The sequence below is a fragment of the Rhodoferax sp. XS2R6 genome (assembly GCF_056521365.1).
In genome coordinates, this window is sequence record NZ_JBWMAY010000001.1 from 1,230,595 (window position 1) to 1,288,265 (window position 57,671).

The 57,671-nt window shown below is 59.5% G+C and carries 43 protein-coding genes (1 of these 43 running past the window's edge); 14 read left to right on the forward strand and 29 right to left on the reverse strand.

The window, feature by feature from the left end; translation table 11 throughout:
* Window positions 1-175: 175 nt before the first annotated feature.
* From AC097A_RS05915 to AC097A_RS05945, 7 genes are read right to left on the reverse strand one after another with little or no spacing between them, the layout of a single operon-like run.
* Complete coding sequence (locus tag AC097A_RS05915; protein ID WP_105261395.1) at window positions 176-1,261, reverse strand: protein-glutamate methylesterase/protein-glutamine glutaminase; 1,086 nt, start codon at window positions 1,259-1,261, stop codon at window positions 176-178.
* A 7-nt stretch (window positions 1,262-1,268) separates the two neighbouring features.
* Entirely contained in the window at window positions 1,269-1,973 is a 705-nt protein-coding gene (gene cheD, locus AC097A_RS05920) for a chemoreceptor glutamine deamidase CheD (RefSeq protein ID WP_479620116.1), read from the reverse strand.
* 59 nt (window positions 1,974-2,032) lie between these two features.
* Window positions 2,033-2,878 (reverse strand): CheR family methyltransferase, encoded by an 846-nt coding sequence (locus tag AC097A_RS05925; RefSeq protein ID WP_236635343.1) that lies wholly within the window; start codon window positions 2,876-2,878, stop codon window positions 2,033-2,035.
* Window positions 2,879-2,927: 49 nt separating this feature from the next.
* Window positions 2,928-3,416 (reverse strand): chemotaxis protein CheW, encoded by a 489-nt coding sequence (locus tag AC097A_RS05930; protein WP_105261397.1) that lies wholly within the window; start codon window positions 3,414-3,416, stop codon window positions 2,928-2,930.
* A gap of 21 nt (window positions 3,417-3,437) precedes the next feature.
* Window positions 3,438-5,537 carry a chemotaxis protein CheW gene (locus tag AC097A_RS05935; RefSeq protein WP_479620117.1) on the reverse strand — a complete coding sequence of 700 codons (2,100 nt, stop codon included), beginning with the start codon at window positions 5,535-5,537 and terminating at the stop codon, window positions 3,438-3,440.
* A 42-nt stretch (window positions 5,538-5,579) separates the two neighbouring features.
* Window positions 5,580-5,942, reverse strand: coding sequence for a response regulator (locus tag AC097A_RS05940; protein WP_105261399.1), 363 nt, complete (start codon window positions 5,940-5,942; stop codon window positions 5,580-5,582).
* 40 nt (window positions 5,943-5,982) lie between these two features.
* Entirely contained in the window at window positions 5,983-6,426 is a 444-nt protein-coding gene (locus AC097A_RS05945; RefSeq protein WP_105261400.1) for a hypothetical protein, read from the reverse strand.
* A gap of 177 nt (window positions 6,427-6,603) precedes the next feature.
* Between AC097A_RS05945 and AC097A_RS05950 the strand changes: the two genes are divergently transcribed.
* Window positions 6,604-7,728, forward strand: a complete 1,125-nt coding sequence (locus AC097A_RS05950; protein ID WP_479620118.1) for a sensor histidine kinase — start codon at window positions 6,604-6,606, stop codon at window positions 7,726-7,728.
* Window positions 7,725-8,354 carry a response regulator gene (locus AC097A_RS05955; RefSeq protein ID WP_105261402.1) on the forward strand — a complete coding sequence of 210 codons (630 nt, stop codon included), beginning with the start codon at window positions 7,725-7,727 and terminating at the stop codon, window positions 8,352-8,354. Before AC097A_RS05950 ends, AC097A_RS05955 begins: the two co-directional genes overlap by 4 nt.
* 8 nt (window positions 8,355-8,362) lie before the next feature.
* Here AC097A_RS05955 and fliR read toward each other — a convergent pair whose 3' ends face one another.
* From fliR to fliF, 13 genes are all read right to left on the reverse strand, one after another.
* Entirely contained in the window at window positions 8,363-9,136 is a 774-nt protein-coding gene (gene fliR / locus AC097A_RS05960) for a flagellar biosynthetic protein FliR (RefSeq protein ID WP_479620119.1), read from the reverse strand.
* Window positions 9,137-9,141: 5 nt separating this feature from the next.
* Window positions 9,142-9,411, reverse strand: coding sequence for a flagellar biosynthesis protein FliQ (gene fliQ / locus AC097A_RS05965; protein ID WP_105261404.1), 270 nt, complete (start codon window positions 9,409-9,411; stop codon window positions 9,142-9,144).
* A gap of 9 nt (window positions 9,412-9,420) precedes the next feature.
* Window positions 9,421-10,155 (reverse strand): flagellar type III secretion system pore protein FliP, encoded by a 735-nt coding sequence (fliP, locus tag AC097A_RS05970; RefSeq protein WP_479620205.1) that lies wholly within the window; start codon window positions 10,153-10,155, stop codon window positions 9,421-9,423.
* A 54-nt stretch (window positions 10,156-10,209) separates the two neighbouring features.
* Window positions 10,210-10,521, reverse strand: coding sequence for a flagellar biosynthetic protein FliO (locus AC097A_RS05975; RefSeq protein ID WP_105261406.1), 312 nt, complete (start codon window positions 10,519-10,521; stop codon window positions 10,210-10,212).
* A 16-nt stretch (window positions 10,522-10,537) separates the two neighbouring features.
* Window positions 10,538-10,972 carry a flagellar motor switch protein FliN gene (gene fliN, locus AC097A_RS05980; RefSeq protein WP_479620120.1) on the reverse strand — a complete coding sequence of 145 codons (435 nt, stop codon included), beginning with the start codon at window positions 10,970-10,972 and terminating at the stop codon, window positions 10,538-10,540.
* Window positions 10,962-11,966: a flagellar motor switch protein FliM gene (fliM, locus tag AC097A_RS05985; RefSeq protein ID WP_105261408.1), complete on the reverse strand. Its 1,005-nt coding sequence runs from the start codon at window positions 11,964-11,966 to the stop codon at window positions 10,962-10,964. Before fliM ends, fliN begins: the two co-directional genes overlap by 11 nt.
* A 19-nt stretch (window positions 11,967-11,985) precedes the next feature.
* The gene (locus AC097A_RS05990; RefSeq protein ID WP_479620121.1) at window positions 11,986-12,561 is read right to left on the reverse strand and encodes a flagellar basal body-associated FliL family protein; all 576 of its coding nucleotides are present in this window, start codon (window positions 12,559-12,561) and stop codon (window positions 11,986-11,988) included.
* 116 nt (window positions 12,562-12,677) lie between these two features.
* Window positions 12,678-13,700 carry a flagellar hook-length control protein FliK gene (locus AC097A_RS05995; protein WP_479620122.1) on the reverse strand — a complete coding sequence of 341 codons (1,023 nt, stop codon included), beginning with the start codon at window positions 13,698-13,700 and terminating at the stop codon, window positions 12,678-12,680.
* Between the two features lie 113 nt (window positions 13,701-13,813).
* Window positions 13,814-14,281 (reverse strand): flagellar export protein FliJ, encoded by a 468-nt coding sequence (gene fliJ / locus AC097A_RS06000; protein ID WP_479620123.1) that lies wholly within the window; start codon window positions 14,279-14,281, stop codon window positions 13,814-13,816.
* A 23-nt stretch (window positions 14,282-14,304) separates the two neighbouring features.
* Window positions 14,305-15,726 (reverse strand): flagellar protein export ATPase FliI, encoded by a 1,422-nt coding sequence (gene fliI, locus AC097A_RS06005; protein ID WP_479620206.1) that lies wholly within the window; start codon window positions 15,724-15,726, stop codon window positions 14,305-14,307.
* Window positions 15,719-16,417, reverse strand: a complete 699-nt coding sequence (locus AC097A_RS06010; RefSeq protein ID WP_479620124.1) for a FliH/SctL family protein — start codon at window positions 16,415-16,417, stop codon at window positions 15,719-15,721. Before AC097A_RS06010 ends, fliI begins: the two co-directional genes overlap by 8 nt.
* Window positions 16,417-17,418, reverse strand: coding sequence for a flagellar motor switch protein FliG (gene fliG / locus AC097A_RS06015; protein ID WP_105261412.1), 1,002 nt, complete (start codon window positions 17,416-17,418; stop codon window positions 16,417-16,419). The genes AC097A_RS06010 and fliG overlap by 1 nt, the downstream gene beginning before the upstream one ends.
* 21 nt (window positions 17,419-17,439) lie before the next feature.
* Entirely contained in the window at window positions 17,440-19,137 is a 1,698-nt protein-coding gene (gene fliF, locus AC097A_RS06020; RefSeq protein ID WP_105261534.1) for a flagellar basal-body MS-ring/collar protein FliF, read from the reverse strand.
* Window positions 19,138-19,313: 176 nt separating this feature from the next.
* Here fliF and fliE point away from each other — a divergent pair, with 176 nt between their 5' ends.
* The 4 genes from fliE to AC097A_RS06040 all read left to right on the forward strand — a co-directional run bounded on the left by fliE (window position 19,314) and on the right by AC097A_RS06040 (window position 39,437).
* Window positions 19,314-19,631, forward strand: coding sequence for a flagellar hook-basal body complex protein FliE (gene fliE / locus AC097A_RS06025; RefSeq protein ID WP_479620125.1), 318 nt, complete (start codon window positions 19,314-19,316; stop codon window positions 19,629-19,631).
* 315 nt (window positions 19,632-19,946) lie between these two features.
* On the forward strand, window positions 19,947-34,292 hold the full coding sequence (locus tag AC097A_RS06030) for a M10 family metallopeptidase C-terminal domain-containing protein (protein ID WP_479620126.1): 14,346 nt from the start codon (window positions 19,947-19,949) through the stop codon (window positions 34,290-34,292).
* 9 nt (window positions 34,293-34,301) lie between these two features.
* Window positions 34,302-38,654 carry a tetratricopeptide repeat protein gene (locus tag AC097A_RS06035; protein ID WP_479620127.1) on the forward strand — a complete coding sequence of 1,451 codons (4,353 nt, stop codon included), beginning with the start codon at window positions 34,302-34,304 and terminating at the stop codon, window positions 38,652-38,654.
* A gap of 12 nt (window positions 38,655-38,666) precedes the next feature.
* Window positions 38,667-39,437: an FkbM family methyltransferase gene (locus AC097A_RS06040; protein ID WP_479620128.1), complete on the forward strand. Its 771-nt coding sequence runs from the start codon at window positions 38,667-38,669 to the stop codon at window positions 39,435-39,437.
* Window positions 39,438-39,554: 117 nt separating this feature from the next.
* On the opposite strand, the gene AC097A_RS06045 is transcribed toward AC097A_RS06040, so the two are convergent.
* The 9 genes from AC097A_RS06045 to AC097A_RS06085 all read right to left on the reverse strand — a co-directional run bounded on the left by AC097A_RS06045 (window position 39,555) and on the right by AC097A_RS06085 (window position 50,536).
* The gene (locus AC097A_RS06045) at window positions 39,555-40,154 is read right to left on the reverse strand and encodes a methyltransferase domain-containing protein (RefSeq protein ID WP_315480839.1); all 600 of its coding nucleotides are present in this window, start codon (window positions 40,152-40,154) and stop codon (window positions 39,555-39,557) included.
* A gap of 2 nt (window positions 40,155-40,156) precedes the next feature.
* Window positions 40,157-41,929 (reverse strand): tetratricopeptide repeat protein, encoded by a 1,773-nt coding sequence (locus AC097A_RS06050; RefSeq protein ID WP_479620129.1) that lies wholly within the window; start codon window positions 41,927-41,929, stop codon window positions 40,157-40,159.
* Window positions 41,930-41,932: 3 nt separating this feature from the next.
* A complete protein-coding gene (locus tag AC097A_RS06055) occupies window positions 41,933-43,303 on the reverse strand; it encodes a TolC family outer membrane protein (RefSeq protein ID WP_315480841.1) in 1,371 nt (456 codons plus the stop codon).
* Window positions 43,300-44,631 carry an HlyD family type I secretion periplasmic adaptor subunit gene (locus AC097A_RS06060; protein ID WP_105261420.1) on the reverse strand — a complete coding sequence of 444 codons (1,332 nt, stop codon included), beginning with the start codon at window positions 44,629-44,631 and terminating at the stop codon, window positions 43,300-43,302. The genes AC097A_RS06055 and AC097A_RS06060 overlap by 4 nt, the downstream gene beginning before the upstream one ends.
* Before the next feature lies 1 nt (window position 44,632).
* Entirely contained in the window at window positions 44,633-46,447 is a 1,815-nt protein-coding gene (locus AC097A_RS06065) for a type I secretion system permease/ATPase (protein ID WP_315480842.1), read from the reverse strand.
* 128 nt (window positions 46,448-46,575) lie between these two features.
* Window positions 46,576-46,875: a flagellar protein FliT gene (locus tag AC097A_RS06070; protein ID WP_315480843.1), complete on the reverse strand. Its 300-nt coding sequence runs from the start codon at window positions 46,873-46,875 to the stop codon at window positions 46,576-46,578.
* A gap of 16 nt (window positions 46,876-46,891) precedes the next feature.
* A complete protein-coding gene (gene fliS, locus AC097A_RS06075; RefSeq protein ID WP_105261422.1) occupies window positions 46,892-47,311 on the reverse strand; it encodes a flagellar export chaperone FliS in 420 nt (139 codons plus the stop codon).
* A gap of 94 nt (window positions 47,312-47,405) precedes the next feature.
* Window positions 47,406-48,884, reverse strand: a complete 1,479-nt coding sequence (gene fliD / locus AC097A_RS06080) for a flagellar filament capping protein FliD (protein WP_479620130.1) — start codon at window positions 48,882-48,884, stop codon at window positions 47,406-47,408.
* Window positions 48,885-49,045: 161 nt separating this feature from the next.
* Window positions 49,046-50,536 (reverse strand): flagellin N-terminal helical domain-containing protein, encoded by a 1,491-nt coding sequence (locus tag AC097A_RS06085; RefSeq protein ID WP_479620131.1) that lies wholly within the window; start codon window positions 50,534-50,536, stop codon window positions 49,046-49,048.
* Window positions 50,537-50,974: 438 nt separating this feature from the next.
* Between AC097A_RS06085 and AC097A_RS06090 the strand changes: the two genes are divergently transcribed.
* The 8 genes from AC097A_RS06090 to AC097A_RS06125 form a co-directional block, all read left to right on the forward strand.
* Window positions 50,975-52,507 (forward strand): flagellin N-terminal helical domain-containing protein, encoded by a 1,533-nt coding sequence (locus AC097A_RS06090; protein WP_105261425.1) that lies wholly within the window; start codon window positions 50,975-50,977, stop codon window positions 52,505-52,507.
* A gap of 332 nt (window positions 52,508-52,839) precedes the next feature.
* Window positions 52,840-53,166, forward strand: a complete 327-nt coding sequence (gene flhD, locus AC097A_RS06095) for a flagellar transcriptional regulator FlhD (protein WP_105261426.1) — start codon at window positions 52,840-52,842, stop codon at window positions 53,164-53,166.
* Window positions 53,167-53,191: 25 nt separating this feature from the next.
* Complete coding sequence (flhC, locus tag AC097A_RS06100; RefSeq protein WP_105261427.1) at window positions 53,192-53,731, forward strand: flagellar transcriptional regulator FlhC; 540 nt, start codon at window positions 53,192-53,194, stop codon at window positions 53,729-53,731.
* Window positions 53,732-53,895: 164 nt separating this feature from the next.
* Window positions 53,896-54,753: a flagellar motor stator protein MotA gene (motA, locus tag AC097A_RS06105; protein ID WP_105261428.1), complete on the forward strand. Its 858-nt coding sequence runs from the start codon at window positions 53,896-53,898 to the stop codon at window positions 54,751-54,753.
* 18 nt (window positions 54,754-54,771) lie between these two features.
* Window positions 54,772-55,716, forward strand: coding sequence for a flagellar motor protein MotB (gene motB / locus AC097A_RS06110; RefSeq protein ID WP_315496684.1), 945 nt, complete (start codon window positions 54,772-54,774; stop codon window positions 55,714-55,716).
* A gap of 60 nt (window positions 55,717-55,776) precedes the next feature.
* Window positions 55,777-56,166 carry a chemotaxis response regulator CheY gene (gene cheY / locus AC097A_RS06115; RefSeq protein WP_105261429.1) on the forward strand — a complete coding sequence of 130 codons (390 nt, stop codon included), beginning with the start codon at window positions 55,777-55,779 and terminating at the stop codon, window positions 56,164-56,166.
* Between the two features lie 2 nt (window positions 56,167-56,168).
* Entirely contained in the window at window positions 56,169-56,804 is a 636-nt protein-coding gene (locus AC097A_RS06120) for a protein phosphatase CheZ (protein ID WP_105261430.1), read from the forward strand.
* Window positions 56,805-56,899: 95 nt separating this feature from the next.
* On the forward strand, window positions 56,900-57,671 hold the 5' portion of the coding sequence (locus tag AC097A_RS06125) for an EscU/YscU/HrcU family type III secretion system export apparatus switch protein (RefSeq protein ID WP_479620132.1). It continues 383 nt past the right edge of the window; only the first 772 of its 1,155 coding nucleotides appear in the window; the start codon lies at window positions 56,900-56,902; its stop codon lies off the right edge, out of view.

Genomic DNA, 57,671 nt, shown 5'->3' on the forward strand with positions numbered 1-57,671 from the left:
AAATTTTTAATGATCTGAAGCACTTTTTACTTTACTTCGTTTGCTTTGCTGTGATCAGCGAAGCCTTGAATTATGACACACTTTTTGAAGCATTGTCAAATCAAGCAAAAGATTTTTTGTTTGATTGTCCCGTTCATTTCTGAGCGGGTGCGCAGTGTAGCACGACTAAGGCCACCTACACACGATATCTGTCAGAAGCACCTTTTAGTCGCAGGAGCAGTGCGGGCGCGATTTCCATCAAGGGCAAAATTTCGTCCGCAGCTCCACTCAAAATCGCCTCTCGCGGCATCCCAAATACGATGCAACTCGCCTCGTCTTGCACATAGTTGTAACTACCAGCGTCTTTCATTTCCTTCATCGCTTTAGCGCCATCGTTGCCCATACCCGTCAACATGACGCCAAATGCGTTACGACCAGCAACCTTTGCCGCCGATCGGAAGAGAACCTCCACGGACGGCCGATGCCGATTCACGAGCTCGCCATCTTCAACAACACACACATAGTTCGCGCCACTCTTCTCGACCCAAAACTGCTTACCCCCGGGGGCAATATAAGCATGTCCGGGTAGCACGCGCGCGCCATTGACCGCCTCTTGCACCGTAATTTGACAAAGTCCATTCAAACGCGCGGCAAAACTGGTGGTGAAGCCAGGCGGCATATGCTGAGTGATCACCACTCCCGGGGAGTCCGCAGGAAGTCGGACAAGAATCTCCTTAATCGCCTCCGTTCCTCCGGTTGAAGCACCAATAAATACCAGCTTCTCTGTAGAAACTCGACCAAGCGAGATAGGTGAACTGCTGGGGAGCGAAGGCTGACCAGCGCCTACGGGCGATGAAGGCGCACGCACGCCCCTCTGAACTTTTGCAGCTGCAGCCACTCGGATTTTGTCGACGATATTGCTAGCCAGCTCCTTGATACCGTCCACCAAACCAATCCGAGGCTTCGCCACAAAGTCCACGGCCCCCAACTCCAACGCCTTCATCGTGACTTCTGCGCCTCGCTCTGTGAGCGTCGAAATCATCACAACGGGCATGGGACGCAATCGCATCAAACGGCCTAAAAAATCGAGACCATCCATCTTTGGCATCTCGATATCAAGCGTGATGACATCAGGATCAAGCTCTCGAATCATCTCTCGTGCAATTAACGGATCGTTGGCAGCGCCAACGCATTCCATATCAGCCTGTTTATTGATGATCTCAGCCAGCAGACTACGCACCAAGGCAGAGTCATCAACCACTACAACTCGAATTTTCTTCATTACCAACTCAAAAAAGGTCGACAGAACCGCCCGACGTAGACTTCGCGACAGACGCGGCGTTACCACGCCGCTCTTCAACAGCCAATGTTTCTGGATGCGAATGAGCCAACCGCTTCACTAATGCTTTCCCACTAACCGGAAAAAAACAGACTTTGCGCGGGTGAATATCCAAAACATCTTGCGAGACGACAGGGATGCGCTCTGTGGCAAGGTAATCCAGAACGAATTTGGTGTTGCGCTCCCCCACATTCATCGTGGTAAAACCAGCCATTACTTGGGCGCCGCCAAAAATTTTGGCTTGCATTGTTTCGCGCCGAGCACCCAACTTCAACATTTCATTGATTAAGAGCTCCATCGCATAGGAACCATATCTGCCAGAACCATCCGCGCCATCACCATCAGGCAGCATGAAGTGATTCATCCCCCCCGTACGCGCTTTGCCGTCCCAGATACACGCTGCGATACAGGAACCCAACACCGTCATGATGACCAGATCTTCATTCGAAACGTAATACTCCCCCGGGAGCACTTTTACGGCATCGTATTGGAAATGATGGTCGGCATAAAAGAAAGACGCCTCTCCGGGCTTGCGCGGCTGGGCTTTCAAATGCTCAATTCGGGATACACGTCCACTTGCCAACGTCTTTGGCGGCGGAACCACGGCATTCGTTCGAACAACACCGGACACCAAACTACTTGAAGTTGAAATCATTTGAAATTGCTATCCAAACAGTTGAATCGGTTTATCGACTACCAGGGGGGGTGTAACGCTCACCTACAACGCTCGTAGACAGTTTTTCCTTTAAGAGCAAAGAGATCCCGCGAGTCACTGAAGTTCTCTGCATGTCCGACAAAAAGCAAAGCCCCAGGCTTCATAACCCGGTGGATTTTTTCCAGAACTCTTCTTTGGGTGGATGCATCAAAGTAAATCATGACATTTCGACAAAACACGGCATCGAAAGGATCGCGGAAGGGCCAATCGTCTTTTATGAGGTTCACGTTCAAGAACTCAATCGCGTGACGCAGCTCAGGCTTCACCCTGACCAAACCGGCATTCCCTGCCTTTCCACGCAAAAAGTATTTGCGCGCAAGATCAGCAGAGACCCCCTTCAGACCCTCCATGCGATAAACGCCCTGCGCGGCAGTCGCCAGCACTTTCGAGTCAATGTCGCTTGCTTGTAAGGAGAATTTCGACTTGCCGAGCACCTCGGATGCAGTCATCGCAATCGAATACGGCTCCTCACCAGTAGAGGCAGCGCTACACCAAATTTTGCACTCGGAAGATCCGACCCGTGACTTCAAAAAATCTGAAAGGATTTCGAAGTGATGATGCTCACGAAAAAAAGACGTTAAGTTGGTGGTCAGTGCATTGACGAACTCTTGCCACTCAGGACCATCGGTTGACTCGAGCCAACTCAAATACTCTCTAAAGCTGTTGTGCCCGGTATCACGCAATCGCCGAGAGAGCCGGCTATACACCATGGCGTGCTTGCCATCATGCAAACTGATGCCAGCACGCTGGTAAATCAGTTTTTGAACATGGTCAAAATCCGAGTTCGTCCAAGCGAACTCCCTGCCTTGCATCTCTCCAACAGCTTGGGGGGGGGGCAAGGCCATATTGCAATTTATTTCTATGTAGTAATTTTGAAAGTCACTTGAGCAATCGCTATTCCGATGCGCTAACCAACCCCATCTCCGCAGCGGACATCAGGCGCTCAATATCCAAAAGAATCAACATTCGGTCACCGATAGATCCCAATCCGAGCACGGCCGCACTATCAATCACACTGTCTATATCCGGAGCTGATTTCAAATTCTCGGGGGGTAATTCCATAACATCACTGACTGAATCAACAACAATTCCCACAATACGATTGCGCAAGTTCAGCACGATTACCACTGTGAAAGAGTTGTACTCAGCCTTGGAGCAGTTGAACTTCAACCGCATGTCAACGATAGGAACAATGGTTCCCCGCAAATTCACGACACCCTTAATGAAGTTAGGAGCATTGGCAACCCGAGTAGGCGACTCGTATCCGCGGATTTCTTGAACCTTAAGAATATCAATTCCATACTCCTCTTGATCCAAGCGAAAAGTCAAGTACTCCCTCGCACCAGAAGATGTCAGTTCATTCAGTTTTTCCATCATTCCCATGGTCTTCTCCTTAGGCTTTTATCAATGACGTGAGCGCCTTACCAGGGCTCCCGTATCAAGGATCAACGCAACCTTTCCATCACCCAAAATGGTTGCACCAGAAACATTCGGAACCTTTCGATAGTTCGACTCCAAGTTCTTGACAACCACCTGCTGCTGCCCAAGCAATTCATCCACCAGCAATGCGACTCGAATCCCCTCCGCTTCGACAACAACCATGATGTCACTGGAGCGCTCGAAGTCGAAACGTGGAATTTGGAACACCTTCTCCAGCTCAATGACTGGCATGTATTCATCGCGAACTTTGACCAGTTGAGAACCCTGCCCCACCGTACTAACCGCATCGGCTTTCACCTGGAAAGACTCCACGACCGAAGACAACGGCAAAATATAAACCTCATCACCGACGCCTACGGACATCCCGTCCATGATGGCCAGGGTCAACGGCAAGCGAACCGACACCTTCATTCCATAACCTTCGGCAGAGTCAATTTCGACCGTGCCGTTGAGGGCCGCAATATTGCGCTTCACGACGTCCATACCCACACCGCGACCAGAAACGTCTGTTACCACGGCGGCCGTGGAGAACCCAGGGGCAAAGATGAGCTGCCACACCTCTGCATCAGACATCTGGTCGGACACGTCGATACCACGCTCGCGCGCCTTCGCAAGTATCTTGGGGCGGGACAAACCTCGCCCATCGTCGCGCACCTCAATGACGATGGAGCCCCCTTGATGGGAAGCAGACAAAGTTATGGTCCCGGTTTCAGACTTGCCTGCAGCAATACGGTCTGCAGGCATTTCGACACCATGATCACAACTGTTTCGGACCAAGTGTGTCAGAGGATCCGTGATTTTTTCAACCAAGCCTTTATCCAACTCTGTCGCCTCACCCTGCGTTACAAAATCAACCTTTTTGCCCAACTTACCGGCTAAATCACGCAGCATGCGGGGGAAGCGACTAAAAACGATGGACATCGGAATCATCCGAATGGACATCACAGACTCTTGCAAATCACGTGTGTTGCGGTCCAAATCAGCCAACCCTGTCAATAGCTGCTGGTACACCGCCGGATCAAGAGCTCGGCTGTTTTGAGCAAGCATCGCCTGCGTAATCACCAACTCTCCAACCAAATTGATCAACTGATCGACCTTACTGATCGCAACCCGTATCGTGGCAGCTTCCGGTTGTGCGGCCGCAGCCGCTGTAGCAGCCTTACCTGGTGCGGCTTTGGCGGCCAAAGCAGGTTCAATAGCCTGGGCCACAGCAACTTCCTGCGCTAAAACGACTTGCGCAGGAGCACCAGGAGAGCCATCAAAGAAACCGAAGCCTACGTGGTCCGCAGCCGAGGACTCCATTGCGGGTGTTTCGACCGACTCATGCGAGCGTTCCACGATAGCGACTTTCTCCCGCGCCACGTGAAAGGCAAACAAATCCAACAGATCATCATCAGTCGATGCTGTTTCAACATCGAATACGCGCACACCCGACCGCTCACTGGCAGCAGCCTTGATGCTCCCCAGTCCCGGAATATCTCTAAACAACTCCTGTATCGCATCCGCCTGTTCGGGGCGATCCAACGGCCCAATGCTAATCTGCAGATCTCGCACACCGTCAGCCCGAGAGGCCAACTTCGGCGACGGAGCGGGCGCTACGACAACCTGCGCAGGAGTCGGTTTTGCAGGCGGGGCCACAGCACCTCCAGCAGCAAGCTCGCTGATACGACGTACCAAATCCGCCGTAGGAGGCGCATCGCCCTCTCCGCCAGCCTGATGGCGAGCCAGCAAGCCCCTAGACGCATCGGCAGACTCCAGAAGCACGTCGACCATTGCCGCGTTGGGCTGTAGTTCGTGACGGCGCAACCGATCTAATAGCGATTCCATTTGGTGGGTCAATTCCGCCACATCAGCAAAGCCAAACGTAGCAGCACCACCCTTCACAGAGTGCGCACATCTGAAGATGCCATTCAGCTCTTCGTCATCTGCCGTTTCCAAGTTCAGGTTCAGGAGCATTTGCTCCATTTGATCCAGATTTTCTCCCGCCTCTTCGAAGAAAATTTGGTAAAACTGACTTAGATCAAAATCACCGCCAGCGCCACTTTCGGTATGCGTCTCAGCCATCTGAATCTCCTATTTTCTGCGTGCCAGTTGAAGTCACCGACCTCAACGAATGACTTTTTTAATTACATCAAGCAATCGAGCAGGATCAAAGGGCTTCACCAGCCAACCGGTAGCTCCCGCAGCGCGGCCCGCTTGCTTCATCAAGTCACTCGACTCTGTGGTCAACATCAGAATAGGGACGGTCTTGAACTGCGGGTGCTCACGCAACTTTCGAGTCAAACCCAAGCCATCCAGACGCGGCATATTCTGATCGGTAAGAACCAAGTCAAAAGCCTGCGCTTGAGCTTTTTCATAGGCATCCTGCCCATCCACGGCCTCAACCACTTGGTAACCAGCGCCAGTCAACGTAAAGGAAACCATTTTCCGCATAGACGGTGAGTCATCAACAGCTAGGATTAAAGGCATGAAAGGCTCCGAAATATTCCGTTAAAAGGTGTGGCGAAAATTAAAATAGCTCGATGGATCCAGCATCCATCTCGTCCTGAGTCACTGGATTCGGTCGCTCAGGCACTTCCTCTACAAAAGGCACGGCTTCTCCATCTTCAGCGCCCATAGACTCAGAGGCCAGTCTATAGGCACATCCCTGCAAAATTTTGGAGGTATGAACAATCAGCTGAGAAGCCATGTCTTGAAATTGCAGCTCTGTGACGGCCGCCCGCAATGTGTTGCGAACCAGCTCTAGCTCCTGGGACTCCATGAGAGCCGGTGAAGCCAGATTTGCACTGGCAGTGGTAAACCGTTCCATGAGGTTTTCCATCGTATGCGCAAGCAGACCATCCAGACGGGTCAGGTCGTGCACAACCACCAACAAGGAGTCTTGGACCTCTGCAACGAGCATGACCGGCAATTGCACAGCAGGAGCGGCAGGCGAAATCGACGAAGGTTCCATTGTCTTTTTTCCTCTTTGCCTGTCTTTATACCAATCCACGGCGTCCTTGTGAATCACCAAACCGGGCCACGCTTCTAGAGTATCAGGATTCTTGTCTTGTCAGGGAAATTATGCGTCCCCATATGCATCCCAGAAACACACCCACCGCAGACGAGGTAGTGATTACCATAAGACCCCATGATATCGGCAATCCTCAATGCAAAAAATACCGAGAGCGCGGTGAACATCCTCCATTTAGAGGACTCGGCAATCGACCACCAACTTGTGCTTCGAACCCTTTCAAAAACGGGGATGCGATTCAGCTTGGTGCGTGTCGAAACATTGGCAGCATTCAAGCACTCGATGGACCAAGGGGTCTATCAGTTGGTAATCGCTGACTACCGCCTTGGGGACTTCACTGCCATTGATGCATGGAACACATCCAAAAACGACCACCAGAGGATCCCGTTCATCATTCTCTCCGGAACCATTGGCGAAGCTGCGGCCGTCGAGGCTATCCAATGCGGCATCAGTGACTACCTTCATAAGGACGAAATCTCCGCCTTACCGCGAGTTATCCAGCGGACCATGGACTTACAGGCCATAAAAAGGGAAAAAGAGAGGACTGCACAGGAATTGGCGCTTTCCGAGCGTCGAATTTCTGAACTTGCCGGGCACCTGCAAACTGCCATAGAACGCGAGCGTGCGTCGATTGCACGTGAAGTGCACGACGACATTGGTGGAGCGCTTGCCGCCGTTCGACTAGACTTGGGATGGCTGGCACGCCACACCAACGACAGGCAGTGTTTGCAGCACATCGCGTCAGCTAGCGACATGATTCAGCACGCCGCACACGCCAGCCAGCGCATCATGAAAAATCTGCGCCCAGCCATCCTGGATCAAGGATTAGTGCCATCCATTCAGTGGTTAGCGCGTGATTTTGAGAGGCGAACCACGTGCAAAGTTGAAATCACTACCACCACAGAAACCATGAGCTTACCGGCAGACGTCATGTTGACCGCCTACAGGACGGCGCAAGAAGCGCTCACCAACGCCTCCAAATACGCACTAGGCAGTGATATGCGTATCGAAATATCCAACCTGGGCAACACACTCACCATAGAAATTGCAGACAGCGGCCCAGGTTTAGAGGAATTCGCATTGCAAAAACAGAACTCTTATGGTCTGCGCGGCCTAGCAGAGCGCGCCAAGTCCGTCGGTGGCTGGATGGATATCAGCTCCACCCCCCATACCGGTACGACTATTACGCTATCGGTGCCCCTGAATCGCAGCGAACACTCTGCGCAAGAAGGCTCGCCATGATTCAAGTTGTCTTGTGCGATGACCACGCCATGATTCGCCGCGGAATCCGCGATATGCTGTGTGAGCATGTCGACATGAAAGTGGTCGGCGAATCCGGTAGCTACGCCGAACTCAAGGACGTCTTACGGGAACAGCCCTGCGATGTATTGGTGCTAGACCTCAATTTACCCGGTCGAAGCGGCCTTGACGTCCTCGCATCCATCCAAGACAGTCACCCAAACATCAAAGTACTGGTTGTCTCGATGTTCTCAGAAGACCAGTACGCCATCCGCAGTCTCAAGGCTGGTGCGCACGGCTATTTGAACAAGGCGGGGAATCCCGATGAACTCGTCGGCGCAGTTCGAACCGTAGCCCAAGGTCGACGGTATGTCACACCGTCCGTCTCCGAAATGCTGGTAGAACAATTGTCCAAGCCAGGTACAGAAACTCTGCACGCACGCCTCTCGGAGCGCGAGCTGCAAACCCTGCTGAAAATCGCGTCGGGCAAGCGGTTGGCCGATATCGCGGAAGAACTGATGTTGAGCCCCAAGACGGTCAGCGTTTACCGTGCGCGGCTACTCGAAAAACTGGGGCTAAGCAACAACGCAGAACTGGCGGTCTATGCCATTCGAAACGACTTGGTCTAGCGAAGCCGTCACGGACCAGAAAAAATACCGATAGCCCGCTCCATCAGCGCGATCATAGGTTGATCCAAGGTCGGAAGTGTCACGGCGATCCCCACAATCCCAACTACCAAAGTGACTGGGAAGCCTACGGCAAAAATATTAATCTGCGGCGCAACACGAGAAATGACGCCCAATGCCAAGTTAACGAACAACAACATCCCCACCATGGGTAGTGCTATCCACAAAGCGCTGGCAAACAGATCTGTCCCCAACCGGTACAACTGCATGGAAGCCAAAGCATCCAAAAACCTGGGGCTGACAGGGAACGCTTCGAAGCTCTTGGTCACCGCCATCAGGACCATGATGTGGCCGTTAAGCACAACAAACAGCAGTGTCGCCATTTGACCAAAGAAACGAGCGACCGCACTACTCTGAGAATTGAGCGAGGGGTCAAAGAAGGCTGCGAAATTCAACCCCATTTGAAACCCGACCACCTCTCCCGCTAACTCCATGGCCGCAAATACCAATCGCACGGCAAAACCAATGGAAAAGCCAATCAGTACTTGCTGAAGCACAACAGCCAAGGCGTCGGGAGACGCAATGCTGTAATTCAGCGAGGAAGGGATGGTTGCCTGGCAAGCCAGCGCCACGAACAAGGCCAGCGCCACTTTGACACGCATGGGCACCGCCCGTGAGGACAAAACGGGAGCCGAGGTAAAAACTGCAAGGACGCGTAGAAAAGGCCACAGCAATGGAGATAGCCAAGCCAGAATCTGAGCCTCGGTAAATGCAATCCCGGGCATACCGATCAGACCACCGAGCCGGGGATCGCCTCGATCATTCTGCGGATGTACTCCACCAGCATCGTCAACATCCAAGGTCCAGCGATAGCAAACACAGCAATTACAGCTACCAATTTAGGCACAAAAGCCAAAGTCGCCTCGTGAATCTGCGTCACAGCCTGGAACAGGCTCACCAGCAGCCCCACCAACAAAGCCGCGCCCAGCACCGGAGAGGACACCATCAGCAGCATCAACAACGCCTCTTGCCCCATGGTCAGAACGGTTTGGGCATTCATAGTCGTTCCTCAGGTTACAAAACTGGCCGCCAAGGACCCGATCAGCAGGTTCCAACCATCAGCCAAGACAAAAAGCATCAGTTTGAACGGCAACGCCACTAACACGGGCGACAGCATCATCATCCCCAAAGACATCAGCACACTGGCGACAACAATATCGATCACTAAAAATGGGATAAAAATCATGAACCCAATCTGGAATGCAGATTTGAGCTCGCTGATTACAAAGGCTGGCACCAACACCCGCAGCGGCGCGGTATCAGCCTTCACGCTGGCATCCAATTTAGCCAATTTGGCGAATAGAGAAAAGTCGGACTGGCGTGTTTGCTTCACCATGAATTCACGCAATGGCATCTCGGCTTTAACAAGTGCTTGCTCAAATGGAATCGCACTTCGGCTGTAGGGTTCATACGCATCTGCGTACACACGATCAAAGGTGGGCCCCATCACAAACAAAGTGAGGAACAGAGAAAGCCCAACAATCACCTGATTTGGCGGAGAGGACTGAGTACCCAGCGCCTGCCTCAGCAAGGAGAGCACGATCACGATGCGCGTAAAACTCGTCATCATCAGCAAGACGGCGGGGATGAAAGAGAGCGCGGTGAAGAACAACAAGGTCTGGATGGGGACGGAAAAACTCATCCCACTTTCTCCAGTCCCAACCAACAAAGGCAGTTGCCCGGGCGTTTGCGCAAAAACCGCGACACCCCAGCCCAGGCAAGCAAGCCCAAAACCGAGTCGAATCCAGTTACCAAAGCGTCCCAAGCGCACCGTCTCTTTCAAATTACTGGAAAGCACTTATGTCCGCAGGCTCGGCAGGGTTACAGCCCCCTCATCACGAGATGAGGCGGCGCCTACTGGCGCAGTATGCAAGAGTGCAATGGACTGCGCCCCAACCCCAAGCGTCAACCAAACCCTTGCGTTTTCCGGACCAACTTCGACTGTAACCACTCTTTGATTGGGCCCCACCGCCACCGCGGAAATAAAGCGACTCTGCCCACCGGCCTCCACCGCGCTTGCGCCGACCCGACTACGCACCCACCGCAAAAACCAAGGTAAAGCAGCCAAGGCAGCCAAGAAAGCCACCACCAATAGCAGTTGCTGCGTCATATCAAATCACACAAGGCTAATTTTTACTGACACGCCGCAAACGCTCCGAGGGCGTCACCACATCAGTAAGTCGGATGCCAAACTTGTCATTAACAACCACCACCTCGCCCTGGGCGATCAGGTACCCATTAACCAATACATCCATAGGCTCGCCGGCCAAGGCATCTAGCTCCACCACCGACCCTTGCCCGAGCTGCAGGATGTGCTTGATAGGTACTTTGGTACGCCCAAGCTCCACGGAAAGCTGTACGGGAATATCCAGCACCATATTGATGTCATTGACATGCCCGTCCGCACCCGACGCAAAGGGTTTAGGCGGCTCTCCAGACAAAGGGCCACCCGAATCGGGGCCGGACTCTGTCGCTTTTTGCTCCAGCAACGCCTCCGCCCAGTCCGCCATGCCATCGTCGGCCGCGCCTGCATTGTCTTCCGGTTTTTCTTCAGATGCCATTTCGTTCTCCCAACCAGTTTTGGTCGTTACCGCGCAGCGCTTTTTCTATGCGAATGGCGTATTTGGCGTTGTGAGTGCCGTACTGGCACTCAAAAAGTGGAACCCCGTCTACCGTGGCTTGGATACGCGGCTCTCGGTCCAGTTCAATGAAATCCCCTTTTTTCATAGCCAGCAATTGCTCTACCGTCGCATCCGCACGCGCCAACTCGGCGACCAGGGTAACTTCCGCTGCCTGGATTTCCCGCGTCAGCACATTCACCCAGCGGCGATCCACTTCAATAGAGTCACCTTGGGTGGACGAGTACAACACATCCCGGATAGGCTCTAGCGTCGAGTACGGGAAACTAAAGTGAATCGCGCCGGTGATGTCACCAATCTCAAGTTGGAACGAGGTCGAAATCACAATTTCGCTGGGTGTGGCAATGTTGGCAAACTGGGGCTGCATCTCGCTGCGCTGGTAGTCCAGTTCCAACGGGTATATGCCCTTCCAAGCTTTTTTGTACTCCGTGGTGATCACCTCTACCAGCCGGTTGATGACACGCTGCTCCGTCGCCGAAAAATCACGCCCCTCAATACGCGTCTGAAATTTCCCGATGCCGCCATACAAGGTGTCAATCACACCAAACACCAGTGCAGGCTCGCAGACGATCAGACCACTGCCACGCAATGGGCGGATAGCAACGATGTTGAAATTGGTTGGCACCGCCAGCTCACGCAAAAAAGCGCTGTAGCGCTGCACGGCCACGGGTCCAACAGAAATTTCAGGACTACGGCGAATGAAATTGAATAACCCCACACGCAGGTTGCGCGCAAAGCGCTCATTGACGATTTCCATCGTGGGCATACGCCCGCGAACGATTCTTTCCTGGCTGGAAATATTGTACGAACGGACCTCGCCGTGCTCTGCAGCCTCCTCCACCGTCTTCTGGCTCTCGCCAGTGACGCCTTCCAGGAGCGCATCAACTTCCTCTTGGGAAAGAAACGACTCACTCATAGTTCAGTCCTGTTGACCCCTATTGCACAATAAAACTGGAAAACAGCACGCCCACGACGGGGTACTGCACCGGTGGTGCTTTCTTTTTCTTCTTCTTGGTGGAAGCAACTTCCTCTTCATCCTCCTCTTCGCCGCCCCCAAAGGGGACAGAGGCTTCTCGCAAAATATCCTTGGCGAGCTTTTCCTTACCCTCGGCTTTGAGCAACTCTTCCGCGGTTCGCTGGGAAATCAGCATCAAAATACCGCTGCGAATGGTTGGTAAATAGGCCTTCACTGAATCGGAGGACTTAGCATCCATCACCTCCAGGGTGATACCAATCTGCGCCACACGCTCCCCACCGGGATCCGCAAGATTCACCACCATGGCATCTAGAGGCAGGTAAGCAGGGGGCGCTTTAGGATCGGCATGGGCAGCCGCTTTTGCGGGTGCTGCCTCTTCGCCATCCTCCGCCGCTGCACGCTGCTTGCTGATGACAAAAAAAGCCGCGGCCCCACCCATCACCAGCACCAATACGGCCGCCACCATGATGATCAGCATCTTTTTACTTTTAGCGGGGGCCTTGGCGGCGTCTGCGGCATCGGGTTTTGCTGACACAGTGGGATCCTCACATTGAAAACGGTATTCGGATTATTGATGGAGAAACCCGGCACCTAAACACCAATAAGACAGGGAATTCGACCATCGCCTCCATTATTGACAGAAAGACCGACTCACACGAAGAGATCCAGGGCTCGGCCTTGCGGGATTTTGGTCTGCACCGGGCTATCGACCGGCACTGGTGCCAAGGCCGTCACCACCACCTGCCTACCCTCTTGGCGCGGACGTCGGCCCTGCCCGGAAGAATCCCCGCTGTGCGAGGTCCCCACTGACATGCCTGTTAGCAACACCCCCTGGCGTTGCAAAGCGTCTTTCAACTGCTCCGAGGCACTCTCGATCGCATCGCGTGCATGCAACTCATCTGTTCTAAACGCCACCTGAGCCTCATTGCCCTGCATGCTGATACTCACCTCCACGGGGCTAAACCCCATGCCATCCAGCGTGAGCTCCGCATTTTGAACGTCCTGCGCAATCCAGTAAGTCACTTGTTCAGCAACATACGCCTCCAGTGGCATGCTCGATTGGGCGGCGACCACGCCGTCCATGCCCATGGGGGCAGAGGTGGCCTGACTTTGAAAATAACTCACATCCGCCGGTGCCGCCTTGGCGGCGGCAGGCTCCAGCAAACGACGCTCACCCATCGTGACCTGTGCAGCGCTGGGGGCGGACGACTCCCGCACATCCAAGCCCAGCGTAGAAACAATCTCCTGCACCCGCACCATCTCTTCATCGAAAAGCTTGCTGGCCGCCACGTCGTGCCCGAGGGGCACGGCTGGTGCTGGCCCATCCTGGGCTTTTTGCAAGTCGGCTGTAGCTGTCGTTTTGCCAGCTTTGCGCGGAGTGGCTGACAACACGCCATTGGCATGTGCCTCGGCATCCACAGACCACGCCGGCCGCCCGGCACCGGGAAAATGCCCACCAGACGCAGTGGCGGGCGCCCCCCCCGAAGAAACCGCCTCTTGCGCCACGGGCACCGGGACACCCAATACCCAGCCGGCCAGCGCATTTGCGTCTGCCTCCAGTAAATCATCCGCCCCCTGAGGCCCTGCTCCCGACAATGCCCCCTCTCCTGAGCCCTCCGCAAGGCCAGAGGCGCCCGCAGACAGCGCAAGCGCATCGTCTGCGGCGGACAGCATGGCAAAGAAACCCAAAGCGTCTCCTGCGACCGCGGATGTGGCTTTTCCTTTACCGCCAGCAGCCGGCTGGGCAGCCTTCGCCAAACTGTGGCTGACGGGTGTTGACTCAATACTCATCGTGCATCCTCCAATTGGGCACTGGCCATCCTGCGGGCATAGACCAGTGCGGCCATTTCATCCATACGCCCCTGCTCGCGGCGTTGCTCCACAGCCGCTATTTGCAGCTTGCGCTTCTCCAAGACCTGCTTCAGGCCGGAAACGCGCATCTCCGCCTGCATCAGCGCTGCACGGCACTGGTTTTCCTGACGCACCAAGTTGGCAATCACGCCATCCTGCATACCAATCGCGTGCTGTAAACGCTCCACAAACTGGTAATGGTGCCGAATCAGTTCCGAGGACAGCGCCATGTTGTGGCCCTGGGTCCAACGGGCGTCCGTGTCGTTGGCATAACTTTGCAACTGCTGCAACTGCTGTTGCCCCATAAGCACTTGTCGCTGCGCCTGCGCCAGCACTTGCGCCCGTTCATCGCGCTTGCGCTCGGCCAGCTCAATGGCGAGTTGCAGTCCGTGGAGTGGGTTCATGGCAGGCTCAGATTTTTCGGGGCTTACACGCTCGCCCTTGGCGAGGAGGTACAAACCGCCATGCCCTGCAAGGCTTCGTCCATGCTGGAGGCTTCGAACATGTCCTGCTGCAAAAACTGGTGCATGGGGGGATGCAGGGCAATAGCTTCATCAAGCATCGGGTCTGAGCCATGTGCATAGGCACCAATCTGCACCAAATCGCGCCCTTTTTCGTACTTGGAGTACAGGCTGCGAAAACGGCGGGCCAGCTCGAAATGTTCGCGCGACACCACGTTGTGCATCACGCGCGAGGCGGACTGCTCGACATCAATTGCCGGGTAATGCCCCGCCTCCGCCAGACGGCGGGACAGCACAATGTGCCCATCCAGAATGGCGCGCGCGGCATCGGCAATCGGGTCCTGCTGGTCATCGCCTTCAGACAACACGGTGTAAAACGCCGTGATGGAGCCCACGCCATGCAGGCCATTGCCGCTGCGCTCCACCAGCTGCGGCAGCTTGGCAAAACACGAGGGCGGATAACCTTTGGTGGCAGGCGGCTCGCCAATGGCCAGCGCAATCTCACGCTGCGCCATGGCGTATCGGGTCAGCGAGTCCATGAGCAGCAGCACGTGGCGGCCCTGGTCCCGAAAATGCTCGGCAATCGCGGTTGCATACGAGGCGCCCTGCATGCGCAGCAGTGGCGGCGCATCTGCAGGTGCAGCCACCACCACAGAACGGGCCCGCCCCTCCACACCCAGAATGTCTTCAATGAATTCCTTGACTTCGCGGCCCCGCTCGCCGATCAGGCCCACCACAATCACATCGGCCTGGGTGTAACGCGCCATCATGCCCAGCAGCACGCTCTTGCCCACTCCCGAGCCAGCGAACAGGCCCAGACGCTGGCCACGCCCTACACTCAGCAGCGCGTTGATGGAGCGAACCCCGGTATCCAGCACATCCCGCACTGGCGCGCGGTCCATGGCATTAATGGGTTTTCTGCCCATGGGCCTGGACACCACATCTTGCAAGGGGCCCATGCGATCCATGGGCGTGCCCTGCGAGTCCACCACCCGGCCCAGCAGGCCGTCGCCCAAAGGTAAACGCAGCAACCCCGCAGCACTCAGATCGTGGGCCAAGGGCGCCTCGCCCAGACGGGGCACCGGCACATAGGCCGCGGCCACAGCGACGCCAGCGCCACTGGACAGGCCATGGACATCGCCCGCCGGCATCAAATACGCACGGTCGCCCGAGAAGCCGACCACCTCTGCCAGCACAGGCTCACGCGCCTTCATGGTGACCACGCATTGGGACCCCACGGGCATACGAATGCCGCTGGCCTCCAGCACCAACCCCGCCAGGCGGGTCAGCGTGCCACGCACTTCGAGGGTGGACTCCTGGGTCACCTGTTGACGGGCGCCCTCCAGAAAAGCCTGCCACTTGGGCGCGGCGGTATGGGGCTCAGGCATTGTCATCGCGTGGCTCCCAAGGGCTGTCAAACCCCAAACTGGCCAGGGCACGCTGCCAGCGTTTCTCCACAGTGCCGTCCACCACAGTACCGGCCGACTCCACCAGGCAACCGCCGCGGGCCACGCTACTGTCTGGCAACAGGGTCAGGGCCAGACCCGAAAACTCTTGTCGCAACACCTCGGCCAAGACCTCCAGATCCAGCGGGTGCAAGCGCACCACGGCAGCCTTGCTATCTACCGCCAGCACACCTAAGGCCTCGCGCACTACGGGCTGCAGCGCATTGGGGTTGGTGGAGAGCTCATGGCGCAGCACCTGCCGTGCCAGCTCACAGGCCAACTCCAGCACGCCCTGGGCTATGACTTGCTCCGACTCCGCCAGCTGCGCGCTAGCGCTCTCGAACAAAGCCGCAAAGTTGGCGGCGGCGTCTTTGCCCTGGGTGGCGATGTACTCGTTAATCTGGCGCTGCCCTTCCAGCGTGGCTTGGGCATGACCTTGGGCGTACCCCGCGGCATAACCCTCGGAATACCCCGCCTGGCGCACACCGTCTTCTTTGGCCTGCTCCTCCGCTTCGGCTTGCGCCTTGAGCTTGGCGGCAAAACGTACCGACGATTGGTCGACCGCGCCGAAGTCCCACTCGGTGACCGTGGAAACGTCTTCGCCGGAAATAAAACGTGCTTGGTTGCGTGACATCAGACCATGGCGTCGTCGCCACCTCCACCACCAATGACAATCTGCCCCTCGTCGGCCAGGCGGCGCACCGTCTTGAGAATTTCTTTCTGCTGCGCTTCGACCTCGGACAAGCGCATGGGGCCACGAGACTCCAAATCTTCCTTGAGCGTAGCCGCCGCACGCGAAGACATATTGGCCAGAATCTTTTCCTTGAGCTCCGGCTGTGCCCCTTTCAGCGCCACGATCAGCACATCGGAGGACACCTCCTTCAGCACCATCTGGATCGCCTTGTCGTCGAGCTTGAGCACATCGTCGAACACAAACATCTTGTCCATGATCTTCTGCGCCAAGTCTGCGTCGTGGCTGCGGATGGACTCGATCACCGTGCCCTCGATGGCGGTGCCCATCAGGTTGATCATCTCGGCCGCCGTCTTGATACCCCCCAGCGAGGACTTGCGGATCTTGTCGCCGCCAGCCAGCACCTTGAACAGCACTTCGTTCAGGTCCTTCAGGGCGGTGGGCTGGATGCCCTCCATGGTGGCCACACGCAGCATGACTTCGTTGCGCTGGCGCTCGGTCAGGTGCTTGAGCACATCGGCTGCCTGGTCGTAGTCCAGGTGCACCAGGATGGCGGCTACGATCTGTGGGTGCTCGTTGCGCAGCAACTCGGCCACGCTCAGGGGGTCCATCCACTTCAGGCTCTCAATGCCCGATACGTCGCCGCCCTGCAAGATGCGGTCAATCAGCAGTGCCGCCTTGTCATCCCCGAGGGCAAGTTTGAGCACCGAGCGCACATAGTCGCCCGAGTTGGACACCAGCAGGCTTTGCGAAGCCGCCACGCCGGTGAACTTTTCCACCACCTCGTCCACTTTTTCGCGCGAGAGCTGGGTGGTTTTGGCGATGGCCTCACCCAGGCGCTGCACTTCCTTGGGCGATAGGTGTTTGAATACCTCAGATGCCTCGGCCTCGCCCAGAGACATCATGAGGATTGCCGCGTCTTGGAGTCCGTCGTCGTTTGCCATGGTGCTATTTTGCGCTGGCCATCAGGCCGGTGCCTCGCCGTTCATCCACGCTTTGACAATGTTGGCCACCGCAGCCGGGTTATCGCGGGTCAGCTTGCGGGCGTCCTCCAGGCGCAACTCACCTGGAGACACCACCGCAGTGCCGGTTTCACCACCAGGGCCGCCCAACTGCGGACGGGCGGGCTGCTCGGACTCCAGCGCATCCAGCTGGCCACCGCGCTCATCACCCAGAGGCTCGGCAGCAACAGGAGGTTGGGCCAGCGACTTCATGGCCGGGCGAATCACGCCCAGCAGCACCAGGGCCGCTAAACCCAGGGTGCCCAGCGGCCAGGCCAGACTGCGTGCCAGATCCACCACTTCGGGCTGACGCCACACCGGTATCTCTGTGCTGTCCACCACGGGCGCGGCAAAAGGCGCATTGACCACATTCACCGAATCGCCGCGGTCTTGGCTGAAACCCACGGTTTCGCGAACCAAGGCGGTCATTTTTTCGAGCTGGGCTTCGGTCAAGGGGGTGCTGGTGACCTTGCCCTTGTCATCCGTGGCGGTCTGGTTGTTCAGCACCACCGCGGCGTTAATGCGCTTGATCACTCCGGTGGCGCCTTTGACCACGCGCACCGTCTTGTCCACCTCGTAATTGATGATGGACTCTTTCTTGGACGAGTTATTGGCTCCCGCAGCGCCGCCAGCCTGGCCAGCAGCAGCCAGCGTTTGCGGCTGGCCATTGATGGGCGCGGCGGGCTGGGCGGGTGGCTGGTTGGTGGTGGCACCGGGCACACCAGAGGGCGGGCCGGACTGGGCACCGTTGGTGCTTTCCACCAGCTGCTGGCTGCGCACGGCACTGCTGTCCGGCGTCTGGTTGGGTTTGTGCGATTCGGTGGTCGACTCGGTTTGGGAGAAATCCAGTTCGGCCGTTACCTGCGCCTTCACGTTTTGTTTGCCGACCAATGGCTCCAGAATATCAAGAATGCGACGGCTATAGAGCATCTCTATCTGCTGCGCATACTGCAATTGCTCGGCATCGGCCCCCATGCCCCCTGTGCCGTCGGGCAGGGCCGACAGCAGCTTGCCGGAGTCGTCCAGCACGCTCACTGCACTGGGGTTCATCTCGGGCACGCTGGAGGCGACCAAATGCACGATGCCCGCCAGTTGGTTGCGGTCCAACGTGCGGCCGGGGTGCAGGCTGAGCAAGACGGAGGCAGACGGTTTTTGTTGCTCGCGGAAAAACCCATTCTGGTTGGGCAAGGCCAGGTGCACACGGGCGTTTTGCACCGAGGACAGGGCCTGGATCGACCGGGTCAGCTCCCCTTCCAGGCCGCGCTGGAAGGTCAGGCGCTCCTGAAACTGGGTCATGCCGAAGCGGTTGGCCTCCATCATCTCAAAGCCATTGACCGAGCCTTTGGGCAGCCCCAGGGATGCCAGCTTCAGGCGCACATCGTGCACGCGGTCGGCCGGCACCAGGATGGCGCCACCGCCTTCGGTGTACTTATAAGGAATGTTCAGGGTGCTGAGCTGGGAGATGACCGCGCCGCCGTCTTTGTCAGCCAGGTTGGAATACAGCACCCGCCACTCGGCTTGGCGCCCCATGACCAGGCCCACGATGCCAATCGCCACAAACAGCAACACCCCCAGGGCCAGGCGCATGCGCTGCCCCTGGTCCATCGCGGCAAAGCGTTGCCCGATGGTGGGGTTGACGGGGACGGTGGCTACAGCTTGCATATCCATGGTTTCCAATGCGGTGGGGCGCGGTTCGCCTGACTGAATGGGGCTGATTATTCGACCCACCCCCAAAAACATTAGGGTAATAAGCACCCGCTTTACCCGGCAATTCAAAAAAATACCGCATGGCCTCGCGTCTTAGGATCGCCCCAACGTCAAGACCAGAGAGACCTGCCATGGACCTCAAACTCACCCCCGTCACCATGCCCAGCACGATTCGCCCCAGCGCCGGGGTGCGCCCAGCAGGGGCATCTTCCACAGAAGATGTGGGGGGCAGCTTCTCCGGCGCGCTCAAAGGCGCACTGCAATCGGTCAGCGCAACCCAGAACGAATCGACCCGGCTGCAGCGCGAAGTCCAGATGGAAAACCCCAAAGTCAGCCTGGAAGAGACCATGGTGGCGATCCAGAAAGCCCAGATCGGCTTCCAGGCCACGCTGCATGTGCGCAACCGCATGGTGCAAGCCTACACCGACATCATGAATATGCAAGTCTGATTGATTTACTATCAAAATAGGAGCTTCTTGCGCATATTCCACGGGCGCTAGAGGCCAATTTGATGCCTTTTTTCCTTGGCTACCCATCGGAAACTCTGGCCGCACTTGGCGGCTGCACTACGCCCTGTAGTGGCACGGTATCGGCCCGGACAGGCAAATCCTAAAGACTTCTTCAAAACTGCCGTAATAACCATGAGATGCCGAATTGTTAGTTTCGGGGGCCTGGGCCTCCGAACGCCCCGGTGGTTTCCGCTTGTAGCGAAAACCATCCAAGGCTAGGCTAGTTAGCAGACACCATCTTTCGAGAGGCCCCACATGACCACGATCACCATTTCCGACGGCAACAGCGACCTGACCCTGCCGGGAAACATTGACACGATCATCGGGGGCACGGGTGATGATGCGATCACGATCAGCAGCGCGCTGAACTCCACCATCGACTTGGGCACAGGAGCCGACTCGCTGACCTTGGGGAACTTCACCAATACCGCCACCGTCTCCAATATCGAGTCGATTACCGGCGGCACCGGGGCCGACACCCTGACACTGGGCGCAGCCACCTCCGGCTCCACCATCAATGCCGGCGCGGGTACAGACAAGGTCACCCTGGCCGACGGCACCAACAACATCACACTGAACAGCGTCGAAACCGTCGTAGGCGGCACAGGGGCAGACACGGTGGCACTAGGCGGATCCATAGGCGCCGCCAACATCAGCCTCGGCGCTGGTGACGATGCACTGGTGTTGTCCAGCGTCGTAACCTCCGGCAGTTTTGACTTGGGCGCTGGCGCCGACGCCATCACCCTGGCCAACGGCACCAACACCATAACGGTGGCGGGCGCTGAAACCGTCTCCGGCGGCACTTTGGCCGATGTGGTCACCCTCACCTCCGCCATTACTGCGACAGGGGTCATCGACTTGAAGGCTGGCGCTGACGTGCTGACCCTGGCGGGTGGTGGCAACACGGCCACCATCACCGGGGCCGAAAGCATCGCCACCTCCGCCTCGGGCGACGACACCATCACGCTGGGCGCAGCCCAAACCGGCACCATCAACCTGGGCGCTGGCGCCGACGTGCTTACCCTGTTTGGCACTGGCACCAACAGCCTGACCCTGTCCAACATCGAAAGCGTCCTGGGCGACTCCGCAGCCGACACCATCACGCTGGGCGTAGCCCAGTCCGGTGGGACTATCGACCTGAACGACGGCACCGACACCCTGATCCTGGCCAACGGCACCAACGTCCTCACCGTGTCGGGCACGGAAACCATCACCGGAAACTCCGGCGCCGACACCCTTACCCTGAACGAAGCGATCACCAACGGCGTGGTGAATCTGGGAAGTGGCACAGACACCCTGACGCTGCTGGCTTCGGACACGACAGGCCAGAGCGTCACCGCCACCGGGGTGGAGACACTGACCGCAGGCTCCGGCGCTGACACCATCACGATGGGGGCCGCCATCGCAGGCGCCACCTACAACCTCGGTGATGGCGCCGACGCCATCACCCTGACTGGCGCCACCAACACAATGACGCTGAGCAATGCCGAGTCGCTGACCGGTGGGACCGGCGCAGACACGGTCACGTTCGGTGCCGCAATTACTGGTGCCACCGTGAACCTGGGCAATGGTGCCGACAGCCTGACCCTGGCCGCAGGCGGCAACACCGTGACCGCGACCGGTGTCGAATCCATCACCGGCGGCGCGGGCGACGATGTGCTGGCCCTGTCTGCCGCCTCCTCTGGCGTAACGATTGACTTGGCAGGCGGCACTGGCGACGTAGTCACCATGGTGGCGGGTGGCAACTCCCTCAATATTTCAGGTGCAGAGTCCATCACGGGTGGTGCAGACGCCGACGCCGTAACCCTGGGCGCGGCACAAGCCAGCGGCAGCATTGACCTGGCAGCGGGCACTGACAACCTCACCCTGGCCAACGGTGTCAACACGTTGACCGTGCTGGGAACCGAAACCATCACCGGCAACTCTGGCGTCGATACCATTACCCTGGGCTCGGCCATTGCCGCGGGCAGCATCAACCTGGGTGCTGGCGCAGACGTGCTGAACCTGTTCGACACGGCCACCAACAGCCTGACTGCAACGGGCGTGGAAAGCATTCTGGGGGGCAGCGGTGCAGACACCGTCACGCTGGGCGCAGCCATCACAGGCGCAACCATTGACTTGGCCAGCGGCGCAGACGTACTGACCCTGGCCAGTGGCACCAACACCATGACGCTGTCCAACGTGGAAAGCGTCACCGGCGGCACCGGCAACGACACCATCACCCTCGGCGCGGCCGTCACTGGCGGCACCTTCAGCCTGGGCAATGGCCAAGACAGCCTGACACTGGCGCAAACCGGCACTGCCAACAACACCGCCACGGTCACCGCCATCGAAACCATCACGGGTGGCAGTGGCGACGATGACATCACCTTCACCGGCGGTGTGACCGGCGGCAGCATCACCTTGGGTGATGGCACCGGCGACAAACTGACACTGGGCGGTGCTTCCACATTGACGCTGGACGGCACCATCGAAACCGTGGTGGGCAGTAACGGCAACGACACCGTGACATTGAGCGCAGCAGTCACCGCTGGCAGCTACGACCTGGGCGCGGGCTCCGACAAACTGAACCTGGCCGCAGGCGGCAACACCCTGACCTTGAACGGCAGCATCGAAACTGTGGTGGGTGGCGCGGGTGCCGACAACATCACCTTCTCGGCAGCGCTGACCAATGTGGTCATTGACGCAGCAGGTGGCGCCGACACCCTAACCCTGGCCGACAGTTCCAACTCCTTCCAGGCTTCCAACGTGGAGTCCATCGTGGGTGGCTCTGGGGCAGACCAGATCACACTAAGCACCACCGTCACCAACGGCACCTTTGACCTGGCCGAAGGCGCCACCGACCGCCTGACCCTGGCCAACGGCACCAACAGCCTGACCACCACCGATGTGGAAACCGTGATCGGCGGCACCGGTGACGACACACTGACGCTCACCACCGTTACCACCAACGGCACCTACAGCCTGGGCGCTGGCAACGACAAGATCACCCTGGCCAACGCCAACAACGTCTTGGCAGTGTCCAACATCGAGACCATTGTGGGTGTCGCGGGTGATGACACCGTGTCCTTCAACGCGGCCATCTCGGGCGGCATTGTGGACCTGGGGGGTGGCACCGACCAACTCAATTTGGCCGATGGCGCCAACGTGGTGACGGCCACAGGCATCGAGGCGATTGTCGGTAACTCGGGGGCCGATACGGTCACCATCACCAGCGCCATGGCCAGTGGCAGTACCGTGGACTTGGGCGACGGGGTCTCCGATGTACTGGTACTGCAAGGCAACGGCAACACACTGACCGTATCCGGAACCGAAAGCCTGACCGGCAGCACCGGCGATGATCTGGTAACACTGGGCGCCGGCATTTCTGGCGCCACCTTCAACCTGGGCACCGGCACCGATACGCTGACCCTCTCGCTGGGCAACCACACCATCACGGTCAACAACGTCGAGTCCGTGCTGGGCGATGGCGGCACGGACAACATCACGTTCTCGAATGTGGTCACGGGCGGCACCTATGACCTTGCCGCGGGCACAGACCAAGTGACGCTGGGCAACGGTTCAGGCGCCAACACCATCACCGTCAGCAACGCCGAAAGCTTTACCGGCAGCAGCGGTGCCGATACGGTCACTTTCGGTGCGGCAGTCGCGGCAGGCACCGTGAACCTGGGGGTGGGCGCAGACAGCCTGACTTTGGCCAGTGGCACCAACGCCCTCACCGTCACCGCGGCAGAAAGCATCACGGGCAACGCAGGTGCGGACACCATCACCCTGGGCGGCGCCATGGCGTCGGGCACCTTCGATTTGCTGGGCGGCAACGACGAACTGATTCTGGCCAACGGCACCAACGCCGTAACAGCCGCCAATATCGAATCCATTGTGGGCGGCACGGGCGCCGACACCGTGACGCTGGGCGTGGGTTCTACGGCGGCCACCGTTGACTTGGGGGCTGGTGCAGACGCTTTGGCTCTGGCGGCAGCAGGCGGCACGTTCACCGTGTCGGGCACCGAGTCCATTACCGGCGGCGCAGGCGCCGACCTGGTAACCCTGGGTGCCGCCATCAGCGGCGCCACTGTCAACCTGGCGGGTGACACCGGGGACGTGTTGACACTGGCCAACGGCACCAACACCGTGACCGCACTTGGGGTGGAAACCGTGGTCGGCGGCAATGCGGGTGACACCGTCATGCTGACCAACACGACCAACGCACTGACAGTGAGCAATGTCGAGACCGTGGTGGGCAACTCGGGCAACGACTCCCTGTCGCTGACCAATATTGCCAACACCCTGACCGTCAGCAGCATTGAAACCCTGACGGGTGGCACGCTGAACGATGCCATCACCTTGAGCACTGCTGTTAGCGGCGCCAGCTACGACTTGGCAGGCGGCACCGACACGGTCACCCTGGCCAGCGGCGCCAACAACTTGACTGTCACCGGCGTGGAAAGTGTTGTGGGCGGTGGCGCCACGGACACACTCACGCTCGCAGGCAACGGCAGCACGCTGACTGTGTCTGCTGTGGAAACCATTGCCGGCAGCACCGGCGACGATGTCGTGACGCTGGGTGCCAGCGTCAGCGGGGGCAATTTTGACCTGGCCGCCGGCAACGACACCCTGAACCTGGCAGCGGGCGGCAACACATTGACCGTCAGTGGTACGGTGGAAACCCTGGTGGGCGGCGCAGGCAACGACCTGATTACCGTCGGCAGCGCAGTCACCGGCCTCACCTACGACCTGGGTGGTGGTGCGGACCGCCTCACCCTCTCCAGCACCGGTGACAACGCCATCACCGCCATCGGCATCGAAAGCCTGGTGGGTGGAACCGCCAACGATGCGGTGACGTTCACCGCCGCCGTTTCGGGTACAGCGATTGACCTGGGGGCAGGCACACAAGACAGAATCACCCTGGCTGACGGCACCAACACCCTGTCGCTCAACGCCAGTGTGGAGACCGTCGTGGGCGGTACCGGGGCCGACGCCATCACCCTCACGGCAGCCGTGACCGGCCATGTGTACTCGCTGGGCACCGGGGCAGACAGCCTGACGCTCTCCGGCACCGGCAACAACACCCTGACCGCCACCGACATCGAAAGCATCAGCGGTGGCAACTTGAATGACACCGTCACGCTGGGCACCGTCGTCACAGGTGCCACCATCAACCTCAATGGTGGTACCGACCGTCTGATCCTGGCCGATGGTGCAGCCAACACCGTCACGCTCAGTGGCGTCGAATCCATCAACGGCGGCACGGGTGATGACAACGTCACGCTGTCGGCCGCTGTGACGGGGGGCACCGTGTCCCTGGGCGCAGGCACCGACACACTGACGCTGGGCGCCAGCTCGACCCTGACGCTGGACACCACGGTTGAAACCCTGGTGGGCAGCAACGGCAACGACACGATTACCCTGAGTGCAGCGGTCAGCACGGGCAGTTACGACCTGGGCGCAGGCTCGAATGACCAACTCACGCTGTCCACCACCGGCAACAACACCTTGACGCTGGGCAACAGCGTGGAGACCCTGACATCGGGCTCCGGCGACGACACCATTGTGCTGAGTGCCGCTGTGTCCAATATGCGTGTGGACTTGGGCGTAGGCGCCGACAGCCTGAGCCTGGCTAACGGCAGCAACTCACTGACGCTGTCCAACATCGAATCCGTCACCGGCGGCACTGGCGTCGACCAGCTGACGTACACCACCGCTCTGACCGCCGGCCAGATTGACTTGGGCACGGGCTCTGCAGACAAAGTGATCCTGGCCAATGCGCCCAACACCCTGACCACCACCGGCGTAGAAACCGTCGTAGGCGGCACCGGCAACGACACCCTGACCCTGGCCGATGCCAGCTCCTTCGGCGTGTACGACCTGGGCGCAGGCAGCGCCGACCAGCTGAACCTGAGTGCCGCGGGCAACAACAACGTCATTGCCAAAAACACCGAGTCCATCGTGGGCCTGGGGGCAGACGACACCGTGGCCCTGGGCAACAGCATTACTAACGGCCAGATCAACCTGGGCGCCGGCACCGACACGCTGACCCTGTTTGATTCGCCCAACAGCCTCACCATTACTGGTGTGGAAACTCTGGTGGGCGACTCTGGCGCTGACACCGTGACGCTGGCCACCGCCGTGACCGCGCTGGACGCCAACCTCGGCGCTGGTGCCGACACCCTGATTCTGGCCAACGGCGCCAACACCCTGTCAGTCAGCAACGTTGAAACCATTACTGGCAACAGCGGTGCGGACACCGTGACCTTGGGCTCCGGCGTGAGCGGCGGCACCATCAACCTGGGCGCGGGCACCGATTCGCTAACCTTGTTCAATGACGCCAACGTATTGACCGTGACAGGCGTGGAAACCGTGGTGGGCGATGCGGGGGCAGACACTATCACCCTGACGGATGCTGTTTCCGGCTCCATCAACCTCAACGGTGGCAACGACACCCTGAATCTGGCCAACGGTGCCAACACCCTGACCATTTCCAACGTGGAAACAGTCAACGGTGGCACGGCAGCAGACACGGTAACCTTTGGCACGGCCATTACCGACACCACGGTCAACCTGGGCGCAGGCACAGACACCCTGACCCTGGCCGACGGCACCAATGCGGTCACCACCCTGCAGGTGGAAAGCATCGTGGGCGGCACTGGAGACGACACAGTCACCCTGGGCGGTGCGCTTTCGGGTGCCACCATCGACCTCAATGCAGGCACCGATACCCTGGTCCTTGCCAACGGTGTGAACGTGCTCACGGTGAGCGATGTGGAAAGCATCACTGGCGGCACAGGGGCAGACACCATTACGCTGGGTAGCGGTAGCACTGCGGCCACCGTGGACCTGGGTGCAGCCGTGGACACCTTGACTCTGTCCAACTCGGGCGGCACTTTCACCGTCAGCGGAGTAGAAACACTTGCCGGTGGCACGGGTGATGACGCCGTCACACTCGGCTCCACCGTTACGGGCGCCGTCGTTAATCTGGGCGCTGGCACCGACAGCCTGACGCTGGCCAATGGCGCCAATACCCTGACGCTCACTGGCGCGGAAACCATCACTGGAGATTCCGGCGCAGACCTGGTGACACTGGGCAGCACGGTGACCGGTGCCACAGTGAACCTGGCCGACGGCAGCGACCGACTGGTTTTGGCCAACGGCACCAACACCCTGACGGTGAGCAATACGGAATCCGTCAGTGGCGGCACCGGCAGCGACACCCTCACGTTGACCAATGTGGCCAACACACTGACTCTGAGCGGGATTGAAAGCGTGGCGGGCGGTACCCTGGCCGACGCAATCACCCTGACCACTGCCGTCACGGGCGGCAACTACAGCCTGGGTGCTGGCGCCGACAGCCTGATCTTGTCTGGCGCAGCGGCCAACACCCTCACGGCCACCGACATCGAAACCATCACCGGGGGCTCGTCCAATGACAGCGTGGTGCTCGGCGCGGCCCTGACGGCCGGCAGCATCGACCTGGGCGTGGGCACAGACGCCTTGACTTTGGCTGCGGGTGGTAACACCCTGACCCTGAGCAATGTAGAGACCATCACAGCCACCGGCAGCGGTGACGATGCCATCACACTGGCTACCAGCGTATCGGGTGGTAGCGTAGACCTGGGTACCGGCAGTGACACCCTGACTTTGGGGGCCAGCGGCAATACCCTGACCGTAGCCACCACGATCGAGAGCTTGGTCGGTAGTGGGGGGGACGACATCGTCACACTGGCTGGCGCCGTGTCGGGCCAAACGTACGATCTGGGCGCGGGCGCCGGGGACCGCATTATTCTGTCTGGCGCCGGTGCCAACGACCTGACCGTCAACGCCATCGAAACCATCAGCGGCGCTGGTGCCAACGACACGGTGCGTTTCAGCGCCGCAGTCAGCGGTGTCACCGTGGACTTGGGCGGCGGCACAGGTGACCGCGTTGTGTTGGCTGATGGCGCCAACACGCTGTCGTTGAACGGCACCGTAGAAACTGTCACGGGTGGCACAGGTGCAGATGCCGTGACCCTCACCACTACGGTGAGCGGCGCCATCTACAGCCTGGGCGCAGGCACCGACCGACTGACACTGGCCAACGGCAGCAACACGCTGACCGCCACCGACGTAGAGAGCATCACCGGCGGCACCGGGGTAGACAACGTCACCCTGGGTACAGCCATCAGCGGCGCCCAGATTGATCTGGGTGGCAGCATTGGCGACAAACTTACGCTAGCGAACGGTGCCAATACCGTCACTACCAGCAACGTGGAAACGATTGTGGGCGATAGTGGTGCAGACGTAGTGACGCTGAACACCGTCATCGCAGGTGGCAATATCGATCTGGGTGATGGCACGGACCAACTGGTCCTGAAAAACGGCACCAACAACCTGACCGCCACAAATATTGAGACCATCACCGGCGGAACCGGTGCAGACACCATCACCTTGGGTGCAGCACAAAGCAGCGGCACCTTCAACCTGGGTGCGGGTACAGACACCTTGAACCTGGCGTCCAGTGGCAACAACACACTGACGCTGGACGCCAGTGTGGAGCGCATCAATGGCGGCACGGCGGCCGATGCAATCACCCTGACCCAAGCGGTGTCGGGTGCGGTGTTCGATCTGTCCGGCGGTGCCGACAGCCTGACACTCGCCAACGGCACCAACATTCTGACGGCGTCGTCGGTGGAGTCCATTACCGGCTCCGCGGGCGACGAAGACATCACGCTGGGTGCGGCTGTCAACGGCGCCACCATTGCCATGGCGGGTGGCAATGACGTCCTGACCCTCTCCGGGGCTGGCAACAACACGGTCACAGTAAGCGATGTGGAATCCTTGGTTGGCGCGGGCGCCAACGACAACATTACCCTGAGCACGATCTTGACGGGCGGCAGTGTCAGCCTGGGTGGCGGCAGCGATGCCCTGACTCTCGCGGTGGGCGCCAACGTCGCCACGGTGGATGGCGTGGAAACACTCACCACCAGTGGCTCGGGCGACGACACCATCACGCTCTCCAGCGCCAGTCCATTTGGCGCCTCAGTCAACCTGGGTGCAGGCGCAGACAGTCTGACGTTGGCAGCTGGTGGCAACACCATGACCTTGACCAGCGTAGAGTCCGTGACAGGCAATGCCGGTGCAGACATCATCACCTTTGCCGCAGCCGTGAGCGGAGCCACGCTGGACTTGAGCGCTGGCGTAGACAAGCTCTACCTGGCTGACGGCGGCAACACGGTAACGGCCTCCAACGTGGAAAGTGTGACGGGCGGAAGCGGTGTAGACACGGTCACGCTGCAGACCACCTTGACCGGTGGCACCATCGACCTCGGTGCAGGTGCTGATGCGCTGACCTTGGCTGACGGAGTGAACACCGTCACCGCATTCAACACAGTGGAGACCATCACGGGTGGTATTGGCGCGGATACGGTGACCTTCAGTGGCGCCATCAGTGCCGGCACCTACAACCTGGGTGCGGGAACCGACACCCTGAACCTGGCCTTGGGTACCAATACATTCACCGCCAGCAGCACGGTGGAAAGCATTCTGGGCAACTCGGGGGCTGACACCATCACCCTGGACGGCGGTGTCAGTGGCAACAGCTATGACCTGGGTGCTGGCGCAGACCGCCTGAACCTCTCGGGCCTAGCGGCCAATACACTCACACTGAACGGCTCCATCGAGTCGTTGGTGGGCGACTCCGCAGCGGACACGATCACCCTGAGCAGTGCGGTAAGCGGCCATAGCTACGACTTGGCAGGTGGCACAGACACCTTGCAACTCGCAGATGGCGCGAACACCCTGACACTGGCCAATATCGAAACCATCTTGGGTGGCACCGGTGCAGACACCCTGGTGTTGAACAGCGTAGTCACTGGCGGATCGATTGACCTGGGAGCAGGCAGCGACAAGATCACCCTGGCCAACGGTGCCAATACGATTACGGTGTCGAACGTCGAAACCATTGTGGGCAATTCCGGCAACGATCTGGTGACACTGGCAACGGCAATCGCAGGCGGCTCGGTCACCCTGGGCGCTGGTGCGGGAGATGTCCTGACACTGGCTGACTTCAACAACACCTTGTCAATCGACAACAGCATTGAAAGCCTGGTTGGCGGCACGGCAAACGACACCATCACCCTTACCAGCACCGTCACGGGCTTCAGTTACGACCTGGGCGATGGCACAGACACCCTGACGCTCATGGCCAGTGGCACCGGCGCCAATACCGTCACACTTTCCAATATAGAGAATTTGGTGGGGGGATCTGGTGCGGACACCGTCACCTTGGGCACTGCCGTCACTGCGGGCGCCTACAACCTCGGTGCAGGTACCGACACGCTGGTGCTGGGCAACTTCAACAACACGTTGACGGCACTCAACATAGAGAACATCACTGGCAACAGCGGCGATGATGACATCACTCTGGGCGCAGGCGTCACCTCGGGCAGCTTCAGCCTGGGCGATGGCACAGACGTCTTACGTTTGGCCAATGCCGCCAACACCCTGTCCATCGGCGGCGACATTGAAACCCTGGTGGGCAATTCGGGGGTTGACACCATTACCCTCACCACAGCAGTCACAGGCCGCACATTCGATCTGGGGGCGGGCGTTGACAAACTGACATTGGCCCACGGCGCCAATACCGTGACACTGGCGAATATCGAAACCGTGGTGGGCGGCACCGGTGCAGACAACGTCACCATGCTGGCGGCCGTATCGGGCGCCAATATCAGCCTGGGTTCGGGTGCCGACGTATTAACACTCGCCGACTTCAACAACACGCTGTCGATCGACAGCAGTATCGAGTCGCTGTTGGGCGGCACACTGGCCGACGCCATTACCCTGACCGCACCGGTCACGGGTGGCATCTACGACCTGGGCGCCGGAACGGACACCTTGCGCCTGCTGGCGACGGGTACCGCAGCCAACACGGTGACGGTGTCCAATATCGAATCCTTTGCCGGCGGCTCCGGCACGGATACCGTCGTGCTGAGCACCTTGGCCAGCAATGCCGTGTTTGACCTGGGCGCAGGTGCAGGTGACAAACTCACGCTCAACAACAACGGCAACAACACCATCACCGTAGGCGGTATTGAAACGCTTGTCGGCAACGATGGCAACGACACGGTGACCTTGTCCACCATCCTGTCTGGCACTGGCCTTAGCGTGGTTCTGGGTACCGGCACCGACAGCCTGGCCTTGGCCAATGGCGCCAACAGCCTCACGGTCGCCAGCGACATAGAAACCGTGCTGGGCAACTCTGGTGCCGACACCCTGACTCTGAGCGAAGCCGTCTCCGGCAATGTCTACCACCTGTCTGCGGGTGCCGACGTACTGACCCTGGCCGGTGCAGGCAACACCGTGACCCTGAGCGGTGTGGAGACGCTGACGGGCAGCACTGGCGCAGACCTGATCACACTTACGGCAGCCCAAAGCGCAGGCGTCTACAACCTCGGAAGTGGCGCAGACGTGCTGACCCTGGCCGACGGCCTGAACACCTTGACCCTGAGTGGCGTGGAATCGCTGACCGGGGGTACAGGGGCGGACACCATCACCCTCAGCGCCATTATTTCGGGCGCCACGGTGGACTTGGGCAACGGCATCGACAAGCTCACGCTTGCCAATGGCGCAGGCAATACCTTGACACTGAGCAGCATCGAAACGCTGGTCGGTGGATCGGGCGCCGATGTGATCACACTGACCACCGCTGCTTCTGGCGCCAACATCGACCTGGGGCTGGGCAACGACACGCTGCAACTGGCCAGTGCGTCCAACACCCTGACGCTCAATGGCAGCATTGAGTCCCTGATCGGGGGCACCCTGGACGACACCATTACCTTGTCGGCTGCAGTTTCGGGTAGAACTTTTGACCTGGGCGATGGTGCTGACAAATTGGTACTCGCCAACGGTGTGAACACAATCACGGTCAGCAATGTGGAAACACTGGTTGCCAACGCTGGCGCAGACACGGTTACCCTCGGATCGTCGGTGACCAACCAGACCATCGATCTGGCCGGCGGCATTGACAAACTGGTGCTCAAAACCACGGGCACCGACGCCAACACCCTGACGGTGGCCAATACCGAAACCATCGTGGGTGGCGGTGGTGACGACACCGTGACCCTGACCGCAGCAGTGTCTGGTGTCAGTATTTCTCTGGGCGCTGGCACTGCCGACACATTGGTTCTGGCCACCGCCGGCACCAACACCCTCGTGTTGAACACAGACATCGAGACCCTCACTGCCGGCGCAGCCATCGATCGCATCACGCTCAGCGCTGCGGTAAGCGGACGCAGCTTTGATCTGGGTGCGGGCTCCGACTCCCTGACACTGGCAGGCAACGGCAACACCGTCACGCTGTCCAATATCGAGACCGTCATTGGCAGCACCGCCAATGACCTGGTCACACTCACCAACACCCTCACCGGCGGCATCGTGAACTTGGCTGGCGGCACGGGCGATGTGCTGACCTTCACCGCCAGTAGTGGCGCCAACACCGTCACGGTCAACAACACCGAAACCATCGTGGCGGATGCAACGGACGACACCATCACTCTGGCCTCCGCCATTAGCAATGGCACCGTGAATCTGGGTGGCGGTGTCAATAAGCTGATATTGGCGGCAGCAGCAAACACCCTGACAGCGGTTTCCAATGTGGAGTCGGTGGTGGGTGGGGCGGCAGATGACAAGCTGACGTTCCTGACCCAGGTGACTGCAGGCAACTTCAACCTTGGCGCCGGTCTGATCGACACCCTGACACTGGCCAACTTTGACAACACCCTGACGGCCACCGGCGTAGAAACCATTGTCGGCAGCTCGGGGGCTGACGACATTACGCTGGGCTCCGCAACCGCCGGAGGCAGCTACTCTCTGGGCGATGGCAACAACACCCTGCGATTATTCAATGCGGCCAATACCTTGTCTGTGAACAACACCGTGGACACTTTGATTGGCAACTCAGGGGTAGACACCATCACCTTGACGAACATCGCCACAGGCAATGTCTACAGCCTGGGCGCAGGTTCGGACAAGCTGACTCTGGGCAACTTCGCCAATGCAGTCACACTGACCGACGTGGAAACCCTGGTGGGTGGAACCGCCAATGACACGGCTGTCCTGACTACACAGAGCTCAGCCGGCATCTTCAACCTTGGTGCAGGCAGTGCAGACCATTTGACCCTGGCTGATTTCAACAACACCGTGACCCTCACCGGCGTCGAAACCCTGGTGGCCGGTACGGGCAACGACATCGTCACGCTCAGCGTCGCACAGGTGGGTGGCAACTACAACCTGGGCGCGGGTACCGACCGCCTGATCCTGGCCGCGGCAGGCAGCAACACACTGACCGTTGCCAATGCAGAAACGATCATCGGCACGGGTGGTGTTGACACCATCACGGTGACTGCCGGTCAGACCGGCACCCGGATTGACCTGGGCAGCCTGAACGACACGCTCATTTTGAGCAACGACGACAATGACTTCACCGTGCTGAATGTGGAAACCATCACCGGTGGCACTGGAAGCGATATCGTGACCCTGGGTGCCGCCGTGATCGGTACGACCAACTTCAACCTCGGAGACGGAGCAGACCAGCTGCGACTGTTCAACGCGGCAAACACGTTCACGCTGATGAGCAACACCATCGAGACCGTCACAGGCAACTCGGGGGCAGACTCCATCACCATGGCCGTTCAGGCCACCGGCAATACCTTTGACCTGGGTGCTGGCGTAGATATTCTGACTTTGGGCAACTTCGCCAATGACGTCACCGCATCGGGCGTAGAAACGGTCACCGGCTCCTCTGGCAGCGACACAGTGACACTGACCACCACCCTGTCGGGTGGATTGATCAACCTGAATGCTGGCAGCGACACACTCAACCTGGCGAGCGGAGTAAACACCATCACCCTGAGTGGGGTGGAAACCGTGAATGGCGGCAGCGGCAGCGACCGCATCACCCTCAATAACGCCATCACCAACGGTGTGATTGACCTGGGCGGCTCCAACGACAGCCTGACGCTCTCCGCATCGGGGCCCAACAGCCTCACCATCACCAACGTGGAAACCCTGGTCGCTGGCGCAGGCAATGACTCCGTAACCCTGGGCACCGCTGCCGTGGGCGTCACCTACAACTTGGCAGGCGGTACGGACACCTTGAACCTGTCAAGTACGGGCAACAACAACGTCACCGTAAACGCCATCGAAACCGTTTTGGGTGGCTCGTCCGACGACACCATCACCATGGTCTTGTCCACGATTGGCGCCACGCTCAACGGCGGCGGTGGCGACGATACCCTGGTGGGCAGCAACGGCGCAGACCTGCTGATTGGCGGCAGTGGTGCCGACTACTTCGTCTTCCGCGACACGGCGCAGTCCAGTGCCACTGTTTTTGACACGATCAATGACTTTGTGGTGGGCCAGGACAAGCTGGTCTTCGAAGGACTGGGCAACGGCAACTTCAGCATGGTGAGTACTTTCACCAATTCAGGCGACGCGCAGGCCAAATGGGACTCTGCGACCAATATACTGTTGGTCGACACAGACGGTAACGGCGTCGCTGAAATGAAACTCACTTTGGTGGCCGCTACGTCTGATGGACTCAGTGCTTCTGATTTCCAATGGACCTAACCACGCCCCATGCCAAGACGGCAGCCAAGTACAGCACCCTCTGATCTGTTTGCCCAAGCCCTTGCACACCAAAGTGCAGGGCGTTGGGACTTGGCCCGAGCTTCCTACGAAGCCGTTTTGGCAGACGCACCGCAAGACACCAATGCGCTAAACAACCTGGGGGTGCTGCTCAACAGCGCAGGCCAACACCAGCTAGCCCTTGAACATTTTGACCAGCAAGCGGTGCTGGCGCCACAAGACCCACGCACCCATGCCAATCGCGGTGTGGCCCTCAAGGCGCTAGGGCATCTAGATGAAGCTGTCACCGCCTACGAAACCGCGCTCACCTGCGACAAGCAGTTTCATACGGCCCACAACAACCTGGGCAATCTGTTCTACGGGCGTGGGGACTATCCGCGTGCCCTGCCACACTTTGAAGCCGCCTGTGCACTGCAACCCCAGGCCGATGAGTACCGCTTCATGCTGGCCAAGTGCCTGCTGGAATTGCAGCGTATGGAGCGTTCGGAAGCCGAACTGCTGCTGGTACTGCGGCACAAACCAGCGGATGCTGACGCCTGGGGCACCTTGGCCCGCCTGTGGACCGAACGGCACTGCATGCCGGAGGCCCTGCACTGTTTCGAGCGTGGTCTGGAGGCCAGGCCGGACTACGCGGGGCTGATCTACAACCGCGGCCTGGCCCGCTTGCTCGCCGGTGACCTGGCCGGTGGCTTTGCCGACTACGAACGCCGCTTTGATGTGCCCGACTTCCCCTCCAAGCGCCTCAAGACCACCAAGCCCCTGTGGACCGGCCAGCCCCTGCCCACGCAAACGCTGCTGGTCCACGCCGAGCAGGGCCTGGGCGACACCCTACAGTTTTTACGCTATATCGACCTCTTAGCCTCGCGCTGCCTGCGCGTGCTGCTATTAATTCAGGAGTCTTTGACCCCCCTGGTGGTGTTGCCGGCCAATGTAGAGCTGGTGCATGAGGGCTCACGCCCGCCCGCCTACGATTGGGTCTGCCCGCTGCTCAGCGTGCCGCATCTGCTGGGTCTGTCGCACAACACACCACCCACCCTGCCCTACCTGCGCATGGAGCACACACGCAGCGCCACCTGGGCCCCACGTTTTGCGGCCCCGGGCTTGCGCGTGGGCCTGGTGTGGGCGGGTAACCCGGCTCACAAGAACGATGCCAACCGTTCGCTGGCGCTCAGCGCCTTGGTGCCGGTGCTGGCGACAGAGGGCGCCACTTTCTATTCTTTCCAGGTCGGTGCGCGGAGTGCCGATCTGACACAGCTGCCGCCCGAGTTGCAAACCAAGGTGGTGGACCTGTCCGCAGATTTGCATGACTTTGGCGACACGGCCGCTGCGTTGCAGCACCTGGATGTGCTGGTGTGTGTGGATACCTCGATCTGCCATGTGGCCGGTGCCCTGGGGCTGCCGGTGTGGCTGCTGGTCCCGTGGATGCCGGACTGGCGCTGGCTGCTGGAACGGGAAGACTCTCCCTGGTACCCCAGCGTGCGCATCTTGCGCCAGCCGCGCTACCGCGATTGGGACAGTGTGGTGAGCACGCTGGCCAAAGACCTCAAGGACCTCGCCAACCCTCAGTCGACCAGTGGCAAGCGGCGTGCGGCTCTGGCCCACGAGTATGTGGAGCAGGGGCGTGTGCTGCTGGAGCGCAATGAGCCCGCACTGGCCTCCCCTGCGTTCTGGCGGGCGCTGCGCGAGTGCCCGACCCATTCCCGGGCGGCCAGCGCCTTGGCCATTGCCGCGTTTCGCACGGGCCACACACAGGCCGCCGTCATGTTCGGCCAGCGCGCCTGCCGACAAGCTCCCAACGATCCCGAAGCTTGGTCCAATTGCGGGGCGTATTACAAGGCCGTGGGTGACCTGCAGGGCGCCCTGCACTGTTTCGAGCGTGGTCTGGAGGCCAGGCCGGACTACGCGGGGCTGATCTACAACCGCGGCCTGGCCCGCTTGCTCGCCGGTGACCTGGCCGGTGGCTTTGCCGACTACGAACGCCGCTTTGATGTGCCCGACTTCCCCTCCAAGCGCCTCAAGACCACCAAGCCCCTGTGGACCGGCCAGCCCCTGCCCACGCAAACGCTGCTGGTCCACGCCGAGCAGGGCCTGGGCGACACCCTACAGTTTTTACGCTATATCGACCTCTTAGCCTCGCGCTGCCTGCGCGTGCTGCTATTAATTCAGGAGTCTTTGACCCCCCTGGTGGTGTTGCCGGCCAATGTAGAGCTGGTGCATGAGGGCTCACGCCCGCCCGCCTACGATTGGGTCTGCCCGCTGCTCAGCGTGCCGCATCTGCTGGGTCTGTCGCACAACACACCACCCACCCTGCCCTACCTGCGCATGGAGCACACACGCAGCGCCACCTGGGCCCCACGTTTTGCGGCCCCGGGCTTGCGCGTGGGCCTGGTGTGGGCGGGTAACCCGGCTCACAAGAACGATGCCAACCGTTCGCTGGCGCTCAGCGCCTTGGTGCCGGTGCTGGCGACAGAGGGCGCCACTTTCTATTCTTTCCAGGTCGGTGCGCGGAGTGCCGATCTGACACAGCTGCCGCCCGAGTTGCAAACCAAGGTGGTGGACCTGTCCGCAGATTTGCATGACTTTGGCGACACGGCCGCTGCGTTGCAGCACCTGGATGTGCTGGTGTGTGTGGATACCTCGATCTGCCATGTGGCCGGTGCCCTGGGGCTGCCGGTGTGGCTGCTGGTCCCGTGGATGCCGGACTGGCGCTGGCTGCTGGAACGGGAAGACTCTCCCTGGTACCCCAGCGTGCGCATCTTGCGCCAGCCGCGCTACCGCGATTGGGACAGTGTGGTGAGCACGCTGGCCAAAGACCTCAAGGACCTCGCCAACCCTCAGTCGACCAGTGGCAAGCGGCGTGCGGCTCTGGCCCACGAGTATGTGGAGCAGGGGCGTGTGCTGCTGGAGCGCAATGAGCCCGCACTGGCCTCCCCTGCGTTCTGGCGGGCGCTGCGCGAGTGCCCGACCCATTCCCGGGCGGCCAGCGCCTTGGCCATTGCCGCGTTTCGCACGGGCCACACACAGGCCGCCGTCATGTTCGGCCAGCGCGCCTGCCGACAAGCTCCCAACGATCCCGAAGCTTGGTCCAATTGCGGGGCCTTCATGAAGGCAGCTGGCCTGCTGCATGAGGCGCTGCAGTACCAGCGCATCGCCGTACAAGTGGCGCCGGGCAACGCCCAAGCCCAGTCCAATCTAGGCAACACCCTGGGCGCGCTGGGGCTGTGGGATGAAGCGCTGCAAGCAGCAAAAGCTGCGGTAACCATCACCGGCAACTCCCCCGAATACCAATACAACCTGGGCATTGCACTCAAGGAAAATGCGCAGTTTGACCAAGCGTTACAGGCCTTCCGCAAGGCACAAAGCGCCCCCCAGGGGCATATCAAGGCCGCCTTGCATGCGTCATTGCTGGAGCTGCTGACGGGTGACTTCAGGGCAGGATGGCCACGGTATGAGAGCCGCTGGCAACAGCCCGATGCCAAGGAAAAGCGTGCATTCACCCAACCGCTCTGGACCGGCCAAAACCTGCAGGGCAAAAGCATCCTGCTGCATGCAGAACAAGGCTTTGGCGACACCCTGCAGTTTTTGCGGTTTGTGCCCCTGCTCGCACAGCAAGGCGCCCACGTAGTGCTGGTGGTGCAGACCGAGGTGCACAGCATTGCTGCGAGGGTGCCGGGCCTGGGCCAGATCGTATTGAGTGGCGCCGAACTTCCGCCGTTTGATTACCAATGCCCGCTACTGAGTCTGCCAGCCGGCTTTGGCACAACCGTGGATACGGTTCCGGCACAGGTTCCTTACCTGCAGGCAGACCCCGCCAAGGTGGCGCACTGGCAACAACGGCTGGGCCCCACCACCAAATACCGAATTGCCTTGGTATGGGCTGGGCGCCCCACCCATGGCAATGACGCCAACCGCTCCCTGCGCTTGGCACAGTTGCAAGACCTGATGCAACTGGACCATGTGGAGTGCATTTCAGTGCAGAAGGGTGACGCAGTGGAACAGCTGTCGGGGTTGCCCGCCCACTGCAAGGTCATCAACCTGAGCCCCGAAATCAGCAGCTTTGAGGACACGGCCGCCATCCTGACCCTGGTCGACGAACTTGTCACAGTAGACACCTCGGTAGCGCACCTGGCGGGAGGGCTGGGAGTCAAATTACGTGTACTTTTACCCCTTATTCCGGATTGGCGCTGGTTGCTTTCTCGGACAGACTCTCCGTGGTACCCCAGTGCGCACCTGTACCGCCAAACCCAGCGGCGCGACTGGAGTGTGCCACTCAAAAACCTGCTGAAAGCGGTACGCAACGATGCCACCCGTGCCGGCAAGTTGCGTCGCCGTCCCTCGCCCTGAAGAAAGTGCCGCATGGCCTACCTCTCGTTCACCCGCAATTTCGAAGACGTGATGATCAACCGGGCCCTGAGCCAGGTGCCCCAGGGGTTCTTCATCGATGTTGGTGCTTACCAGCCGATGGCGGACAGCAATACCTTCTGCCTTTACCAGCGCGGCTGGCGCGGCATGGTGGTCGAGCCGCAAACCCGCTTCCACCGACTCTGGGAAACACAGCGCCCGGAGGATATTCTGGTCCGTGGCGCCGTGGGCAACAGCACCGGGGAGGTCACGTTTTTTGAGATTGCAGAGCGGGAGCAAAACGCCACCACCTCCGAGGCGATTGCGGCCATGCATGCCCGGGAAGGCAAACCCGTGCAGCAACACACGGTACAGCAATACACCTTGACAGACCTGCTGCTGCAACACCGGCCCAGCGGAGACATCCACCTGCTCAGTGTGGACGTGGAGGGCGCTGAACTGGCCGTACTGCAGGGACTGGACCGTACGCGTTTTCGGCCCTGGCTGATCGTGCTGGAAAGCACCCTGCCCAACCGCCCCCAAACCAATTTTGATGAGTGGGAGCCTGAGCTACTGCGCACCGGGTACGACTTTGTCTACTTTGACGCAGTGAACCGATTTTATGTAGCCCAAGAGCATGCCGAGCTCAAACAGTTTTTTCAGCACCCACCGTGCGTATGGGACAACTTTGTGGACTATCGCCTGGTTCAGGCGCAGCAGGCTGCCGCCAAGGCCCAGGCCGAACTGGCGCAACTCAAGGCCACGCTACGCAAGTTGTTGGAGTAATCAGGCCCCCACGCTCCACCGCTTTGCGGGTCGCTGCCCCCCCGAGGGGGAGCGTTCCAGCTTGGGGCGACCCGGCGCTGAAACTGCACCCCCACGCGCCGCCTGCTGCGCAGGCCACTAGGCAAGCTTCTTGATCACAAACTCGATCGCACTCTCGCCCACCGGGGTGGTGGTCTGGTCCAGGCGCTTGCCCAGCGCAGCCAGCAGGCTGTAGCGAAACGTCGCGTCCAGCAATTCAATCTTCTTGACCTGGATATCGGCGCGTGTGTTCGCCAGCAAGGTCGTCACGTTAATGCTCTTGGGTGACCAGGATGACTTTTTGTGGATCGCAAAGGTGTGCTTGTGGTCGCTATTAAACGTGGAGGGAAAGACGCCCTGCTCGTACAAGTCTTCGTCAGGCACCAGACACACCAAATGGCCTCCGGGCTTGAGAACTCTCAGCCAGTTGTCCAGCGCCACCTCAACATTGCGCATGTGTTCCAGGCAATGGGATGAATGCACAAAATCGTAGGAGTTGTCCGCCACGGTGGCCAGCAGCTCGGCATCCCCATCGGGCATATCCCATGCACGGCAGGCGCGCATCAGAGGAAAAAACTCCGCGTACTGCCCCAGGGCATCGGGACCAGCGCCAATATCAATACCCTGCCCCACAAAGTAACGCGTGGCGTATCGGGAATCCGCCAAGCGGTGAAAAATGGATTTGCTGGTTTCGTACATGCTTAGGTCTCCTGCGATCGGGTGAACAGGCCCAAGGCCTGGTGAAGGTGTGCCAGCACTGGCGCCCACTGGCCGGTGTCGGGCTGGCGGAACAAACGCATACGGGGGTACCACGGGGAATCGTCGCGGCCAACGACCCAGCGCCAGTCCGGGCTGAAGGGCAGCAACAACCACACGGGCTTGCCCATGGCCGCGGCAAGGTGCGCCACCGAGGTGTCGACCGAGACCACCAGGTCCATGGCAGCAATCAGGGCCGCGGTGTCTGAGAAACTCTGCAGCTGGGCATCCCAGACTGCAACATCGCTGCGCGCAGTCAAGGCTGGAAGGTCTGCCGCACGAAACTCTTTTTGCAGGCAGTGGTAGCGCTGTTCGGACCGGAAGATGCGTTGAAACTCCGCGAACGGGATGGAGCGGTTGTGGTCATTTTTGTGCTCCGGTCGGCCGGACCAAACCACGCCCACGCGCAATGCCGTATCGCTGCCTGCTTTGAGCGCCCACGCATGCTCCGCCACAGGATCCGCACGCAAATAGGCATGCACTGGTGGCATATTCTCCAGCGTCAGCCCCAGGGCCAACGGTACGCTGAGCAAAGGGCAATGCACATCAAACGCTGGCAAGGGCTCCCCCCTGGCAAGCAAAGTGTGCACACCAGGCAATGGCGCGAGCAACTCCACCAAGAGCGCCTGCACCTCCAGCAGCACCCGTGCGCCGCGGACCGCCAGAGTTTGCGCAAAACGGCAAAACTGCAGGGTATCCCCCAGGCCCTGCTCAGCATGCAACAAGATAGTTTTCCCCTCCAGCGGCTCACCGCGCCATTGTGGTTGGGCAAAGGTACGTACCCCGTCTTTGAGCTGGTCGGTTTTCCAGCGCCATTCGTAGTGAGACCAGCCTTGGCTCCACGCACCGGCTACCAGATGACATATCGCCAGATTAAGGTGAGCGCCACTGCTGTCCGGGTCAATCTCCAAGGCGCGGCCATTCATCGCCACGGCAGCAGACAGACGCATCATGTCTTTGAGCAGCGTGGCGTAATTCACCATGGCATCGACAAACCCCGCGTCCAGCGCAATCGCACGCTCATAACTCGCAGCAGCATCTTCCATGCGCCCCAGGCGCTTGAGCACCACCCCGCGGTTGGACCAGGCCTGTGCGGACTGCGGGTTGAGCTGGAGCGAGCGCTCGTAGCTTTGCAAGGCCTCCGGCACGCGGTCCAGCTCTCGCAAGGTGTTGCCGCGGTCCATGTACGCCACAGCGTAATCGGGCTTTTGCAACAGCGCCGCGTCAAACGCGGCCAGGCTCTGCGACCAGCGCTTCACGTCGCCGTAGGCCAGCCCCAGGCCGTGTAGGGCCTGGGCGTACTGGGGTTGGCATTGCAAGGCCTGTTGGTAGGAGCTAATGGCCTCATCCCCTTGCCCCATATCGCGCAGAGCATTGCCCCGGTTGGCCCAGGCCTGGGCAAAGTCCGGTTTGAGCTGCAAGGCCTTGTCGTAAGCAGCCAGGGACTCCGCGTGGCGTTTGAGGGCCCGCAAAACCAAACCCAGATTGGAGTGCACCGACGGGTCTTGCGGTGTGTGCTGGGCTGCCGCCTGCAAAGCCGGCAACGCAGCACCATGCTGCTTAAGCTGCAGCAGGCAAACCCCGCGCATGTGCAGTGCCTCACCCCAGGCAGGATGCTCCTCGGCGAGCTTGGTGAACGCATGCTCCGCCTGTACCACCTGACCTTGCGTGTACAGCGCCCACGCAGCAGCAAAGGAGTCCGTTGCCACCTGGGTCATGGCTCAGGGAGGGCTGCTTTCGCCCGAGCCCAGCAACTCGTCGATGTACGAGACCACCGCCTCGGGTGCAATACCGGCCTTGTTGTAGAGGCGCAGACGCTGAAAGATATGGTCGTAGCGCGCCTGCGCCAAATCGCGCTGCGCCTGAAACACCTTGCGCACAGCCTCCAGCACGTCGGCATTGGTGCGCAGCCCGGAGGCTTGTCCACGCCGGGTGCCCTCCAGCGCAACCTGGCTGGACTCCAGCACATCCTGGTACGCCAGCAAACGTGCGCCACCCGACGAGACGGCCTGGAACAGACGCCCCACCTCCAGTTCGGCGGCCCGCTGCTCGGCCAGAAGCTCGGCCTCGGCACGGGACTGCTCGGCCACGGCCTGGGTCACTGCGGCCTTGACTGCCCCGCCACTGTAGATCGGGATGTTGAGCTGGACCCCCACACTGCCTTGGTTAACCGATTGGTTCAGGCTGCTGACGGACTCATTGCGGCTGCTGGAAGCACTGGCTACCAAGTCCAGCCGCGGCATGTGACCGGCATTGCTGCGCGATACACCGGCCACAGCAGCCTCAACTGCAAATTTGCGGGCAGCCACATCCGGGTTGTTGTTCAAGGCCATGTCTTGCCATGTCTGGAGCGCATTGGGAACCAGAGGGGGTGGCGAAAAACCGCTGGGCAAGCGGGCAATGACTTCCTGCAGCTGGCCTGTCAGAGAGTTCAGGGCGTTGCGCGCGTTGTTCATCTGGTCCCTGGAATCCGCCCACTGGGACAACACCAAACTCAGGTTGGCGCGGGCCTCGGCCACTTCCGTCTTGGTGCCCTCGCCTTGCTCAAAGCGCCGCCGCATCAGGTTGCGCTGCTCCACCACGGCGTGAACCTGGGCATGGATGGACAAAAAAGCGTCCTCGGCCAGCATGCGCTGGAGATAGGCCAGAGCCAGCCGGTCCACCAACTCTGCCTTGCGTGCCGCAAACGCAGCCTCCGCAGAACCCACCTGGGCATTGGCTTGCCGGTAGCGGGCCGACGCCTCCAGATTCACCAAAGGGGTGCGCAGATTGATACTTTGGGACGGTGCGCGGTAGTCCAGGTTGCTGGAAACGGTGCCGCCACCCGCCACATCGGTGTTGCGAGTGCCCTGCACAGCCGTTTCCGAGAGACTGGCCGACACATTGGGGAGCAAGGCACTCAAGGCCAGGGGGGAGGCCTGCTGTGCCGACGTCAAGGCATATTTGGCCGCTTGGTACCGGGCATCGTTTTGCAAGGCGGCGAGGTAGGCGCGCTCAAAGTCGCCGGCCCAGACCAATCCCTGCGAACAAGCGCCCACCAGCGCCAACACACCCAGCCCCCAACCTCTGCGGCACACAAACCGTCGACTCATGGCTCGATCAACGCGCGGTTCATGCGGTCCAACAGGGGCTTGAGCAGATAACTCATGAAGGTGCGCTCTCCAGTTTTGATGAATACCTCAGCAGGCATACCCGCCCGGATCTCCTGGTGCTGAAGCTGTGTCATACCCTGGGGGGTGACCTCAACGACGACCTTGAAGTAATTGGTATTCTGCCTTGAATCCGCCAGTGCATCGGCAGACACCTGGACCACACGTCCTTCAATATGGGGGGTGCTGGCCTGGTTCAAAGCGCTGAACAACACGTGCACCGGCAAACCCGGCCGGACCTTGTCCACCATGTGCACCGGCAATTGGGCTTCCACCCGCAAAGGATCGTCTTTGGGCACCAGTTCCATGACAGGCGTGCCTGCACTCACAACCCCACCCACCGTGTGGACCGACACCCCCATCACGGTTCCTGTCACTGGTGCGCGTACCTCCGTGTTGGCCAGGTCAAACTCCAGGCCCCGCATGCGACTCTCCAGCCCCGAGGTCTCACGCTGGATGTCGGAGAGCTGCGATTCAATGTCCTTGCGGAACTCTTGTTGGCGGGTGGCAATGCGGGCACGCACTTCAGCAATCGCCTGGCGAGTTCTGCCCACGCTGCTGGAATCCTCGGCCACCCCACCTTGTATCCCGGCAAACAAGCGCTCTTGTTCTGACACCCGATTGCGTGGAAAAAACCCCTCGTCAGCCAGGGTACGCTGGTTACGCAGCTCCTCGCGCAACATGCGGCTTTGGGTTTCTTTGGCCAAGCGGGCCGCCTCATGCCCCTGCACCTGAAACTCCAGGCCGCGCAGGGTGGCTTCCAGACTTTGCATTTCATTGCTACGGGTTTGTCGGCGTGCATCCAGCAGACGCGACTGCAACTCCATGACTTCTGCAACACGCGCATCATTCCCGAGTTCGAGCAGCGCGGGCGGAAAGTCAACAGCCGAGAGGCCTTGGTTTTCCGCCGTCAATCGCGCCTGCGTGGCCATAGCCACCAACCATTGTCCACGCGCGATGTCCAACAACGCGCGGCTCTGGGTGCTGTCCAGGCGCAGCAAAACCTGCCCCGCAGTCACCTGGTCGCCATCGTGCGCCAGGATGGCGGCCACTTTGCCACCAGACACCGGCTGAACCAGTTTGCGACTGCCACTCACCACCACCGACCCACTAGAAGTGACCGCAGCATCCAGAGGTGCCAAAGCAGCCCAAGAAAAGAACGCCCCCAAGCCCAGCAGCAGCAACCACCACCCCCAGCGTCGAGGACGTGCATCGTTGAGGTCCACCACTGGCGTGGAGCCGAAGGGTGTGTCGTGCAACACGGCGCTCATGTCAATCGTTGAACTTCAGGTTAAACGGCGGCAAGCCACCCGCGGGCGCGGGTGGCGGCTTATCAACCAGTACGGGCGGCGTGGCCCCTTTGGGCGGCCCCGGCGGTGGCGTGCTTGGTGGCAGTTCCGCAGCCCTGGCATTGATGGCCGTCAGTACGTCCTCCCTCGGACCAAACGCAGCAACAACCCCGTCCCGCAACACCATTAATTTGTTGGCGACAGTCAGTGCGGAGGGTCTGTGCGTAATTAATACAGAAGTTCTGCCACGGCTGGACAGGTCGCGAATGGCATCTGCCAAGGCTTTCTCACCCGCGTCATCCAGATTGGAGTTGGGCTCATCCAGCACAACTAAGACGGGGTCGCCGTACAACGCCCGCGCAAGGGCAATGCGTTGCTTCTGCCCTCCGGACAAAGAGGCACCACCAGGCCCTAGGGGGGTGTCATAACCTTGGGGAAGACGCAGTATCTGCTCATGAAATCCCACCCGCTGTGCCGCCAACACCACCCATTCGGGGTTGACATCGCCGAATCGGGCAATGTTCTCCGCCACCGTTCCATCGAACAACTCAATGTCTTGCGGCAAGTAGCCAATATGCGGTCCCAGGTCTTGTTTGCTCCAGCGAAACAAATCGGCACCGTCCAGTCGCACCGTACCGGCCAATGCAGGCCACACCCCCACCAACAGGCGGGCCAACGTGGATTTCCCAGCCCCGCTGGCACCGATCACGGCCACCGAGTCGCCGGCCTGCAGCGAGAAACTAATCTGCTTGATGATCGCCTGGCGTGCGCCGGGGGCGGCAGTCGCGACCCCCTCAAAGGTGACCTGCCCCGTGGGCGCAGGCAGTGGCATAGATGCGGCGCGGGCGGGAAAAGCACCCAGCAATTCGCGCAAGCGCAAGTACGCCGACCGCGCGGCTGCCAGCCCCGCCCAGTGGGCGACCACCGACTCCGCCGGCGCCAGCGCACGGCTGGTGAGCAAGGAAACGGCAATCATCATGCCCGGGGTCAGGCGCCCCTCCAGCACCAAAAGTGCTCCCAAGCCCAAGGCCAGCGACTGCATGGAGACCCGAACAAACTTGGATACATTGCCCATCACCGCGGCCCGGTCGCTGGCCTTGGCCTGCAATGCAATTTCTTGTTGATGCGCTTTACGCCAACGTCGCTGGATGTTGCCCAGCATCCCCATTGCCTCAATCACCTCTGCATTCTGCAGATGGCTGCTGAGTTCTCGCTGCCCCTGCATGCTGAACTTCTGAGCCTCAGCCAGACTGCTTTTGGCCAACTTTTCATTGAGCCAGGTCAGCACAATCAGTATCAATGCCCCCACCAGGGTAAACACGGCCACCTCTGACGAAAACAGGGCAATAACCACCAGATACACAGGGGCCCATGGGGCGTCGAATACGGCAATCAGGCCCGGGCCGGTAAGGGTCTGGCGCAAAGTCCCCAAGTCGTGCAGGGGCTGCGACGTGCTGTTGCCAGGTTGGCGCAGCACCCGCTCAAAGGTGGCCCCCAGAACCCGCAGACCCAGAACATCATCCAGCCGCGCGCCCACACGAATCAGCACCCAAGAGCGAATCGTCTCCAGCGCCCCCATAAACAGGTAGGCCCCGAGAATCAATACCGTCAGTACCACCAAGGTAGTTTCGTTGCGGCTGCTGAGCACCCGGTCATACACCTGCATCATGTAGAGCGAGGGCGCCAACATCATGAGGTTCAAAAACCCGCTGAAGATCGCTACGGTGACGAACGCCGTCCGCAGCTGGCGCAAGGCCAGCTTCAGTTCATCAGGGGGTAACGATGGTGGGGCAACCATGTGCGAGGTGTTGGGATAGAGCCGTATCGGCCACCATCTTACGGACGCCCCTGCTTGGAGAGCCTCCGAACAACACCCCAAATACCCCGGTTATGCCGCTTTGGGAACGGCGCTTGGCGAACCTGCTGTTAGTGCAAAAAAGCAGGCTGCCCTTCTAACTTGTGCTCAAAGTGGGTGAGCCAAGGTTCTGCCAAGTACCGAATCTGCGCATCGTTATGCAAGATGCGGCGCATGATCTTGGATTTCTCAGCCCGGGCATGTGTGTCAAGCTCCTCACTGCGCGCACGCTCGCGCAGCTGCTCAATCAGCACCGCGCAAGCCCCTTCAAAGCGCATCACGCCATCCCAATCTTCTGCCTTGGCGGCTTCCAGCATCTTGGCACTGCTGTCTTCAATGGCTTTGTAGTAGTCAATCAACATCAAAGGCATGTGGTGTACTCCCGACTCACACCGGACGCAGATAGGCAGGGGTTTTTCCCTGAATTTGCTTCCAACCATTGGCAACGGGCTCGATCAACCCAGCGACTTCATCCAACCCGGCCTCATCGTTGCGTGCGTTGGCCAACACCAGACGATTCACGCAATAGTCGTACAAGGCATTCAAATTCGCGGCAATCTCGCCACCACGCTCCAGATCCAGAGGGGCCTTCAAGCCCTCCTCCAAAATCCGTACGGCCGCACCAATTTGCTTGCATTTCTGAGGCACATCCTTGGCCTGCAAAGCCAGCTTGGCAGCGGCAATGTGACGTTGCAACGCTTCAAAAAGCAGGGTCACCAGCTGGTGAGGGTCAGCCATCTCCACACTCGCCTCTACGCTGGCCCGTTTGTAGGCGGCGGCGGTGCGGCTGTGAACAGAGGTAAACATAGTGCAGATCCTTAGTTTCTTGTACTTAGTATCGGCAGTCTGTTGACCAACTGAAGTCCTTCTCTCAGATCATTGCACCATCAACGTCGGCCATTTAGCTGGTGGACTTGTTCCAGGTGGCGACCTGCTGGGTCACATAAGCATCTAGCGCTGACAAACTGGCCATCTTTGCGTCCAGTGCGCTGTATTGTTTGCGCAGACGAGCTTCAAACGTGGCCGCCCGGTTAGTAACACGGGTTTGTTCCTCGATATTGCGCTTCAGGACGCCCTCCAAGGCCTCGCCCTTGTTCTTCGCAGCCCCCCCGGTGGCTAGCACGCCCTGGGACAACTCCTTGAATTTCAAGGCGAATCCGTTGGTCTGGGCATTCTTGTTGTCGGTCGTAAAAAGCTTCTGCAGCTCGGTCCCGTTGTTGGCCGCCGCTGCCAGTTTGGTGGTGTTCATGGACAGGGTTCCATCCAGTTCGCGCGTCAGCCCCACGTCGGCCAGGCGCTGGTAAGCACTGCCTGTACTCACAGAACCCGCCATGCTGCGCAGGACACTTTGCATGCCCAGAATAGTCGAATCACCTTGGAACAAGGAGGCCGTCTTGGTGGCATCGTCGTACTTGGTGATGTCGGCCAGGGTTTTTGCCAGCGCGTTGTACGCCGTCACAAAATTCTGCACGTTTTTAACAGCCAGCGTGACGTCCTCGCTCACAGTCAGCGTGGCAGGCGTCAACACCTCACCTGGAAGGCCGTAGTTGGTCGTAGTGGTCGCCAGCAGGCTGATGGTGACTCCAGGAATATTCCCCGTCAGCGTGTTGCTCTTGGAGGTAACGGCCAGTCCGTTGATACGGGCCTTGGCGTCGGTACCGTATTGAATGGCGCCAGCCGAGGCGCCAGCCATGCCAAATGCACCCGACTCCGGGTCAAACGACAAACGGGAGAGTCCTGCGTCATCGTTGGTTACAGTGTCCGCATCCACAGTGGTCTGCACGCGAAAACCAGAAGCCTCCCCCGTATCTTTGGATCGCAGCAGCAGGCGGTCCTGCGTCCCATCATTAAAGGCAGTGGCAACCACGCCAGAATTGGTGGCATTGATCTTGGCAGCAATAGTCGCCACGGTATCCGACGCGGTCACATCAATGCTCACATCCGCACTGGAAGCGGCGGGCGTGAAGTCTGCCGGACCGGTCGTCCACTTGCCAAGCCGCAACACCAGCGTTCCCGCGCCGACCGCAGATCCGACAGTAATCGGGGCAGACGCAACAGATTGCGACTTCGCCAACTGGTCGACATCCAGCGTGAACGAGGTTGCGGCTGCGGTGGAGGTGACCGTGATAGCTGCCGCGTTGGTATTGGAAGAAGAGCCGTTGCGAGCCGCCCATGCGCTGGCGGAGGACATCGCCGCCGCCGCATCGGCCAAAGCAGAGAACTGGGATTTGATCTGGCCAAAAGCCGAGATCTGCTGCTGAACAAAAGTGGCTTTTGTCTCCAGCGTCTTCAGGGGTTGCTTCTCCAATGCCACCAGTTTGGTGACAATGGACTCGGAATCCAGGCCACTGCCAATGCCGAGGGATGAAATGGTAGCCATAGGAGCCCCTTGTTCAATCTATAGCCTTGGATTTTGCGTCTTCTACACCACCCCAAAGCCCGGAAAAAGGCCAGTTTCCAGAACCAAAGCGGCGACAAGCCCAAGCCCGCCGCCGCTCTCGGGCTTCGCAGTATGAACCGCGAAGCCTTGATTTGCCAGTCTTAACGCAACAGGGCCAGCACGCCCTGAGGCAACTGGTTGGCCTGCGCCACCATGGCGGTACCAGCCTGCTGCAGGATCTGGGCACGGGACAGGTTGGCGGTTTCCACCGCAAAGTCCGCATCCTGCACCCGCGAACGCGATGCGCTCAGGTTTTCAGACGTTGTATTCAAGCTGGAGATTGTGGTCTCAAAGCGAGATTGCAGAGCACCGAACTTGGCGCGCTGGCTGGCCACAGCGCCGATGGCGGCATCTACCGTGGACAGGGTACGTGTTGCGGACTCCACCGTCGACACATCCAGTGTGCTCACTGCCTGCAGCTGGCTGGCAGAGGTTGCGCCGGTGAAGTAACCGACACCGGCAGCCTGGGCCGTGTTGGCGATACCAAAGGACTTGTCGGAATCCAGGGTCACAGCGCCCTTGACAACAGCATCGCCCCCCACAGCAGTCATCAGGACTGCGCCAGCGGTCACGACTGCAGTCGCCGAGTTGTTTTCCAGGACGATGTCATTGCCGCTGGCGTTGGTCAGTGTCAAGCCCGTACCAGCGGCATTGAGCTTGGCCGTCACGCCAGTTTGAGACGTCTTCTCGTTGAAGGCTTGAACCGCAGAGGCCAGGCCATCCGCGTTCAGTGCAGCACCCGTGCTGAACGACACCGCGACAGCGGTACCGTTGTCAGAGGTCACATTGATCGAGAAAGAGCCTGCAGTACTCAACGCGGTGAGGTCAACCTCGGTACGCGCTGTGGCGGTCACTCCGGTAATACCGGATTGCGCATTGAACAGCGACGCCACAGTTTTGGCACTCGCACCAGCTGCATAAGTCACAGTCGTGGTACCGGAGGCACCGTTCACCGTCACCGTGTCTCCGGCAATCGTATCTGTCGCGGTTGCGGTTGTGGCGTTAGCGCCTGCCGTGGAACCCACCACCAAGTCACCCGCCGCACCGGCAGATGCAGCCACTACCGAGCCCACACGGTTGTTGCCGTACTTTTCAGTCGTGAAGTTCGCGGTTGTGGCGGTAATGGTTTGGTAGGCATTGGCACCGACCTGGAACGTCGCGCTGGCAAAGCTGCCGTCCAACAGGTTTTGGCCGTTGAACTGGGTGGTTTGTGCAATGCGGTTCAGTTCGGAGGTCAGCTGCGAAACTTCTTGGTTCAACGCAGAGCGGTCGCTGGCGCTGTTGGTCGCGTTGGCAGACTGCACGGCCAGTTCGCGGATACGCTGCAAGATGGTACCGGCACCACCCAAAGCACCTTCAGCGGTTTGCGCCAAAGAGATGCCGTCGTTGGCGTTGCGGGCTGCTTGCGTCAGACCGCGGATTTGGGAAGTGAAACGCTCGGAGATGCTCAGGCCGGCGGCATCGTCCTTGGCACTGTTGATGCGCAAGCCAGAGGACAGGCGTGTGATCGAAGTGCTCAAAGAAGACTGGCTGGCTGTCAAATTGCGCTGGGCTGTCAACGAGTTGATGTTGGTATTGATGGTGGCTGCCATTTTGATAACTCCTAGTAAAAACTCACGTACTCCGGCGAAATGCCGATCTCAACGTCAGCATTGCTGCTGACCGCCATGACCGGTGCGCCGACCCTGACGCCTTCCGGACGACGAGCCCGCTATGAGCCCGTTGCAATTGTTTTCGGGTGGTACGTGGAAAACTTTAGGGCGTTTGCAAAACGGACTTGCAATATCACAGCGCATTCCCCCCGGAAAACAGAAAAGCGGGGCTTGCACCAGCCAATCCCTAGATATAAGGGTTTATCCCTATTAAGAATTGCCATCCGCAGGCAATTTGGGCCGCTTTTGCGGCGCTTATCCGCCAAATAGGCCTAGCGGGCGTCTCCAGAATTCACCCATCGTTACTGATTGTCTGCAGGTCAGCAGGCTTTGCAATCGGCGGCGACGCTGATTTCATATCTTTTTAGGAGTTACGCAATGGCCTCAACTATCAACACCAATATTCAATCGCTGAATGCGCAGCGGAACTTGGCCACATCGCAAAGTTCGTTGAGCACTTCCATGCAGCGCCTGTCTTCGGGCCTGCGCATCAACAGCGCCAAGGACGATGCTGCCGGCTTGGCCATTGCAGAGCGCATGACGTCCCAGGTGCGCGGCCTCAACCAGGCCGCCCGCAATGCCAACGACGGCATCTCTTTGGCCCAAGTCGCTGAAGGCGCATTGGGTAGTGCATCTGCCACGCTGCAGCGCATCCGCGAACTGGCCGTGCAGTCCGCCAACGCCACCAACAGCGCCAGCGACCGCGCTGCACTGAACGCCGAAGTGGGTCAACTCACTGCAGAACTGGACCGCATTGCCAAGACCGCGCAATTCAACGGACAAAACATTCTGGACGGCAGCTTCACCTCGGCCACCTTCCAAGTTGGCGCCAATGCCAACCAGACCATCATTGCGACGACCGGCAACTTCAGCACCAACAAGTACGGCAACCATCGCATCGGCTCGTTGGTGGCAGCCACCGCAGGCGGCCCTGGCGACTTGGTCACGGGATCAACCGCGGGAACCCGCGCATCGCAGGCAACGCCCGCCGCAGACATCAGCGCAACCAGCCCTATCGCGGCGGACGCGACTTTCCGTATTGATGGATCATCCGGCTCCGCGACCATAGGGATCACGGCAGGACAAACGGCAAAAAGCCTAGCGGCTGCCATCAATGCACAGTCGGGCACTACCGGCGTCTCCGCAACAGCGCGCACCGAAATCGACTTGACCAGCTTTACCGCCAACACAAGTTATTCGCTCACCATGCGCTCCAACAATACGGTTGCCACGACGGTGGCATTCACCGTAGGCGCACTCGACGGCGATGGTTTGTCTGCCGCGGTGGCCGCTTTTAATGAAAAGAGCTCCACGACAGGCGTAACAGCCAAACTCAATGCTGCAGGGACTGGAATCTCCATAACAAACGCAGCTGGCGAGGACATCGTGATTGAAGTGCCCGCGACATCGACGGCGCTGGCCGTGGGTGGCGTAACCATACCCAATGCCCCGAACAATGCCACTTACGTAACAGGGACCTTGACATTAGACTCCGACAAGTCTTTTGGCATGGTCAATGCAGCGGTCAACGATCCCGTGGGCCCACCGCCTGTCACAGACTTCTTTTTGGCAGCGACCAGTGCCAGCCAATTGCAAACCGTAGACACACTGGACGTAGCCACCGTCGACTCCGCCACCCGCACGCTAAGCACGGTGGATGCCGCCATTCAGGTTATCGCAGGCCAACGTGCCAAATTTGGTGCATTGCAGTCCCGTTTTGAGAACACCATTGCCAGCCTGCAAACCATGGCCGAAAACCTGAGTGCCTCGCGCTCGCGGATTCAAGATGCCGACTTTGCGTTGGAAACCGCCAACCTGTCGCGCACCCAGATCCTGCAGCAGGCAGGTACTGCCATGGTGGCGCAAGCGAACCAGCTTCCGCAAGGCGTGCTCGCCTTGCTGCGCCAGTAAGCGCGTTCGCACGCAAGCGCCGCGCTGCCAACACGCCCATGCGTGGGGAGGATGCTCACGGCCATTGATGGCTGGAATCGCATCTTCAGTTTCGGCATGGCCTGCCGATAACCCTCTAGCTACCGCAAATCTTCGCACCCGGCGCTACGTCAGGGCACGACGTATTCGCGCAATTCAATTCAATACTCGGCGCATGTAGGAATTCCCCCTACAGGCGATGTTCGCGTTTCTGACACGCGGATTAGCCGTTTTCCAATTCAGTTTTTTGCGCTGCCCAACCAGAATTCGCTCCATGGTGATTCACATGAATCGCCCCCAAACAGGAGTCGACTATGAGCAAGGAACAACTACTCGCCGAGATCCGGGAAGCCAATATGACTTACCTGATGCTGGCCCAAAACCTGATCCGCCAGGACAAGGCCGAAGCGCTGTTTCGCTTGGGCATGTCTGAGGAAGCGGCGGACATGATCAGCACACTGTCTCCCGCCCAGATCATGCGTATTGCCTCCACCAATATGCTGCTGTGCCGTTTCCGGGTGGATGACGACATGGTCTGGAACCTGCTGACCAACCACTCTGCGACCAAGGTCGACAACGACGCCACCACCAAGCTGCACGCCAGCATCTTGATGGCCGGCCGTTTTGCCGAAGCCGTCTGACCCCACGCACCGCAGGAGAAGCACCATGGCTACCCAAAAAAGTGTTTTGAACGACTCCAAGCAAGTGGAGCGCGCCGTTTCCCTGATCCAGCTGGGCGCCCGCCTGCAGGTACTGGAGAGCGAAACCGACCTGTCCTACGAGCGCCTGTTGCGCCTCTACAAAGAAGTGGCTGGGCGCTCCCCCAGCAAAGGGCAGCTGCCGTTCTCTACCGAATGGTTTCTGACCTGGCAGCCCAATATCCATGCATCGCTGTTTCAGAACACCTATGAGTACCTGACCAAGGTCAGCGCCATGGAGGACATCGATGCCATCATGGCCGCCTACCGGCTGTACACCGAGCAAATTGCCGCCTGCGGCGTGGAGCCCTTGTTGTCCATCACGCGCGCCTGGCGCCTGGTTAAGTTCATCGACAACAACATGCTGTCCATGACCAAATGCTCCAAGTGCGGCGGGCACTTTGTGTCGGAAGCCTATGAAAACTCCCGCCACTTCGAGTGCGGCCTGTGCTCGCCCCCAGCCCGTGCGGGCAAAGGCTCTACCGCAGGCGGTATTTTGCTCCACTAGATGCTATTATTTTTATAGCTTCTTGCGCAATACCCACGGCGCTTAGGTGCCAATTTGGCAATAAATTCAAGCCAAGCGAACTTGCGACGATATGATAGAGACGGACCGAAAAGGCCCGCTTCTTCCACCCTTGAGGCTTCTGGCCTCCCTGTCACAATGCGCCTATGTTTGTAATCGTTGGTTGGCTTGTTTGTCTGGGCTGTGTGTTCGGCGTGTTCATCATCCACGGCGGAAACATCAGTGTGATTTTGAAAGCCCTGCCCTGGGAAATGCTGACCATCGGGGGGGCTACGGTGGGCGCCTTTCTGGCCAACAACCAGATGAAGGTGATCAAGAAAACCATGGCCGGCCTGGGCGCCTGCTTCAAGGGCAGCAAATACACCAAGGCGCGGTACATGGAGCTCATGGCGCTGATGTTTGACATCCTCCAGAAAGCCCGCAAAGAAGGGCTGATGGCGATTGAAAAAGACGTCGAAGAGCCCGAGCAATCCGAGATTTTCAAAAAATACGCCACGGTCGGCTCAGACCACCACGTGGTGGAGTTCATCACCGACTACCTGCGCATGATGGTCTCGGGCAACCTCAACGCCCACGAAATCGAGTCGCTGATGGACAGCGAAATCGAAACCCACCACCACGAAGAACATGCCGCTGTGGCGGCCATCCAGCGCATTGCCGGCGGCTTGCCGGCGTTCGGCATTGTGGCCGCCGTGTTGGGTGTGGTGAACACCATGGGCTCGGTGGGCCAGCCCCCTGCCGTGCTAGGCGGCATGATCGGTTCGGCGCTGGTGGGAACATTCCTGGGCATCTTGTTGGCATATGCGTTTGCGGAGCCTTTGGCCGGCTTGCTGGAGCAAAAGGTCGAAGAAGGCAGCAAGGAATTCCAGTGCATCAAAACCACTCTGCTCGCCAGTATGCAAGGCTACAACCCGTCCACCGCCATTGAATTTGGCCGCAAAGTGCTCTATTCCACCGAGCGCCCCACCTTCTCTGAGCTGGAAGCGTATGTCAAGAAGAAGTAAGCGCAGGAGCGCCTGAGCATGGCTGGAGACGCCAAAAAACTTCAGCCCATCATCATCAAGCGGGTCAAGAAGGGCGGCCACGCTGCGCATGGTGGCGCCTGGAAAATCGCCTACGCCGACTTCGTGACCGCCATGATGGCGTTCTTTTTGCTCATGTGGCTGCTGGGCAGTACCACCGAGGGCGACAAGAAAGGCATTTCCGACTACTTTCAGTCGCCCCTTAAGGTGGCGCTCCAAGGAGGCGCAGGGGCTGGCGCCAGCAACAGCATCATCACCGGCGGCGGCAACGACTTGACGCAACAGGCGGGCCAATCACGCCGCGGTGATGGTGAAGAAAAGACGGCCAAGAAGATGTCGGGTGACCAGGCCAAAGTGGAGCGGGCTAAAAAAGACGCCAAAGATTTGGCCACACTGGCCGCCAAGATTGCAGGCGCCATCTCCAACAACCCCAAAATGGCCGAGTTCAGCTCCCAGATCAAGCTGGAGATAACCCCTGACGGCCTGCAAATCCAGATCGTGGATGACCAGCGCCGCCCCATGTTCGACAGCGGCAGTGCATCGGTCAAACCGTACATGCGCGACATCCTCAGCGAGATCGGGCGCGCCCTGCTGGATGTGGACAACAAGATCAGCCTGGATGGCCATACCGACAGCTTGGCCTATGGCAACGCGGCACGTGGCTACAGCAACTGGGAGCTCTCTGCCGACCGGGCCAATGCATCACGGCGGGAACTGATTGCCGCAGGCATGCCCGAAAACAAGCTGGCACGGGTGGTGGGCATGGCATCCAGCTTGCCGCTGGAGCCAGACAATCCACTCGCCCCTAGCAACCGACGCATCAGTATTCTGGTGATGACCAAGGACGCAGAAGAGCGCCTGCTGGGCAGCAAAACGATTGCCCTGGACGCGGGGGAAGAAAGCGCTGGCAACGGGGCCGCCACAGAGGCAAAATCAAGCCCTTGACCCCGCAAAAATTACGTCATACTTGCAGAAATTCGAAAATTGCCTGGTTAAAGGTTATCTATGTCCAAAGAATTGCGCTTTCTAGTTGTTGATGACTTCTCCACCATGCGCAGAATTGTTCGCAATCTGCTCAAGGAAAGTGGGTATGCCGAGGCTGATGAAGCCGAGGATGGAGTCGTCGCCCTGCAAAAACTCCGTGCCAGCACCTTTGACTTCGTGGTTAGCGATATCAACATGCCCAACATGAATGGGTTCCAATTGCTGGCAGAAATCAAAAAAGACGACAAACTCAAACACCTGCCCGTGCTGATGGTGACGGCAGAAGCCCGCAAAGAAGACATTGTGCTGGCGGCCCAACAAGGTGCGGCTGGCTACATCGTCAAACCGTTCACCAAAGCCACACTGGAAGACAAGGTGAACCACATCCTGACAAAAATGGGCTTGAAGTAAGCATGTCTGACGCCGCGCACCTTCCTGCCGCAAAACTCTCCACTGGCGAAGTCCACCAGCAACTCGGCGCCCTGACCCGCCAGTTGCACGACTCCCTGAATGGCCTGGGACTGGCTGAAAAGGTCAAGGACTGGGCTGGGGAACTGCCCGATGCCAAGAGCCGGTTGTCTTACATCGCCCGCCTGACCGGCCAAGCTGCCGAAAAAGTGCTCAACCAGGTGGACCAGGCCAAGGCCCAACACGACCACATTGCCGCAGAAACCCGCCGCATTGGCGAGCTGATCGTGAAAGACCCGGTGGGCGCCGTCGCCAAGGGCCACGTGATGAACTTCATCAACGATGTGGAGCAGGCCAGCAAAAAGGTAGACAGCCACCTGACCGAGATCATGATGGCGCAGGATTTTCACGACCTGACAGGCCAAGTGATCGCCAAGGTGGTGACACTGGCTGCCACCATCGAAGAGCAGTTGGTGTTGTTGCTACTGCAAACCGCGCCAGCTGACGCCAAAGTGGCTGTGCCCACCGCCTCCGAATACGTGCCTGCACTGGCCGGTCCGGTGGTAGCCGGCCAGGCCAACCAGGACGTAGTGACCGACCAATCCCAGGTCGACGATTTGCTCGCCAGTCTGGGCTTTTAAAGCACCCCCGAATAAGCGGGGGAATGCCCCGCTTATTGCACTTTAGTTTCAGAAGTCGGTCGCGACAATGGTGAGAACCCGAGAGCTTCTTCACCATGGACCAAGGCAGCCAAGACCGCAACCTACCCGCTTCAGAGCGCAAGCTTAAAAAAGCGCGTGATGACGGCCAAGTCGGTCGCTCGCAAGACCTCTCGCATCTAGCGGTGCTCGGTTCTGGCGCCATGGCCGTGCTGGTACTGGCCCCCATCCTTTTTGACCACCTCAAGCGCAGCATGGGACAGCAATTGTCCTTTGATGCATCCACCGTCATGCGCCCCGGCAGCATGTTGCAGCGATTGGGCGAGGCCTCCACCATCGGGCTTGCCGGTTGCGTGGCATTCGCAGCCATTGTGATGGCCGCGGCCATCCTGGCAGCGGTGGCATCGGGCGGCTGGGTCAACAGCCTCAAGCCCCTGATGCCAGATTTCAGCCGACTCAACCCGCTGTCCGGCTTGGCCAATATGTTCACCAAGAAAAAGATGCTTGACACGCTCAAGATGCTGTTGATCACCAGCGTGTTGTTTGCGATTGCGACTTGGTTTCTGAACTCCGGCCTGCAAACCATGGCCTCCTTGATCCGCCAACCGTCGAGTGCCGCCATCGCACACATGACCCAATGGATTACAGGGGGCGTCGGCTTGCTGTTGCTGGTGGTTTTTCTTGCTGCAATGGTGGACGTGCCGCTGCAGTCCTTCTTGCACAAAGACCAGATGAAGATGTCCCACCAAGAGGTCAAGGAAGAGAGCAAGGAATCCGATGGCAACCCGCAACTCAAAGGCAAGATTCGCCAGAAACAACGCGAACTGGCACAGAGGAGCAGTGTCAATG

Coding starts and splice junctions, on each gene's coding strand:
- AC097A_RS05915 (WP_105261395.1), bottom strand. CDS start 1,261: ATGAAGAAAATTCGAGTTGTAGTGGTTGATGACTCTGCCTTGGTGCGT.
- cheD (WP_479620116.1), bottom strand. CDS start 1,973: ATGATTTCAACTTCAAGTAGTTTGGTGTCCGGTGTTGTTCGAACGAAT.
- AC097A_RS05925 (WP_236635343.1), bottom strand. CDS start 2,878: ATGGCCTTGCCCCCCCCCCAAGCTGTTGGAGAGATGCAAGGCAGGGAG.
- AC097A_RS05930 (WP_105261397.1), bottom strand. CDS start 3,416: ATGGGAATGATGGAAAAACTGAATGAACTGACATCTTCTGGTGCGAGG.
- AC097A_RS05935 (WP_479620117.1), bottom strand. CDS start 5,537: ATGGCTGAGACGCATACCGAAAGTGGCGCTGGCGGTGATTTTGATCTA.
- AC097A_RS05940 (WP_105261399.1), bottom strand. CDS start 5,942: ATGCCTTTAATCCTAGCTGTTGATGACTCACCGTCTATGCGGAAAATG.
- AC097A_RS05945 (WP_105261400.1), bottom strand. CDS start 6,426: ATGGAACCTTCGTCGATTTCGCCTGCCGCTCCTGCTGTGCAATTGCCG.
- AC097A_RS05950 (WP_479620118.1), top strand. CDS start 6,604: ATGATATCGGCAATCCTCAATGCAAAAAATACCGAGAGCGCGGTGAAC.
- AC097A_RS05955 (WP_105261402.1), top strand. CDS start 7,725: ATGATTCAAGTTGTCTTGTGCGATGACCACGCCATGATTCGCCGCGGA.
- fliR (WP_479620119.1), bottom strand. CDS start 9,136: ATGCCCGGGATTGCATTTACCGAGGCTCAGATTCTGGCTTGGCTATCT.
- fliQ (WP_105261404.1), bottom strand. CDS start 9,411: ATGAATGCCCAAACCGTTCTGACCATGGGGCAAGAGGCGTTGTTGATG.
- AC097A_RS05975 (WP_105261406.1), bottom strand. CDS start 10,521: ATGACGCAGCAACTGCTATTGGTGGTGGCTTTCTTGGCTGCCTTGGCT.
- fliN (WP_479620120.1), bottom strand. CDS start 10,972: ATGGCATCTGAAGAAAAACCGGAAGACAATGCAGGCGCGGCCGACGAT.
- fliM (WP_105261408.1), bottom strand. CDS start 11,966: ATGAGTGAGTCGTTTCTTTCCCAAGAGGAAGTTGATGCGCTCCTGGAA.
- AC097A_RS05995 (WP_479620122.1), bottom strand. CDS start 13,700: ATGCTGTCCGCCGCAGACGATGCGCTTGCGCTGTCTGCGGGCGCCTCT.
- fliJ (WP_479620123.1), bottom strand. CDS start 14,281: ATGAACCCACTCCACGGACTGCAACTCGCCATTGAGCTGGCCGAGCGC.
- fliI (WP_479620206.1), bottom strand. CDS start 15,726: ATGCCTGAGCCCCATACCGCCGCGCCCAAGTGGCAGGCTTTTCTGGAG.
- AC097A_RS06010 (WP_479620124.1), bottom strand. CDS start 16,417: ATGTCACGCAACCAAGCACGTTTTATTTCCGGCGAAGACGTTTCCACG.
- fliG (WP_105261412.1), bottom strand. CDS start 17,418: ATGGCAAACGACGACGGACTCCAAGACGCGGCAATCCTCATGATGTCT.
- fliF (WP_105261534.1), bottom strand. CDS start 19,137: ATGCAAGCTGTAGCCACCGTCCCCGTCAACCCCACCATCGGGCAACGC.
- fliE (WP_479620125.1), top strand. CDS start 19,314: ATGGACCTCAAACTCACCCCCGTCACCATGCCCAGCACGATTCGCCCC.
- AC097A_RS06030 (WP_479620126.1), top strand. CDS start 19,947: ATGACCACGATCACCATTTCCGACGGCAACAGCGACCTGACCCTGCCG.
- AC097A_RS06035 (WP_479620127.1), top strand. CDS start 34,302: ATGCCAAGACGGCAGCCAAGTACAGCACCCTCTGATCTGTTTGCCCAA.
- AC097A_RS06040 (WP_479620128.1), top strand. CDS start 38,667: ATGGCCTACCTCTCGTTCACCCGCAATTTCGAAGACGTGATGATCAAC.
- AC097A_RS06045 (WP_315480839.1), bottom strand. CDS start 40,154: ATGTACGAAACCAGCAAATCCATTTTTCACCGCTTGGCGGATTCCCGA.
- AC097A_RS06050 (WP_479620129.1), bottom strand. CDS start 41,929: ATGACCCAGGTGGCAACGGACTCCTTTGCTGCTGCGTGGGCGCTGTAC.
- AC097A_RS06055 (WP_315480841.1), bottom strand. CDS start 43,303: ATGAGTCGACGGTTTGTGTGCCGCAGAGGTTGGGGGCTGGGTGTGTTG.
- AC097A_RS06060 (WP_105261420.1), bottom strand. CDS start 44,631: ATGAGCGCCGTGTTGCACGACACACCCTTCGGCTCCACGCCAGTGGTG.
- AC097A_RS06065 (WP_315480842.1), bottom strand. CDS start 46,447: ATGGTTGCCCCACCATCGTTACCCCCTGATGAACTGAAGCTGGCCTTG.
- AC097A_RS06070 (WP_315480843.1), bottom strand. CDS start 46,875: ATGCCTTTGATGTTGATTGACTACTACAAAGCCATTGAAGACAGCAGT.
- fliS (WP_105261422.1), bottom strand. CDS start 47,311: ATGTTTACCTCTGTTCACAGCCGCACCGCCGCCGCCTACAAACGGGCC.
- fliD (WP_479620130.1), bottom strand. CDS start 48,884: ATGGCTACCATTTCATCCCTCGGCATTGGCAGTGGCCTGGATTCCGAG.
- AC097A_RS06085 (WP_479620131.1), bottom strand. CDS start 50,536: ATGGCAGCCACCATCAATACCAACATCAACTCGTTGACAGCCCAGCGC.
- AC097A_RS06090 (WP_105261425.1), top strand. CDS start 50,975: ATGGCCTCAACTATCAACACCAATATTCAATCGCTGAATGCGCAGCGG.
- flhD (WP_105261426.1), top strand. CDS start 52,840: ATGAGCAAGGAACAACTACTCGCCGAGATCCGGGAAGCCAATATGACT.
- flhC (WP_105261427.1), top strand. CDS start 53,192: ATGGCTACCCAAAAAAGTGTTTTGAACGACTCCAAGCAAGTGGAGCGC.
- motA (WP_105261428.1), top strand. CDS start 53,896: ATGTTTGTAATCGTTGGTTGGCTTGTTTGTCTGGGCTGTGTGTTCGGC.
- motB (WP_315496684.1), top strand. CDS start 54,772: ATGGCTGGAGACGCCAAAAAACTTCAGCCCATCATCATCAAGCGGGTC.
- cheY (WP_105261429.1), top strand. CDS start 55,777: ATGTCCAAAGAATTGCGCTTTCTAGTTGTTGATGACTTCTCCACCATG.
- AC097A_RS06120 (WP_105261430.1), top strand. CDS start 56,169: ATGTCTGACGCCGCGCACCTTCCTGCCGCAAAACTCTCCACTGGCGAA.